Source organism: Streptomyces sp. NPDC041108 (assembly GCF_055592645.1).
Genome location: NZ_JBVIYK010000026.1, coordinates 1 through 55,261 on the forward strand (window position 1 = coordinate 1; position 55,261 = coordinate 55,261).

Genomic DNA, 55,261 nt, shown 5'->3' on the forward strand with positions numbered 1-55,261 from the left:
TGCGGTCAAGAGGGTGTCTAACTCGGTCGTCACAACCCGATGTTGGACACCCTCCCTGCGTCCGTGAACCCCGCAATAGGAACTACTCGTCTAGGGCTGGAGGTCGCACTGGTACCAAGTGCCTGACTTGCCGCCGAGATCGGCCGGGGCGGCTGGGCCAACCGGGACGAACCCGGCCTTGGCCAAGACTCTCCGGGACGCGGCATTGTCGTGGGAGGTGGCTGCCCGCAGTGTGCGCAGGCCGTGCATCGCTGTCGCCGCCCGGCACAGCTCCCGGACGGTCGCGGTCGCCACGCCGCGGCCGGCGGCCCGCTCCGCGACCCGGTAGCCGAGTCTGGCCGTCCCGTCCTCCAAGTCGTACAGGTTGAATCTGCCGAGCACCGAGCCGTCCTCGGCGACGAGCACGTAGAAGGCGCAGATGCCGGCCTCCTGCTCGGCCAGCGAGGCGTGGAACCAGTCGCTGAACCGGTCGAAGAAGTCGTCGCCGCGGTCGGAGATCGAGGCAGCGAAGTAGGTGCGGTTGGCCAGCTCGAAGGCCAGGACCGCCGGGGCGTGGCCGGCATGGAGCCGCTTCAGCTCGGGCATCGCCCGACTCTATCCAGATCGTGCGTTGAGCCCGCCCGATTTTCCGCCGGTGACGGACAACCTCGAGCCCCCGCAGCGCCGACGAATCCGACTCACCCGGTATGGCCAGGGAATATGTGGAAGCGCGGCGGGGGTACCAACAGGGGGTCGTCGAGCGCACGCTGCCCCAGAGAGCAAGGAGCCTGCCATCGTGTCTTCCGCATCCCAGAGTCGACCGTGGGACGTTCGCCGGCTGCCGTCCGCTCAGGGAAGGACCTTCCTGGTCACTGGAGGCAACGCCGGGATCGGCTACTTCGCCGCGGAGCAGCTCGCCGCCACCGGCGCCCTCGTCGTACTCGGCAGCCGGGACACCACGAAGGCCGACGCCGCCCTTGCCTCGATCCGCTCGCGCGTCTCCGGCGCGCAGGTGCGGCGCCTTCACCTGGACCTCGCCGACCTGTCGTCCCTGAAGACCGCCGTGGACAGACTGGACCTCGACCATCTAGACGCCGTGGTCTACAACGCGGGTGTCGCGCTCGACGATCTCCGGCGTCAGGAGACCGGGGACGGCCACGAGCTGATGTTCGGCACCAACCACCTCGGCCACTTCGCGCTCACCCAGTGGCTGGCCCCCCTGCTGTCAGCCTCGTCGGCGGGCCGCATCGTGACGGTGGGAAGCTTCGCGGCGCGGTCCGAGCGACTGGACCTGAGCGATCTGCAGTCGACCCAGGACTACCGGCCCAAGCGCGCCTACGGCCGGTCGAAGCTGGCCCAGATGTGCTTCGGCTTCGAACTCGATCGCCGTCTGCGTGCCGTCGGCAGCATGGTGCTCAGTGTGGTGGCCCATCCCGGTGGCGCACTTGACTCCCTCACCCCCTCGCGCCCGCCCGTACGCGTGACCAGCCCCGGTGAGCGGCTGCGAGCTCTGCCCGCCGGGCTCTTGGTCCAGGGCAAGGACGCCGGAGCATGGCCCGTCGTCCGTGCCGTCCTCGACCCGGAGGTGCGTGGAGGGCAGCTGTGGGGGCCGAGGGTCTTCGGGCTGCGTGGTGTCCCACGGCGTGAGCCCGTCTCCTCTCACATGGCCGACCCGGCCGTCGCAGCTCGCCTCTGGGCCGCCAGCGGTGAGCTGGCCGGCACCGATCCGCACCTCGGCTTTCGGTAGGCGGGAGGCGCACCCCGGGCGGACATCCGGTGGCCAACCCCCGTGTTCCGCCCGGCCGGGACGCTCCGGCACAGCCAGGTGCCCGCAGGAGGTCGTCACTCCGGATCGTCGAGGCGCGGAGCGGGAGACAAGGGAGACAGTCGAGGTGGCTCTCGGGCGTCTTGTCGTAGCGGCCCGCGTTACCTCGCCGGACTTCAGCTTGTTGATCAAGCGCCTCGACGGTGTTCCGCTCCTCGTGAAGATCGGCGTCATGGCCTGCGGGTCGGCCGGCCCCGGAGCCACTGCTCGTCCTCGCACACGGGGCAGTGACACGCGAGAAGACTCGAATCCTCACATGTACGCGCACACACTGCCTCGCAAGGCACACCGGAACACGCGGAACCACGTTGACACGGACCGTCGCCGGACATTGACTGTCTGTACGGCGTGGGACCATTGCACTCCGGAAAGCACGGCGAAGCACTCCGTTCCCGCCTCGCCCAGACCCCACGGGAACCCGCCCACCAGACACCAGCGAGGCCGGCCATGCCGTTGCACGGACGATCAGGAACAGGGCACGGACTCTGAAAGGGAGGACCACCGAAGACCTCGACCGGGCCACGCGCAGCAGGCGGCCACGGTGCCGGGACAGGATCGGCCAGGGCTCCGAAAGCCTGAAACAGGCCGTCGAAAAGACCAAGGACGCCTTCGGGCGGGACGGAAGCGGCACCCGATGATGTACGACCAGACTCGCGCCCAGCAGCCCGCGGACCAGACAGCGGGCTCCGGCAGACGCCGCACCCCCGGCCCGGAGCCGCTGCTCCCGTCGGCCGAGAGAGACAAGATCCTCCTACGCCTCCGGCAGGCCCTCAACACCTTCGCCGACACCCCGCGCGAGGCGCTGGAGGAGGCCGAGAGCGCCTACGACGCGGCCATCGCCCAGCTCGTGAGCGCCCTCGCGGAACAGCGGCGCGTCCTGCGCGCAGGGTGGCAGGACCGGGACCCCGAAACACAGTCCGACGAACTCCGGCAGGCGCTGAGGCAGTACCGAGAGATCACCCAACGGCTGCTCCAGCTCTGGTGAGCTGGTTCGGAGATGCATGAGCAGGAGCGGCAAATGCGGGATGGCTGGCCGCACTACTCATGCATCTCCGGCATCGGCGTCCACCTGCCGCACCGGGTCCTCCTCGGCTGAGGCCACGGAGTTCAGCGAGTTCGACGAGTTTGATGAGTTCGACGACTTCGACGAGTTCAGCGAACCCACGTGCGGTCCGCTGCCCGATCCGCCCCGAGTCGTGGTCGATCTGCATGGTGCGGGCCTGCGACAGGAAGTCGTCGTACGGGAAGTCAGTGCCGAGCAACACCACGAGGCCCGCCTCGTGCATCGCGTCGTAGCAGGTGGCCGTAACCGAGCCGTCCGCTCATCTCCGATGGCCTCGGCCGCGGCGGCCGGCGTCCGCCGCCTCCTCGTTGCGCACGTCGATCCACTCGATGCCGCCAGTGCGCCGGAGCGCGTCCACAGCGGGACGGGGACGGTCGCCTGGCGACGCCGTAGATCCGTTCCCTCCCTGCCTGTCCAGGACGTCGGTCAGCTGCTGCGCCATCCTTCGCGCCCGCAGGAATGTGCGCGACTACGAAACCCGGCCCGAGCACTCCGAGGCGATGCTGACCCTCGCCGCCATCACGCTCATGACACGTCGCCTCACCCGTCAGGCCACCTACCCGAACGCAGCAACGCCACGGCCGACAACTACAGTTCGGGCAGCCCGATCAATCACCTTATAGCTCGGGCCAGAACCATTCCTTTCTCCATGACATAGAGAAAGCAGTCGCGGATTTGCTTCCACCAGACGACGGGCCGGGCATCTGAAATCAACATGAGGGAGCCCCGGCTTCCTTGCCCGGGCTCCCTCGCGCTACGACGTCATAGTGGGTCGTGGGGCGGCGGAGATCTGCCGAGGCTTCACGGGTGAGCCCGAGCTGGGTTTGGGCGGCGATGATCAGCCACGTCCAGCGGTCTCCGGCCTCGGGGGTGCGGAGTTTCGGCCGGGTCCAGCCGAGCCTCTGCTTCATCGGCCGGAAGGTGTGCTCGATGTCGAACCTGCGCAGGAACGCCTGCCGGTGGGCGTCGACGTCCTGGCTGCTCAGCCCGGTGGCCGACGACCACCGCCAGAGGGGCAGCGCGGGTCTCCACCACCGGGGAGTTCACCGGTGGGGCCGATCCATGCGGAGCGGGTGGTCAGCCTCGGATGGATGCGCTCCCAGGCCATCGCGCGGGCGGTGCCGTACCGGTCCGTGACCTGGACCGTCGCCGCATCCGGCTCGCCCCAGGTTTCCGGCTTGGCAGAGCGGAACTCCTTGCCATGCTTCGGCGGTCGCCCGCCCTCCCGCCCTGGGGAGATGGGACAGGGCGTACTCCTTGCGCGAGGGCGAGGGCGAGGGCGAGGGCGAGGGCGAGGGCGAGGGCGAGGGCGCCCTGGGCGTCTGCGACGATGCCTCTATGGACGAGGAAGTCATTCCCATTCTTCGCGTTGAGGACGCTGCGGCTGCGGTCGCGTGGTATGAGCGACTGGGCTTAGCCAAGCAGTGGGAACACCGCTTCGAACCGGGACTTCCCGCGTTCGTCGAGGTCGCCCGGGGCGGGGTGCGGTTGTTCTTGTCGGAGCACAAGGGCGACGCCCGTCCCGACACGCTGGTCTACCTCCGCATTCGTGATGTCGAGGCCATCGCCTCCGAGTTCGGTGTGCAGGCGAAGGACGCTCCGTGGGCGCGTGAGATTGAGTTGCGCGACCCTGACGGCAACCGGCTTCGGATCGGCACGCCGACGGAATGACACTCGCCGGCGGCGTGCGGCAGGGAAGCTGTGCCGGTGGCTGAGCGAGTACGCGTCCCCGAGATCGATGACGACGAGGGGTAGCGCCTGCTGCGGGTCATCGGCCGGGGCAGTGGGTCGGTGGTGACGTGGCGACGGGCACAGATGGTGCTGCTGTGCCGCGCAGGGCATGCCCGTGGCGAAGATGGCCGAGGTGACGTTCACCAGCGCGGACCGGGTCCGGGATGTGATCCACAACTTCACCTCGGCCTGATGGCAGGTCGACCTGGGGCAGGCCCACCAGCTCGGACAGTTCTCTCTGACGACGCGCCAGGACCTCGACCAGTCGGAGGCGCGCAGCCAGTTCGAGAAGGCGATGACTTTCCGGCCTCACCGTACCCACGCGCCGACAATGCCGCGGCATGGGCGCGCTTGATGACGAGTTGATGCATCTTGGAGACCCTTGTTCTCGTCTCCGCCACCCCTTGGACCACACCACCAGGAGGAACCAGTGTCATCCCCGCAACCGCTCACCTCCGAGGAGAAGCTCGCCGACGCGAAGAGGCTGTTGAGCCTCCCGCGTATCGTCGTGATCTGCGGCTCCACCCGCTTCGCGACCGAGATGAACGAGGCCGATCTGCGGGAGACCACAGCCGGAAGGATTGTCGTCAAACCGGGCTGTGACATGAAGTCGCCGCACGAACTCTGGTCCGACCCTGTCGAGGCCGAGGCGCTGAAGGTTCGACTCGATGATCTGCACCGGGCGAAGATCCGGCTCGCTGATGAGGTGCTCGTAGTCGGCGACTACATCGGAGACAGCACCCGAGCCGAAATCGCCTACGCCCGGTCGCTGGGCAAGCCCGTGCGGTTCACGCACCCCGAAGTCGACCCTGACGCCTGACCGCCCGCGGGTCGGCCCGAGCGGATCGTGTTCGCCGGCCGGCACGAAGCGCGCACCGGTCTGGGCCGTCGGTGCCGCCGACGTGGTGGCCGCGGGCGGCTGTTGCGGGTCAGGACGTCGGTGACGGCGCATAGTGGTGGGCAAGGTGGGTGGCGAGGTCGCGGAGGTGAGCCCTGGCTTCGACGGGGCCGTGCACGGTGATCGCGCTCCCGAACGGCAGAAGTGCTCGCACGTCCTCCAGACGCAGGAAGCGGATCGTTACCTTGCGGCCGGTGGCGGAGCCTTCATGGTCGTCCAGAACGAGTCGTTGGCCGAGGATGCGTTGCGCTCGCTCGATCTGGGTCTGGTCGATGGTGGCGGTGACCTCTACCGCGTGCCTGTGCTCCCACTGATCAACGAGCGCTGCGGCGACGGTGGCCAGGGTCTGCTTCTCGCGGATCCGTCGTGGCTGGTCGACTTCTTTCCACGTCGTGATCCGTTCGAGTCGGTACATACGTGGCACTCGGGCACGGTCGGCGACGAGATACCAGATGCCTGCCCTGGCGAACAGCCCGTAGGGATCCACGACTAGGTCGCGTGGGCGTGACTCGCGTGGGCTGTCGTACTCGATCCGAAGCCGGCGACCTCGCCGCACAGGGCCGATCAGCGAAGCCGGAGTCGTGCCGGAAGCTCGTGCCTGGAGCCAGGGGCGGCTGTCCACGTGCACTACGTCGGTGAGCGGCAGCAGCTCATGACCTAGACGTGGCCGTGTAGCGACGACCTTGGTGAGCGCGCGCCGGCTTTCGACCGATGCGTTGAGCTCCGCACGTTGCTTCTCGTCCAGCCCGGTGAGCGACAGATGATCACGCTCGTCCGGCGTGAGTCGCGTGAGGTCGAGCCCGGCCCCGGGCAGCATGGTCACGCCTCCGAGGCGCCCCCGTTGTGCGGTCACCGGCAGTCCGGCGTCGCGGAGCCAGTTCAGGTCCCGGGTGATGGTTCGAAGGGACACCCCGAGCGCCGAGGCAAGTTCCTGTGTGGTCACGGCGTCCCTGGATCCGAGGAGCACCATCAGGGAGAAGAAACGGTCCGGGGTCACACACCAAGTTTTTCAGGAATTGCGACAGGATGCGGCGCATATCGCGATCAGGCTGGTGGATACGTACCTGCCGACCTGTGAGAAGGAACAACCATGACCACATCCGTCGTGTCCATCGTCTACGTGAACGACGCTCCCGCCGCAGCTCGCTTCTACGGCGACCTCCTCGGCATGAGCCCCTCGTTCGAGACTCCGGGATACATCACCTTCGACCTCGGGCCGGGCGCTGACCTCGCTCTGTGGTCTGGCCAGTTCGAGGATCTGTCAGCGGACGTCCCGCGGACCAGCGAGGTGTGCCTGGCCATAGACGGTGGGCCCGACGAGATCAACGCGATCTTCACGCAGTGGCAGAACAAGGGCGCCACGATCCTGCACGAGCCTCATGATGCGGGGTTCGGGCCGACCTTCCTCGCAGCCGATCCTGACGGGAACCGTATCCGCGTCGCACCGCGGGGCTGACGGGCCACCATGCGGCAGGCGCCCACCGCAGGTGTTGCGCCTGCCGTCGTCCGGCTTCGAGAGGACGACGAGTGCTCCCCCCCACGCCATGCGCCCCTGAGCGTCGAGGGCCGTGGGCGGCTCGTGAAGCGGCGCCAGACAGTCACGGGTGCGACGAGTCCAGGCATACCGACCGGAGCGCGGCTCAGCGTTCGGCGTGGCCGGTGTGCCAGCCGGTCGCGCGCTGGTGGCGGGCGGCCACCGAGATCACGGCGGCGTCGGCGCAAAGGGTCAACCGGGTGTCGTACGCTCCGCGCCGGGACTCGGCGGCGGGCCGTGCCATTGCGTCGCGCAGCCGGTCGGCGCCCATGTCGCGCATCGCGGAGGCGAAGGCGGCCTGCCGGGACGGTGGTACGAGCGAGATGACGTACGCGTTGGCGCCGAAGCGGACGCACCGGGATGGGCCGGCGCTCGGGGAACCGGGCGGAACAGCCGGTCACGCCTGCCGCCGTCACCCGGTGGTGGCCCGCCGGTCCCTTCGTACAGGGATGTTCCCGCGGACGGCCGACTCGCCCTGCCGTGATCGGCGGGGGCCCCGGCCGCCGTCACGGGGCCGGAACCCCCGGGGCCCCTGACGGGAACGTCCCCAGCCCCCATGCCGTCACCACTGTCACCGCTGGGCGCCTGATGGTGAAAGGCATGGTCGGGAGGGTGGTGCCATGGACCCGGCCCAGCGCCACCTGACGCCCGCAGGCGTTACTTCTCGACGATCGTGATGTCCTCGATCGGCCGGGTCATCCTGATGGTGTTGCCGGTGATCTCGACGACGTGCTGCAGGCCGTGCAAGGGCTTCTCCTGCCCTGACAGGCGGAACTCTTCGTTTTCGCCGGCCAGATAGGCGGGGAAGCAGGTCAGGGACGGTCCGAAGAGGCGGATGTAGTCCGCGAGCCGGCGGAACAGCTTCGGCAGGATCACCTGGTGCGCGGTGATGGAGGTGAGGTCCTTGATCTTGGCGCCGTCCTCGAAGGTCACGTCATTGGCCCACACGCTGTCGGGGGCCTTGGCGGCGCGTGCCTGCCGGGTGGTTTCGGCCATGTCCTCGCGCAGGTCTTCGGGGAGTTTGCTGTAGAAGGTCGGGTAGACCAGGCCGAGTTCGAGCAGCCGGTGGTTGGCTGTCTGGTGCAGATGGTCGGTGGTCACGATGCCGCGCCGGCCGTTCTTGACGCCCGGCGGCAGGTCGCCCCGGCCGACCAGGGCGATACAGCGGCCGAAGATGTCGGCACCGCTCGCGAGGACGTAGCCGGGCACCGTCTCCGGGGTCGAGGCGACGACCTTCTCCTTCTCGTCCATGAGGATGCTGTGGAATCCCAGCCAGGACAGCAACTCGTCGCGGGCGGCGCGAGCTCCCAGGTTCAGTGGCTGATGCACCTCTTCGGGGCCCACTCCCTCGTAGTGGGTCTCCAGCGCGTCGATGGCGTCCATCCGGACCGTCCCGCCGCCACGGCTGTTGCGCTCGACCCGGTTCCGGCCGGGCACGTCGCACCAGAAGCCGGGGTCCTGGGGCAGGAAGGAGACGGTGTCGCCGTCGGGCCGGGTGTTGATGATCCGATACGTCCCTTTGATGGCCAGCATGGGCATGGGAATGGGCGCAGGCGTGGGCATGGATGTCTCCAGTGGCGTGGGGAGTGCCTCGGAGGCCATTGTCGTTCGGCGGGACGAGGAAACCGGGGACCGACCGGGGGGCGCGCGAGCAGGAGCGTGGCGCCGCGTGCGAAAGGGTGAGCGGGACAGTGCACTGCCGTGATGCGGCCGGCACCGCGTGCGTGCCGGCCCGGCCGCTCCCCTCGCCTCACACGGTCAACCCCAGGTGGGTCCTGACGTAGGAGATCAGGCGTGCCGGAGTGTCGACCTCCGGGAGGTGGTCGTCGGGGACCGAGACTCCGTACTCCTGCTCGATGATGGCGATCGCGCCCAGGACGGCGAGCGAGTCGTAGCCGAGGTCCGAGAAGGGGAGATCCAGGCTCTCGCCCTCGAACGTCGTCTCGTCCTCGCCTGCGGATTCCCTCTCGTCCGTGCCCGAGACCAGGCCGGAGAGGTGCTGGTTGACCGCGGGCAGGGCCAGCAGCTCGCCGACGAGTTCCCGGAGTGGGTCGGTGCGCGGGTCGGGGTCCATCAGGGCGAGCTGGGCGCGGGTTTCGCGCAGTACCCGTGCCGCCACCGGGTGCCGTTCGCGGTGGTAGCTGTCCAGCAGGCTCTCCGGCGCACCGCGGCGCAGGGTCGCCGCCAGTTTCCAGCCGAGGTTCACGGCCTCCTGGAGTCCGAGGTTCAGGCCCTGGGCGCCGATGGGGAAGTGGATGTGCGCGGCGTCCCCGGCGAGCATCACGCGCCCTCTGCGGTACTCCTCCACCAGCCGGGTGGCATCGCTGAACCGCGAGAGCCAGTGGGTTTCCGCGAGGTCGACGGACCGCCCCGTGACGCGTGCGATCGCGGCCCGGAGTTCGTCCGCGCCGACCGGGCGGGCCGTGTCGCCCACCGGCGCACGAAACTCGGTGGTCAGGACGCGTACCACGGGTGTTTCGAGGGCCACCGCCATCAGCAGCCCGTCCGGGGTGCGCAGTGTGCCGGGGATTCCGGTCGGCAGCTGGGAGGGGTCCGCGAGCAGGACGTCGCCCAGGAGCGCGGTGACGTTCGCCGCCGTACCGGGGAAACCGAAGTCGCCCAGGCCGCGCACGGTGGACCGGCCGCCGTCGCAGCCGACGAGGAAGTGTGCCGCCAGTGTGTACACGCCGTCGGGACCGCTCACCTCGGCGGTGACCGAGTCCGTGTCCTGGACGAACGCGGTCAGCCGGTGGCCGCGCCGGATGTCGGCGGCCAGCTCCGTGGCACGGGCGGCCAGCAGACGCTCGGTCTCGGCCTGCGGGATCAGCAGGGAGTACGGGTGTTCGCTGGGCAGGTCGCCCAGCTCCAGCAGTGGCTGCAGCCCCGCGAAGTGGGCCTTCGGCCACTCCTTCCGGCCGTTCCGGAAGCGGTCGGCGAGACCCCGGTGGTCCAGCAGCTCCATGGTGCGCGGCTGGAGCCGGAAGGCCCGGGACTGCCGATTGGGTTCCGGCTCCCGCTCCAGCACCGTCACCTCGACGCCGTGCAGGCGCAGCTCGCAGGCGAGCATCATGCCGACCGGTCCGCCGTCCACGACGATCACATCGGCCATGCGCTCCTCAACTCCGGTGCCTCGTAGGTGTGTCGGGTGCGCGCAGAGCCACGGCGGTTCACGACAGCGGCCTGGTGTAGCGCCCATAGGCCAGGTCGCCCTCGCCGATCAGCACCGTGACCGGTGAGGGCGTGCCGAAGTACTCGTCGCAGGCGCGCTTGACGCCCGGGAACTTCACCACGGTGCGCGGGTTGGCCTCGGGGTCCGCGTAGTCGTCGAGGACGAGCGCACCGCCGGGGGCGAGCCGCGGGACGCACTCGGTGAGCGACACCACGGTCGAGCCGTAGAGGTCGCCGTCGAGATAGCCGAAGGCGATCAGGTCCGGCAGGCCCGCGGCGAGGGTGTCCTCGAACCAGCCGGGACACATCAGTGGGGGAGTGCGCCCCAGACGGCGAAGGTGGCCCGGACCTCCGCCATGCCGGCGGACATGGCGCCGAGCGGCATGACGATCTCGTCCTCCTCCGTGGTGTCCGGCAGGCCCTGGAAGGAGTCGAAGACATGGACCGGCCGGTCGTCGCCCAGTGTGTCCAGGACGGTGCGGATCCACAGGGTCATCGCCCCGCGGAAGCAGCCGAGTTCCACGATCGCGCCGGGTACGCCCTCCGGGACGATGTGCTCGATCTCGGCGCGGACATGGCCGAGACGGTCGGGGTCGACCGTCTCGCCGTGCTCCTTCAGGAGCCACCGGCGCACCTCGTCCAGGACGTCCTCCCGGGCGTTCGTGACGTCGGACTGGCCCGGCCACTACTTCTGCATGGTGCCGCTGGGCTGGGCCCTGCAGGCGGCGGGCCACGAGGTGCGTGTCGCGTGCGCACCGGCCCGGACGGCCGCCGTCGCGCGGACCGGCCTGGTGGCGGTGCCCGCGCTGGAGTCCGTCGACATGGTCACCATGGGCCGGATGTTCCGGTACCTGGAGACGGTGGCGGGCGAGCGTCCGGGACTGCCGCTGCACCCGTACACCGGGCGGCAGGTGGCGTCCCTCGACGAGTTCGACGTGGCCGCCGAGCTGCCGCTGTTCCAGAAGCGGGCCTTCGAGGCGATCCGCCGCGGCTACGACGGCGCGGTCCGCCTCAGCCGTCGCCGGCAGCCCGACCTGGTCGTGCACGACCTCACCGCGCCCGAGGGCGCCCTGGTCGCCCAGCTCACCGGCTGCCCCGCGGTCTACCACCCGCCGGGCCTGTTCGGCACCGCGGAGACCGAGGCGGGCGTCGACCTCGGCGACGGCGACCCCACGGACTCGTTCGCCCGCTACGGCCGGCCGCGCTGGCACCAGAGCCACGCCGAGTACGTCATCGACCTCTCGCCCGACGCCGCCGCACCACCCGTGGGCACCGCCCTGCGCTTCCCGGTGCGGTACGGCGGACCCGAACTGCTCGACGCCACGGAGGACTATCTGCGCCGGCTCCAGCAACTCGCCGCGGCCGGCCTGCGGGACGGCACCTCCCCGCTCGAACTGGCCCGCAGCACCGACCTGGGCCGCTTCGCCGGTCTCCTGGACCCGGAACGCCTGGTCGGCAACCTGCACCGGTGCGCCGCGGAACTCGCCGCCCGTCCCGAGGGCTGTGCACTACCGCTGCCTCGGATCTTCGCCGAGATGGTGGAGTTCAACGACGGCCGACTGCCACGGTGCCTCGCCTGAGCCATCGACCCGGCACCCCTGACAGAGCAAGCCCTGCCCGACTCCGACCGAAGGGCCGGCCGACTGCTGCGAATCCTCCCCCAGGTGCTGCGCGGCCCGGACGCGTGCACCCCCGGCCGGCACGCCCTCGTCACCCGGCACCTGCTGCTCCACACCCCGGTGTCCAGGTTCGACGCGTTGGCGGGCATGGCAGCGGGCGCGAACCTCGATGGCGCAAGAGGATCATGAGGCAGATCCACGGACGCGCCGGACACAACGTCCTCCGCCACCGCACCCTTCTGTGAAGTTGCCCAGGCATCTCAACGTCCCCGCGGCGACGAAGTCGGTGGCGCGTGGCTTGAAGTCCTGCAGCGACGTGGCTTGTCGTTGGCGTTTCCGAAGGACTGCCGTTGGCGTAGCGTGGCCGCGTGTCAGAGCCGCCGCTGTCGCCCGCCGCGCCCCGCATTCCGCCGCAGCCCGCGGAGGAATGGGCTGAATCCGTGAGGGAGACGTTGTCCGCCGACATCGGTTCACTGGGCCTCGGCGTGTCTTCGCTCGGTGAGGCACATGTGTTTACGACGCTTGCCCGCCATCCGGAGTTGTTCGCCGCCTGGCTTCCCTTCAGCAGCCAGTTGCTGCTTGCGGGTGAACTGCCATTTGCTGAACGCGAGTTGGTGATTCTTCGAGTGGCTCGAAATTGCGAGTCGCCCTACGAGTGGGGCCAGCACGTGAGGATCGCCGCGAAGGCCGGGCTGTCATCGGACGACATCGCGCGGATCGCTGCGGGTCCCGACGCGCCGGGTTGGACGGAACGACAGTCGTTGTTGTTGCGGGCCACGGACGAGCTGCGCTCCGGCGCCCGCATCGGCCAGTCGACGTGGGAAGGGCTGGCCCAGCACCTGACGGAGCGCCAGTTGATCGAGCTTCCCATGCTGGTGGGCCACTACCATCTGCTGGCCTTCACCCTGAACTCCCTTCAGGTGCTGCCGGAACAGGACTGTCCGCCCATGGCCTGACGGGAGGGCTCGGACAGCAGCCGGTTCCGTCTTTCCGTATCCGGCTGTGCGTACTCATCCGGCCACGGAGCGGAAGCCTTTCATCGCCCGTTCGCGCCGGCTCGTCGGCGGGTGGCTGTTCTCCGCCCGGTTGTTCAGGTGCTTCGGCTGCCGGTGCTCGACGCAGGACATGACCTCGCGGTGGGCCGTGCCGTGGGAACGCAATTGGTGACCGCGTTGGTCGACCGGGCGGTGACCCTTCCTGGAGGGTGTGGCGCGACGCTGTCTGAGGCACAACGGCAGCTGCACCGCGGACTACGAGAACTTCTTCGCCGACGGGTTCTACGTGTACGTCACGGTCTGCGAGTACTGGGGCAACAACGAGGACAACTGCCGAAGCGCCAGGGGCGTCGCGTAGCTTCCGGTCACGTCCGGTACCGCGGTGATCGCCGTGCCGAGTGCACGTCCTCTCGCCACCACGTCGACCGTGGCGAAGGTGGCGGTCACCGCCTGCGCGTCCACGTCGTCGATCCCGGCGAACACCAGCCAGTCCAGAACGATATGTCGGCCTGCACGACCAGCACCCTCACCGGCCGTTAGCCGGCTACGAGCCCGGCCACCGCACACCTGACGGAGTGTCGACACCGCCCCTCGGATGGTAGGCGCACGCCGTCCCGTGCGACCCGGACCTTTGCAACCGAACACAGCGGACACCTCCGCGATCGCTCGCCAAGATCTGTGCAGAGCCCGCCAAAGTGTCGGTCTCCCGCGCGGGTCCCGGCGCTCTGGTGCGGGCAGCACGGCCGGCACCAGGCCGGCGGCGTACGCCAGGGCGCGGTCGACGTCGCCGAGCCCCCGGTGGATCCCGACCCTCCGATGCCCGGAGTACGTCACTTTTCAGCCGTGTCCCTCTAACGTCCCGACACGGAAAGGTACTTCCGTACAGGAGCACGCGTCTGACATCTTGCATCCACCACTCGTTTCGTACGGCCCGGCCGGTGCCCTCAGCACGGTCGGGCCTTCTCCGGAGGACGCCTTGATACCCCACATATCCAGCCGACCTAGACGCACGCTGGTGCTGGCGGCCACGCTCGGCGCCGCCCTCGCGTTCGGCGCCCCGGGCGCCCTCGCGGCCACGCTCCCCGTCGGCTCCTCCACCGCTCCGGCAGCCGAGGCCCAAGCTCCGGCCGCCGTGCCGGCCTCCCAGAGTGCGACCTGGGTGGCCGGCACGCGGGCCTACCTCGTGATCACCGCCCCCGGTGACAATGCGGCGGTCCGCTCCGCGATCGAGGCCAACGGCGGCACCGTCTTCTCGAACTTCGACGCCATCGGCGTGATCGTCGCCCACTCGGCGTCCAGCGGATTCGCCACCGCCATGCGCGGCGTCGCCGGCGTGCAGCAGGTAGGCGCCACGCGTACCTCGGACGTCCCGGCCGACGCCTACAACCCGGCGCTCCCGGCAAATCCGCCCCAGGCCTCGACCTCGGCCGGAGAACCGGTCCGGGCCGACATGAGCCAGATCAAGGCCGACCAGGCCTGGGCCGTGAACCCGGGCTCCGCCTCCGTCAAGGTCGGCATCCTGGACACCGGTGTGGACGACCAGCACCAGGACCTGGCGCCCAACTTCGACGCGGCCGACTCGGTCTCCTGCGCCTACGGCAAGCCCGACACCCGCGCCGGCGCGTGGCGGGACGTCGACACGCACGGCACCCACGTAGCGGGCACCATCGCCGCGGCCAAGAACGGCAAGGGCGTCGTCGGCGTGTCCCCCGGGGTGAAGATCTCCGCGGTCCGGGTCGCTGAGCCGGGCAACTCCTTCTTCTTCGCCGAGAACACCATCTGCGGCTTCGTGTGGGCCGGTGACCACGGCTTCAAGGTCACCAACAACAGCTATTACACGGACCCGTGGCAGTTCAACTGCCCGGACAACATCGACCAGGCCGCCATCATCGAGGGCGTGAAGCGCGCCCAGGAGTACGCCGAGGGCAAGGGCTCCCTCCAGATCGCCGCGGCGGGCAACGAGAACTACGACCTCGCCCACAAGACGACCGACTCCGCGAGCCCCAACGACTCGACGCCGGTCACCCGCACCATCACCAACGCCTGCCTCGACATTCCGACCGAGCTGCCGGGCGTGGTCACGGTCGCGGCCAACGGCACGGGCGTCACCAAGGCCTCGTTCTCCAACTACGGGCAGGGCGTCATCGACGTCGCGGCGCCGGGCAGCAACGTATATTCCACCGTCCCCGGCGGCGGCTACGGCAGCAAGAGCGGCACCTCGATGGCCACCCCGCACGTGGTCGGCGTGGCGGCACTCATCGCCAGCGCCAACCCGGGCATCACCCCGGCGCAGATCCGCGCCAAGCTGGCCGCCCAGGCCAACGACATCGCCTGCCCCTCGGACAGTCGCTGCACGGGCACGACGGCCAACAACTCGTTCTTCGGCGAAGGACAGGTCGACGCCCTCAAGGCCGTCGGGACCACCCCGCCGCCCGGCAAGTACTTCGAGAACCTCGCGGACTTCGCCATCAACGACAACGCGACCGTGGAGAGCCCGATCGCCGTCACCGGCGTGACCGGCAACGCCCCGACCACCCTCAAGGTGGGTGTGGACATCAAACACACCTACATCGGTGACCTGAAGGTCGACCTGGTGGCGCCGGACGGCACCGTCTACACGCTGCACAACCACGCCGGCGGCAGCGCCGACAACATCGCCCAGACCTACACCGTGAACGCCTCCTCGGAGGTCGCGAACGGGACCTGGAAACTGCGCGTCAATGACAACGCCGCCTCCGACACAGGCAAGATCGACGCCTGGAACCTGACCTTCTAGCGCAGGGCCCTGCACCGCCCGCGTACAGCACGCGATGAGCCGGACAGATCCCCGCCCGCGACCGCGGACAAGGCGGGCCGAGGTCTGTCCGGCCAGGGCTGTGAACTGCTGGGCGGCAGAAGCCATATCCGACCGACAGCGGGGCCGCGGCTGCGTACGCGGCCCCGAGGAGTACCGGCCGGCATGAGCGGCGGGCGCCGAGCAGGGTTCCTGTGAGCTGATCCTGCTTGCGAAGGCGCACGGACCAGGAACCGTCACCGCCAGATGGGCCTCAGCCGCCACACCTGCATGCGGTCCAGGCCGGCGGCGCCGCCCTCGGCGAAGACTTCGACGCGGGTGCTGGAGGGGTAGGGAAGATCTGGTCGCCCATCACTGCCTCGCCGTTACCGCCAAAGACCCTCGAAGCGCGGCCAGTCGGTTGCGCCGTCACCGCCGTGGCAGCTGTTGACGAGGCCCTCGCCTTCGAAGCCGGAGACGGACCCCTGCCCCTCCACCGCGCCGGTTGCCGGTCCGGCGGACTCGCGGCCCTCACACGCGTCCGCCTCAAGCCCCGCAGTACCGGCCCGGCGTCCTCGACGGCTACCTAGCCGAGACCGGACTCATGCCAACCCACCATGACGACACCTCGAACCGAACGGTCGTCGCGCAGTTCCGGGCCGCCTGCCTTCATGGTGCAGCTCCGGCGCCCGTGCATCAGCTGACGCATCCACATTCGGTCCTTACTCCTGCAGGACGATGTCGTCGTACGACTCAAGCTCGGTCCAGCGGCGTGCGGCTCGCACTGCGCGGGGCAGCAGGTCGGCGTCGCGCAGCGGCCCCAGGTCGAGCTAGCGGGATCTCGGCAACTTGAAGCCTAGAAAATCCTCGTCGTAGTCCTTGCGATTCGCCAGTGACTGGCGGCTCACGGTCTCGCCGGTGAGCGAGGGCCCCTCTGGAGGAAGAGGCACACCCCTCTCCCTATCGTGCCACGGGGCCGGACACACCGCTACAGGCCCGAAGAGACGCCATATGGGCCAGTATTGGATACTATTGAGTGAATAGATGATTGCTTCGGACTCGGGGTTTCTCCGCATGGAAGGAGACCATCCCATGGCCCACGGCATATCACTCCACATCGGACTCAACCGGGTCGACCCCGCCAAGTACGGCGGGTGGGACGGCAAGCTCAATGCCTGTGAAAACGACGCCCGCGACATGGAGGAGATCGCCAGGAACGCCGGCTTCGACGACCGCACCATGCTGCTCACAGCAGAGGCGACAGTCGACAACGTGACCGCCGAGCTCCGCAAGGCGGCCAGGATCCTGACCCCCGGTGACATTCTGCTCCTGACCTACTCGGGCCACGGCGGCCAGGTGCCCGACAGGAACGGACCCGAGGACGAGCCCGATCGCCTCGACGAGACCCTTGTCCTCTACGACCGCGAGTTCATCGACGACGAGCTGTACAAGGAGTTCGAAGCGTTCGCCGAAGGGGTCCGCATCTCTGCCTACTTCGACTGCTGCCACAGCGAGACAGCCGTCAGAGCGGTGCGGAATCTCCTCACCTCGGACGCCATGGAGGAGCAGTACCAGACCCGCGACCCGGACCAGATCGAGGTCACCTCCCGGGTCATGCCGCCGGACACACAGCACGAGGCGTACGAGAGGGACAGGACCCTCTACGACACGATCCAGCGCAACCTGCAGCCGAAGGACACCCTCGACCTGCCGGCAAGCGTCCTGCTCATCTCCGCCTGCGCCGACAACCAGCTGGCCGCTGACGGCTGGGAGAACGGGCTCTTCACCGGCACGCTCCGCGAAGTGTGGGCCGAGGGAAAGTTCACCGGCGGACACAAATCGTTCCACCGTGAAATCCTCCGCAGGATGCCGCCCAACCAGAGCCCCGGCCTGTTCGTCACAGGCAAGGCCAACGACCCGTTCCTGCGGCAGCGGCCCTTCACCGTATGAGGAACGCCGCAACAACGTGCGGGGTGGCGCCGGGCCCGCTCCGCACGCGCTTCCGACGCGGACACCGACCTCGCGCACGACAGCAGGATCCGCTGAACCGGTGTGTGCGGCCGGAGGCGCTGCGCGCGGCTCGACGGACGCATGCCCCGACCGAGCTCGACGGACGTATGCCCCGACCGAAAGTGACAGGGTTTTGGACACGGGGCGAACCTGGAATCAGACGCCCTGAGCGGCCTCTCAGAAGTCTGTGCCGCAACCAGACTTGCGTTCGTCGATTCCGGCCGCGCCCGAGAGGAGATTCGCATGCACGGGCATGTGCGAACAAGCATCGGTGACGAGCCGATCTCCATGATCAAGGTCAGCGTCTACGGCCCCGACCTCACGCTCATCGACCACGCCTACACCAACGACGACGGGTCGTACAGCGTCGATGTGGCCGCCGGTGAGACGGTCACCGTCCGGTTCGACACCCATCATTCGCTCAACAACGCGGACAGCTGGCAGCCGTCGCTGGTCACCGAGGTGGTCGCTGACGACGCCGTCCCGCTCGACCGCCGTCTGGTCCCCGTGGGCCAGTTCGCGGATACGGCGCGCGGCGTCGACGTACTCGCCGCCAACCTCCTGGCCTCGGCAGTGGAAGGGCCGGAGTACGCAGCCCACGCCAGGACCCGACTGACCCGGATCAAGCAGGACACGCTGTTCCTCCAGCACATCCAGTCAGCCCTCCTGGAGCATTTCACGGAGCAGGCCGGCGCCTGATGGGCCGTACCTGACCGGGTGCATGGCCATCGTGCCGCGCCTCCTCCCCGTCCGGCCCCCGGACCAACCGTTACGCGAAGGTGCGCAACTGAAAGGACGGTCATCATGCCCGAGAACAACGTCGACGACGAGGACGTGCAGGCGGCCATCGAGAGGACCGACACCGGCGATGGACCCGGCACCGACAACCTTGACGACCTTCCCGAGAGCGACTTCGAAGGCTTCGCCTGGGACGACGCGCAGGCCGGCCCCCAAGCAACCGCCACCATCCCTTACGACTGCCCCGTCGCGAACTTCATCGACGAGCTCAGCGCGACGGGCCACGTCACCCACAAGTCGTACAACAAGACGTCGGTCACGCTGCACCACAATGCCGGCCGACTTTCGCACCAGGGTGTGCTCGACGTTTGGAAGGTACGTCCGGCTTCGGCCCACTTCGACGTGGACGCCGCCGGCGCCGTCGCTCAGTACGTCAAGGTGAACGAGTACGCCTGGGCCGTCGGCAACACGGCCGGCAACCAGCGCTCGATCAGCATCGAGATGGCGAACGCGACGCTCGGACCCAACTGGACGGTCGGCGAGGCCACCTGGAAGAACGCCGTCCGCCTCGCCGGCTGGCTCTTCGCCGAGGTCATCGGCGAACGCCCCAGCAGGAGCAACCTCTTCTACCACCACCACTGGTCCTCGACCATCTGCGCCGGCCCGTACATGGACCAGATCTACGACGAGGTCCTCGCCGCGGCACAGGTGGCCTACGACCACTTCAAGGACGCGCACCCCACTCTCCGGCCGGATACCGAGCCTGTACCAGTCGAGCGCCGACGCTGACCGGTCGGGACGATCCGGATGGAAGCCGACGCAGGTTCGAGGGCGGTGGCAGAACGTCGGGCATCCCCAAGGGCCGCCGGGGGAGCGAGCGTTCGGTCGAGCCGTTGAGCCGGAACTGGCGTGAGGGCGGCCTGGAGAGCCTGAGGTCGAGGGGACCTGCGAAGCTGTCGGATGAGCGCTTCGTCGTGCTGGAGGAGGGCCTGGCGCAAGGGACGGCGGCGCACGGCTGGGAGGACCAGCGGTGGACCTGGAACGTGTCAGGACGAGATCGGCCGCCGTCCCAGGTCAGATCGCGGGAGGGAAGCGCCGCAGTGGCGCCCGGGGCCTGGATCGTCTTCGAGGACGCGGCCGGGTTGACGAGCTGAACTCACCAGCTGATGCTGCAGAAAGCCATGCGCAAGACCGTGCGACATCGGGTTCCGCGACTGGCGCGACCTTCCGTCGCACTGTAGTTACGACAGGGCAGCGCGAGACTCGGAGCAAGGAGCAGGGAGAGGTGGCCACCGGCACGCTGGATCCAGACTGAGCTTGATCACCGCCACCGACAGCGTCGTGGACGTGTTCAAAAAGGATCTCTCATCGCTCCAAGGCGGATCCGACGACCGTGGGCCCTCGTCCAACCGGACGGCCGGATGGGTTAGCTGGGCTGACAGGCCGATAAAGCCCTGGTACATGGGTTTTCGACCAAGAAGAACCGTCTCCCCCAGGGGATTCGCGTGCTTGTCTACTCGTCCGGGCTGGACGTGTCCAGCTTTGCCCTGTGCTTCCTGTCCGCCGAGTTCCGCCGGCGCCGCCAGGAGCGCGGTACCCGCTGGCGTGGCCTGAGCCCGGGCCGGCAGGCACTACTCACTCTCGCCCACCTCCGCACCTGTGCCGCACCCTGGCGCTGTACGAAGAGGTCATCCGACAGCTCACCTTCGAGGACGCCCGCACTACACGCAAAGCGGCCAGTCTTGCGCTCCTGACCATACGCATCCGGCACTCTCCCGCGTTGACCTGTGCCACAGTCGTGCACGAAGAGATAAGTTTCAGGTTGGAACTGAAACAAAGTATGTTATGCTGCCGCCTGAAGCAGCCGCGACGAGAGATGCAAGCGATGAGAGGGGACCTGCTGATGACTTCCACGGTGAGTCGAGCGCTGGTCAACTATCCCAACAGGTTCGACCCGGCAGTGCTCGGTGAACTGCCTGAGCGATTGCAGGCCACCGTCAAACGGCGAAACGAGGTGCTGGGCCCTGGTTACGCGCTGAACTACCGGGAGCCGGTCGAGTTCGTCTCCGGCCGAGGCGCTCACCTGTTCGACCGGGATGGCAACGACTACCTTGACGCCTACAACAATGTGCCGTGCGTCGGTCACGCACACCCGCACGTTGTCGAGGCCGTGTCCCGCCAGATGGCGGCGGTGAACACCAACACGCGCTACGTGCAGGAATCACTCGTCGACTACGCCGAGCGCCTTCTCGCGACCATGCCCGAAGCGCTCTCGAGGGTGAGCTTCGCGTGCAGCGGGTCGGAGGCGAACGACCTGGCCATGCGCGTGGCTCGCTTCCACACGGGCGGCGAGGGAATCGTAGTGACTCGCTGGGCTTACCACGGTCTCACTCGCGAAGTTGCGAGCTTCTCGCCGACGCTCGGCGCGGGGTCACCGCTCGGGCCGAATGTGCGGCTCATCGATGCTCCTGATCCGCGACTCGTCCCGCCGGGTTCATCGCTTCGCGACCACATGCGAAGCCAGGTGCGCGGCGCGATCAACGACCTCGAGCGCCACGGCTACAGGCTTGCGGCGCTGATCACCGACTGCGCGCACTCCAGCGACGGCATCTTCACCGATCCCGTCGGTTACCTGCGTGACATGGTCGAGGAGGTGCACGCCGCGGGCGGCGTGTACATCGCCGACGAGGTCCAGTCGGGATTCGCCCGGCTCGGAGAGGCGATGTGGGGGTTCAGTCGCCATGGGGTGCTTCCGGACATCGTCACGATGGGCAAGCCCATGGGCAATGGCATGCCGATCTCCGGCGTGGCGTTCAGGCCCGAGGTATGCGATGAGTTCGGACAGAATGTTCGTTACTTCAACACCTTTGCGGGCAGTTCGATCGCGGTTGCCGCCGGTGCCGCGGTTCTGGACGTCTTCGAAGCGGAGAATGTGCAGCAGCGAGTTCTCGACAACGGCAGGGCGCTTCGAGCCGGCCTCGAGGAGATCACTCGCGAGTCTCCCCACGTCGCGGAGGTCCGCGGCAGTGGTCTGTACGTGGGTGTCGAACTCGTGAAGGACCGGGAGTCGCTGGAGCCCGATCGTGTCCGCGCTGACCACGTCATCAACGACATGCGCGAGCGTCGCGTCCTCATCAGCGGCACCGGGGAAGCAGTCAATGTGCTCAAGATCCGACCGCCGTTGGCCTTCGACTCGGCCGACGTCACGCGATTCCTCGAGACCTTCGCGGAGATCGCCGAGATGCGCCTGTAGCAGGCCATAAGCCGAAGGGACCGAACGGTGAACACCTCGCCCCCCGCAGGTATCGCCCAGCAGTTGTTCGAAGAGAGCGGCCTGGCATCGTCCCACGAGCCCATCGAGACGCATGTGGTGGACGCACTCCTCGCCCGGCACTACCGGCTGAGCGGACATCTCGAGCGGCTGGCAACCGAGAAGGACGACACCTTCCGGCTGCGGACCGGCACGGCCGACCATCTCGTCAAGGTTTCCCCGCCCGACGAGGCGGTAGCTGTCGTAGCTCTGCAAACGGCTGTGATGCGCCACCTGGAAACCGAAGCTCCTCATCTCCCCACCCAGCGGGTCAAGGAGACCACCGAAGGCAGCGACAACGTATCGATCGATACGAGAGACGGCCGGGTTCGAGTCCTGCGCGTCCTCGACTTCGTTGAAGGTGCCGTCCTGGCGCGGACGAACTCTGCTCCCCACCAGCTTGCCAAGGCCGGGCAGATGCTCGGGCGAGTGGATCTGGCTCTGCGGTCGTTCAGGCATCCAGCGGACGAGCGGCGCCTTGTGTGGGACCTTCGACACTTCGACCAGCTGCGGGAGCTCATCGAGTACACGCCCAGCACCGCGCACCGTCGGCTGGCACAAGAAGTGTTCCGCCTTTTCCACGAGGCCATTGTTCCGAGGCTGGGTGATCTCGAGACCCAAGTGATCCATGGCGACTACAGCCCTTACAACGTCCTGGTGGATCCGCGGACAGACAGCTTCGTCACAGGAGTGATCGACTTCGGTGACGCCATGCGCAGTGCTTTGATCTTCGATCCCGCTGTGTCTCTCGCGAACCTTCTCGGCCGGACACCGGGGGATCCCTGGCGTGAGGCATGCAGCTTCGTCGCGGGATACGAGCAGGCCCGGCCGATCAAGGACACCGAACTCCCGCTCCTGCCTGTCGCCGCGCTGGCACGCCTCACACTGCGCGCGCTGGTCACCCATTGGCGCGCGGAACGAGTGCCGGAGCGTCGCGACTACCTGCTCGAGCACGCCAGAGACGACTGGGTCAACGTGGAGCGGGCCATGGCCGTCGCCATGGAGGAGGTCGTGGCCCGCTTGCTGAGCACCCGCCATGACACGCCTTGAGCGGCGCCACTGAGGCGACGTTTCGTCGGCGTCCGACACGGCCGACCCGGCCTCACCCGACGTGTTCGTCACCCGATCGCGCAGAACGTGGAGAACATCGGCGTCGAGTTCGACTACGTCATCACCGCCCAGCAGGCCGGCGCCCAAAGCCGGACCGCCAGACCTGCCAGCACGCCTTCAAGACCATGGGCGTCGAGCCGTCCCAGGTCATCCACACCGCCCAGGGCTGGGAGTACGACCACATCCCCACCCGCGACCTCGGCCTGAAGCGCCGCGTGTGGATCAACCGCTACGGCCACCCCGGCAGCGCCGACCACCAGCCCTACGACGAGCTGCCCGACCTGTCGGGCTGCCGAAGCTCCTCGGCTGCTGATCCAGGCCGACACAGGACAGAGAACATGGAGCCGAGCGCTGCGAACCCGCCTCCAGCAGGAGGCTGCCAGATGGTTCTACTTCTGTGAAAGGAGCAGGCGGAGTTGCATAGCAGCGCAGCCGAGCCAAGGATCAGTGTGTTCGCCGACACCCACGGGCAACTCGGCAAGTGCGGCAGGGACCGATGGTCCGGACTGCGTGTGGTCTCGCTAAGGTCATGAGGTGAGCAGCATCAACCCCACACCACGCGACTACAACAAGGCAAGTGTCCTTGACGTGGTTCTCTCCCATGCGCCGTTGACCCGGAACAAGCTCATCGAGCTCACGGGGTTGAGCAAGGCGACGGTGTCGCGGGCCGTCGAGGAACTGCGCTCTGACGGGTTCGTCATGGACGGGGGAGTCGACGCCGTCGGCGGGCGTGGCCGTCCGTCGACGTACCTCGATGTGCCCGAGACGGCCGGACATGTCGTGGGGGTCGGCTTCGGCGCCGTGACCACCGGCGTGCTGGTGACCGACCTACGCGGCCGCGAGATCGGACACGTGATCGTTCCGACGGTCGAGCACCACGACGTCCCCGCGGCCGGCCGGTGGCTGGTCGACCTGATCGCGCAGACCAGCGCCTCCGCACGAGGGCCACTGCGCCAGGTCGTCGCGGCACTGCCCGCCCAGGTCCGCGACGGCGCCGAGGTCTTTCGGCCTGCCGATCCGATGAAAGTCTTCTCCGGCAGAGAGCTGCACCGAACCGTCGAAGAGCTCGTCGGTGCTCCGGTGTCTTTCGACAGTGACGCGAACGCGTCCTTGCTCCAGGTGCTCACGGACGATGCGAGCATCCATGACGCCGCCCTTTTCAGCGTCAGCAGCACGCTGAATTTCGCCACCTGCGGCGACCGGGAACTGGCTCGGGGACGTACTCCTGCCTTCGGCGACATCGGATCCTTGTCCTCGGGCATCGACGACCACACCCTCAACGGGCTGCTGAGCACGGCAGGGCTTGTGAAGTTCGCTCGTGAACACGGACTGGACATCGAACGCGTCGAGGACCTGTGGCTTGCACCTCAGGACCATCGAGCCCGTGCCGAGATACTCACGGCGGTCACGACGGCGGTCACGACCGCCGTGAGTATCGTCGCCGTGACACTCGATCCCGAATCCGTCTACTTCGTCGGCCGGCTGCACCCCTTGGTGGACGAGGTGCTCCCCGAGGTACGCAAGCGACTCGAACAGACCTTGCCGGCCACCCCCCGGATCCAGGCCGTCTCCCAGATTCTGGGACTCTCGGTAGCACGCGGCGCGGTGCACGCCTGCCTGGCCATGACCCACAACCGCCTACGGGACGCGCTGCTCAAGGCACGCAGTCAGGGACCTCGGCACGGCCAAGCTGCGCCGGCATTCTGATCCGGACCGCGAGCATGAGGACGAGAGCGCCGTCGCGACAAGTGGAACAGGCGCCTCATCACCTACGGAACCCAAGCCCGGCACCTCCTTCAGACACCCAGCAGCACGCCGGCCACGCTGACGTCGTGCGAGAGCTCATCGACGGCTTCGTCGGGTACTTGCAAGGCAAGGACAACATGCCATCAGGTGCTCAGGCATGATGGGAGGAGCACCGGCGCCGACTGGACGGCCACGCAGCAAGAACAGCCCAGCCAGGAGGGCGCGTTGGGTTCGTCAACAGGACTTCAGGCGACCGTTGACGTGCCCGAGTCCGCTGTCTGTCGATGTACCTCCCGCTGTACCTCCCGCGCGTGCGCGGGAATCTGTGTGGAACGGCGGGGTGCACCGAGCATGTTGAGAGCAACCTCTGCGGCGGCCAGATCCTGGACGCCGAGGCCGATGAGTTTGCAGATGGTGATTTCCTCGTCGTTCTCCCGGCCGGATGCCGATCCGGCGAGGACCTCACCGAGTTCCGCGTCGACCCGGCGGTCCTGTTCCGCAAGCCGTGACAGATCGCCGTGGACGGCGGTGAGTTCACGGCTGTCGACCACGATCCGGTCCGCCCGCCTCAGGCTGTCGGATGTCAGCTCCGCCTTCGTCGGATCGTCGGCGCCCACCGCGTTGATGTGCACTCCGGGTGTCAGCCATGACGCGCGCACCAGCGGTTCGGTGCTGGAGGTCGCCGTCACCACTACGTCGGCGCCGTAGAACGCGGCCTGGGCGCTGTCCACGCCGATGACGCACAGATCCGGCCGCCTGGCACGCAACGCGGCGACGAGCGGCTGGACATGGGACGCATGCCGTCCCCACACGCGTACCTCGCGCAGCGGGAGTTCGTCGGCCACGGCGAGCGTCTGAAGGTAAGCCTGAGTGCCAGTGCCGATGACTCCGAGGACGCGGGAGTCGGGCCGCGCCATCATCCGCACGGCAAGAGCTCCCGCGGCGGCCGTCCGCACGTCCGAGAGGTGGTGCTCATCGTCCAGGAGCGCCCGCAGGTCACCGGTCGTCGCGTCGAAAACAGCGATGATGCCGCTCGTGGGCGTTCCTCCGCGACGTGCACGCTCCTGGAACCACGAGGCGACCTTGACGGTGAAGACCTGCCGGCCCGGCAGCCACGCCGACTTCACGTGGACGTCGCCCTCAGGACCGGCAGGAGCGAACACGGCCACCGGCGCGTCCCCGAGCCCTCGGCTGTAGTCACGCAGGGCGGCAGCGACGGGCTCCAGCACGTCCCGGTAGCCGACCGTGCTGCGGATCTCCTGCGGCCCGAAGTAGGCGGGCCCGCCGATCACTGCGGCAGCCCTTCGAGGCACCCCTGGGCGACGACGGCGACCTCTCCGCCGACTCGCACGGAGGCGATGTCCTGCGGGCCGCCATGGGCGCTGATCGTCATTTCGCTGGGGCGGCCACAGAACTGGCCCTGGCGCAGCACCTGTTGGTCGCCGTCCCCGAGACGTCCGTGCCGGCGGAGGTAGGCGGCCACACACCCTGCGGCGCTGCCGGTGGCCACATCCTCGACGACGCCGTCGTTGTTCCAGTGCCGTCCCTCCAGGGCATCGGCGTCCAGAAGGTAGGCGAACTGCGCTCCGACCTTGGCCAGCGGTCCTGCGATGTCGGCCGTGATCCTGGCCCGCTTCAGCGCTCCCGTCCGCACGGGAACGATCAAATAGCGCAGCCCGGTCGAGACGATCTCGGGACGCAGTTCGGCGTGGAGGTCCTCCCCGTCCAGGCAGAACCAGGAGGCCAGGTCGTCCAGCACGGGCTGCCCGAGGAATTGCGGAGGGCCCTGGTCGAGAACGCTCGCGTACCTCCCGTGGCCACGGCGCTCGGTGACCACCTCCACCGTCCGTGCCTTCAGCTCGAGCGACCACGTACGGCTGGTGTCGCCGCCCGCCACGGCATGCAGAACGCTTGCCGCCCCGATGACCGGATGCCCGGCGAAATCCAGCTCCTCACTGAGATCGAACACCCGCGCTCGCCATGCGTCGCCCGCCTCACCCTTCTGATCGAGGAAGATGGATTCGAAGTGACGCATTTCCTCGGTGATCCGCTGCATTTGGGATCCGTTCAGGCCTGCTGCACTGGGAAAAACAGCAAGACTGTTCCCGCTGAAAGGCGTTCCGCTGAAGACATCGACATGAAAGTAGAGCATAGGACCGACGCTACCGATGGGCCGAAACGAGCGGAACCCTCTCCCTGAACAGAGGGGGCATAGCATGTCGTTATGGCCCCCGATCTCGAAACGGCACTGCTGCGCGCATTCGTCAGTTCCGTGCGGTCCGGAAGCATCAGTCGTGCCGCCGCGGCCCTCGGTCACAGCCAGCCCGCTCTCAGCAACCAGCTCCGCAGGCTCGAACGCACGGTGGGCCAGCCGCTCCTGCACCGCGGGACGACCGGTGTGTCCCTGACCAAGTCGGGAGAGATCTTCCTGCCCTACGCGGAGCGGATTCTCGCTCTGTCCGCGCAGGCACTCGTGGCGGCCGGCCCGATCGTCACCGGACACTGTGGTGTGGGGCTGATGGAGGACTTCGTGACGCCGTCGCTGGTCGAGGGGCTGAGTGATTTCAGTGGCCTCCACCCGGGCGCCAAGCTGGAGCTCGTGACAGGTCCCGGACCTTTGATGAAGCAGTCCCTCGCCGAGGGGCGGATCCAGCTCGCCCTGTGCGATCCCTTCTACCTGGCCGAGGCACCCCGCTGGACGGCCCGCCTCCCGCTGGCCTGGTCGGCCGCGCAGACCATGGACATGCGCCAGGACCCGCTGCCGCTCGTGCTCTTCTCCCAGCCGTGCCGCTGGCGGGCTCCCGTGTTCGAGGCCCTGGAAGCCGCGGGGCTCCGATGGGATGTGGTCTTCGAGAGCACGGCTCTGGGCGCAGTACAAGCCGCCGTGCGGGCCGGCCTCGGCGCCACCGCACTGCTCCGGGCGAACGTGGAACCGGGGACGGCAACCGACGGGCTTCCCACCCTCCCGGAGGTCGAGATCGCCCTCACTCGACGTACCGGGAGGGACGGCGACCCGCTCCTCGATGCTGTGGAGAACCTTCTGAGGCGACTGATCGACCTCGCGGCGCCGGCAGGCTGAAGGGGCGAAACCGACGGCCAGGTCTGCCGGTGAGAAATCAATACGGTCCCGTCGCGTCGCCACTCACGGGCGGAACTTGGGCGGGCCGGAGTCGGAGTCACCAACCGCCGCCTGGACAGACGGTAATGACTCCTCGCTCGCCGGCCTCGCGCTTGAAGTCATTCCCTCGCCATGCGGCCACAGGGTCGTCGGTCCCATGTGAGAAACAACAGGTTCATTGCCTTCTTTGCCCTCGGCTGTTTCTGCCCGGTACCGGAAGACGATGAACAGGGCGTAGTCGATTCCCACGGGAAGCCCGATCATCATGGCCGGGGTGGAGGTGGTGGAACCCAGGTCCAGCGCGTTGCTCGGCGCCGTGAGGGTGGAGATGCCGACGCCGACGACGGCCGTCATGAGCGGGAGACCGGCCGCCACCAGGAGCCCGAAGGTGATGGCGAGGGCGACGCCGACGATTTTCACCCGCGCCCGGTTCGGGTGCCACGGCGGGGGCGTCGCCGATGATTTCGGCTTGCATGCCGTCGCGCTCCGCCCGCGCTCGACGGACAGGGCATCCCGCTCGCGGTGTCGCTGACCGGCGGAAACCGCAACGACGTCACCCGGCTCCTGCCTCTGCTCGACAAGATCCCGGCCGTCGTGGGGCGGGTCGGCGGACCGCGCCGACGGCCGGACGCGCTGCCGGCCGAGCACGGCTACGACCACGACAGGTACCGGCGCCTGCTCCGGCAACGCGGCATCCGCCCCGTCATCGCGAAGCGAGGCCGGCCACACGGCACCGGCCTGGGTATCTTCCGCTACGTCGTCGAGCACACGATCGCCTGGCTCCACGTCTTCCGCCGCCAGCGCGTCCGCTGGGAGACGCGACGACATGCACGACGCGTTCCTCGGCATCGCGGTCTGCCTGATCACCCACCGCCACGTCCAACGGCTTCACCAGGGCAGTAAGAGGGAATCGGTTCAAGCCATCGGGATCCCGTGGCTGGTGGGACGGCTGTCGGGCTCCGTCTCGGTGTGCCTGCCGCCGTTGCGCGAGCAGCCCGCCCGTACCCCGCCCGCAGCGCGGGGATCCCGGTGCCACTCGCCGGCCCTCCCTCGATCCGGGCGCCGCTCCGCGCCGGGCTCTCGGCATCCTTCGCACCAACGGCTGTAGGCCAACACGTGTTGACTCTCGCTGAGGAATCGAGCATCCTGTCAACGAGCGTAGGCCAACGCCTGTTGGCCTGCTTCCCGGATCAGAAAACGGAAGGCTCTGCCATGAACGCCACCGCACTTCCCGCCCGCACCGAAGTCGCCGTTGTCGGCGCCGGCCCGGCAGGTCTCGCGCTCGCCGTCACGCTCGCTTCCGCAGGCATCGACTTCGTTGTCCTGGACAAGCTGGCCGAGGGCCTGAACACCTCGCGTGCCGCCGTCGTCCACGCCCGCACCCTGGAAGTCCTGGACGAGCTGGGGGCCTCGAAGGAACTGATCGCGCGAGGCGTTCAGGTCACCCGGTTCGCCGTCCGCGACGGTGCCCGTCGGCTGCTGACCGTGCCCTTCGACCAGCTGCCCACGCCCCACCCGTACACGCTGATGGTTCCTCAGTACGAGACCGAGAGCGTGCTGCTGGCCCGGCTGCGCGCCCTCGGTGGCCAAGTGCACCGCCCCTACGAGGTCGCTTCCGTCGTCCAGGACGAGGAGGGCGTGACGCTCACCATGTCCACCGGCGAGAAGCTGCGCGCCTCGTACGCCGTCGGCGCCGACGGCATGCACAGCACCGTGCGCGAAGCGGCGGGCATCGGGTTCACCGGCGACGCCTACGCCGAATCCTTCGTCCTCGCCGACGTCACGATGGACTGGGCCCCCGGCCCCATCGAGGTCTCGCTCACCTTCGGCACCAAAGGACTCACCGTCGTCGCTCCGCTCCCAGGCGGTCACTACCGGGTGGTCGCCACCGTGGACGAGGCGCCCGCCACCCCTGATCTCGCCTTCGTCCGGCAGCTGCTCGACGAGCGCGCCCCCGGCCAGGCCAACATCACCGGCCTGGCCTGGTCGTCACGGTTCCGGGTGCACCACCGGGTCGCCGACCACTACCGCGCCGGCCGTCTGCTGCTGGCGGGCGACGCCGCCCATGTGCACAGCCCCGCCGGCGGGCAGGGGATGAACACCGGCATCCAGGACGGCTACGCCCTCGGCCAGGCGATCGCGTCCGGGCAACTCGACGGTTACGAGGCGCGTCGCCGCCCCGTCGCGCAGCGCGTGGTCGCCTTCACCCACCGGATGACCCGCGTGGCCACCACGCGCAACGTGATGGCCCGCGGGGTCCGCAACATCGCGCTGCCACTGCTCGGCCACACGGCCATGCCCAGGAAGCTCGCCACCGAACTCGCCGAGCTCAACTACCGGTAGATCCGCCGTTTCTCCAGGGGGCATCTCAGGCCGTCGTCTCCTCAAAGGCAAGTACGTCATGGCCGGTGTCCCAGAGCAGCGTCAGCAGGGCGCGCACCGATGCCTGGTCGATGTTCTCGACGATCAGCACGGTGCCGTCCGTGCCGGGCGCCGAGACATGGTCGAACCTGGTCCTGATCACGTCCAGCAGCGTGCGGGCGATCGGTCCGCGCAGCGTCAGCACGTAACGGGTAGGGGCCATGGCATACAGGGAACCCGCCGGGCGGGTGGCAGTGCACCACCCGCCCGGGAGAAGCACCCGGGGTGGCCTCAGATCAAGCCAAGTTCGCGTGCCGTTGCGACGGCGTCGTGCCGGGAGGCGACGCCGAGCTTGCGGTAGAGGCTCTTGTTGTACGCCTTGACCGTGTTGATCGACAGGAACAGTGCTGCCCCGATCTCCCGCTGGGTCGCCGACCCCTGCAGTGCCCGCAGGATGGACAACTCCCGGTCGGTCAGTTCCTCCGGGAGAGCACCGGAGCGTACGGCGGTGCGGGAGCCGGCCCGGCCCAACCGGGCCTCGCTCTCCTCGAGCCGCCTCTCTGCGTAGGCGCTCACCGGCTCCTCGTCCACCACCTCGCGGGCTCGCGCCAGTGCGGCACGGGCGGCGGGCCGGTTGCCGCAGGCGAGCTCGGCGTCGGCGAGGTAGAGCAGGCCGAGGAAGAGCACGGTCGGCCGCGGGTGCAGTTCGGCGAGGGTGACCGCGCGACGCAGCAGCACGGCGGCCGCCTCCATGTCGGCGTTCTGGTGGCGGCGCCTGGCCTGGGCGATGCGCAGCGGGGCCAGTCCCGGCGTACTCGTCTCCCGCCCGTCGCGCTCGACGGCGTCGGCGAGCGGAGCGGCCTCGCGCAGGACCCGGTCGCAGTCTTCGCCGCGGCCGGCTTCGACGAGGCTGATCGTCAGCGTGCCGGCGCCCTGAAGCATCAGCGTCGGCGGCCATGCCTTGCGGTGGGTCGGTGACGACCACAGATCGAGCAGCAGCGTCGCGGCCTCGTCGAAGCGGCCGTCGCGAGCCAGCATGGCTCCCAGTGCCGCCCGTACGGTCGGATGCCCGGCCGCGCCTGCCCCGGTTTCCTCGTCCAGCGCCTGTTGCACCATGACGACGGATCGCGCGGCCTCGGCATCCGACATGCCGAAGCCCGCGCGTACGCAGAGCACGGCGCTGCGGAAGCTGTGCCAGCCGGGGACGGCGGTATCCGGGGCACCCCCCGCCTCGCAGACGTCCAGCCAGCGGTTCACCCGGTCCTGATCGCCGCAGAGCGCCGCCGTGTAGGCGAGTGAGAACGCCAGTGCGGGGCCCACCGTCCGGATGGGCAGCCGCTCGCCGAACTGCAGGTAGGTCGCCGCGGCCCCCCGTGGGAAGAACCAGGTCTCCGCGTTGCGCAGCATCGTGGTTCGGTGCCGGAGATCGACCGCGAAGGCGGTGCTGCCCGTGCCGGCACCGGAACGGGCAGCACCACCCGTGACGGGCAGAAGTCAACGATCGTTGGCCAACCTCCGTTGGCATTGATGCGTCCTTGAGGATGGAAAGTCAACGAGCGATGGCCTACATTTGTTGGCATGACTGCAGACAGCACAGAAGCCCCGAGCCCGCGCCGCTCCGACCGCACTCGGACAGCGATCCTCGACGCAGCCCGCCAGCGCTTTGCCGCTCAGGGCTTCGAGCGCACGACGATCCGAGCCGTCGCGGCCGACGCGGGCATCGACCCCTCCATGGTCATGCGCTACTACGGCAGCAAAGCCCAGCTCTTCGATGCCGCCCTCGACATCGACCTGTGCCTTCCCGACCTGTCCGCCACGCCGGCAGAGGAACGGGCCGAAGCCCTCGTGCGGCACTTCCTGCACCGCTGGGAGCACGAGGGCGCCGACGACGCGCTCCTGCTGCTCCTGCGGTCCGCCGTCACCAACGACCAGGCAGCGCACCGCATGCGGGAGATCTTCGCGGCCCAGGTGTCCCCAGCCCTCGGCCCCGCCACCAAAGACAACGCCGGACTGGTCTCCGCCCAGATCCTCGGCCTCGCCCTCACCCGCTATCTGCTGCGCATCCCGGCAGTAGTACGCATGACACCCGAAGAAATCGTCGCCGCCTATACCCCAGCCATCCGGAGCATCCTCGAACCGAAGTCGCCCGCCCATTGAACACGCAGACCAGCAGGTCGCCTCCCGGTCCGGCGGCCTTCATGGTGGGCCGGTGATTTCTGCGCTGTCAGTCCTGTCAGCCCTGTCAGGTCGGCCCGGTGCATGACGGACCGCTCTTTCGTCGTTGGCACGCCTGCCCGTCTCTCGGGCTTCGGCGGTGAGCCGGCCAGCTGATGGCCCGCGTGCTCAAGGGCGATTCCGAGCAGTTGCCTCAGCAGTTCATCCGGGCTGTCCTGGCCGTATGGGATGTCCCGGAACTCGGTGGGCCGCTTCCTCTCGCTCACGTACGTGTAGAACTCGCCCGTACTGGAGCAGGCAACGGAGGCGACTAGGTTGGCCTGCCTGGCCTGGCCTGGCTTGGCCGGTGACGGCGGCGGCGAGGCGGATCTCGGGGTGTTCTGCCAGGCCCGTCCGACGGCATCGAGCGCGGAGGGGGTGACGGTGAGCCAGAGCATCGCGCCGACGCCGGGGCCGAGAGGTTCGCTGTCGTGCTGCATGTCGCAGTAAAGGACACTTGTGGAGAGCAGGCGCTCCAGGTCGTGCGAGCGGCGCGCCCACCGGTAGAAGTTCTCCTGCCGCAGCCGCAGCCGCAGCCGCAGCCGCAGCCGCTGTCCCCCGTGCCCGTCGGCCCAGGCACGGAAGTCGTCGTGCGCGACGAGGAAACCGCGGGCGGGCAGCACGGTCACCTGGTCCAGCGACCTCACCAGCCGCAGTGCCGCGTACGACGTCGGGTGACGTACCGTCACCGGCCCGTCCCCGATCGCCTCGCGCTGCCCCTCACGGTAGGTGTCGGCACGGAGGTGACGAACCCGGTCACTCAGTTCGGCGGCGTGGTGGCGCATCGCGGACAGCACCAGGTGTGGCGAGTGGCTTCGGCCACGGGAGAGAGGACACGTCATGAGGCTTCGCGATGAACTTTCCGTCGACCACCGGCCGGCCCGGGTGTACCGGTACGGGGCCGGTGGGGGGCCCTTACGGGAGCCTGCGGCCTCTCTTCGGCCAGCTCATCCGAGATCGACCGACTGGTCCAGGGCCAGGTAGCAGCGCAGCCTTCCGCGTCACCGAAGGGTGAGCCCGTAGGTCAGCCGGAGATGGTGGCGGAAGGCGGAGTCCACCGGCGGGTGCGGGGCACCGTGTCGGCGATGCCGTAGTCCTTTTTGAGCTGTTCGGGGATGGCGTAGTGCATGACGCGTCCGCGGGTGAGAGAGGACAGTTCGAGGACGGTGGTGAGGTGTCCGAGGCGGTCCAGGGCCCAGGCGCCGAGGGGGGAGCGGTCCTCGATGGTCTCCAGCACGCCGAGAAGGTGCGGTACGGCCTTGACGACGGTGTCCCATGATGTGCGGGGCACCTGGAGCCAATCGGCGCACGTGTCGCCGACGAGGTGGCGGACGAGGGCGGAGACGATCGGGTCGAAGAAGGTGCCGGGTACGACTTCCTCGTACAGGTCGATGAGCTGCCGGGTCAGGAGCGTGCCCTCCTCGGAAGGGCCCATGTGCCGGATCATGTACCGGTCGAGGAACTGGCGGGCTTCGTCGAGGCTTTTGGGGACGGCGTCCTGGTCGACGCCGAGCATGGCACCGACGACCCGCCAGGCGTAGAAGTACGCCTCGGCACCCTCGGTGGACATGTGGATGCCGAGGCGGTGCAGGGAGTCCAGCACCAGCAGGGAGAAGAACATCTGGCCGCCGATCATGTCCTCCTGACAGATCGGCACTCCCAGAGTCTGGGTGTCCCAGCGGTCCTCACGTGCGAGGTGGTGGCGGATGGAGGCGTGCAGGAGGCGGACCTTCTGAGCGGCGGGGATGAAGCGGCTTCCGGCCTCGAAGGCGTCGGGCTGCATGAGGTAGACGGTGAACTGGCCGGTCTCCGCCATCCGTTTGGAGGGGTACTTCAGCCCATGCGTGGCCGACAGGAGCTTCGCCACGTGCGGGACGACGTAACAGGCAGGCATGGAGGCGAAGGAGAGGGCGGTGGAAATGTGCACGTTGTTGTCGATGAAGAACAGCCGGGCCTTCTCCATCTCCTCCCAGTCCACCCAGGCCGGCGGGGTACGGGTGGACTCCAGGTACTCGCGGGCGACATCGGGCAGCCCGTCCGGCAGGGGAGCGCCCGCGGTGGAGACGTAGCGCATCAGGGTGTTGAACTTGCCCACCTCCCCTCGATCGAAGAGCGCGGAGACGGTGGCATCGGCGAGTCCGTCACCGGCTTGGCGCAGGGCGTCCATCGATGCCTCGGTGCAGTTCATGGCTGGGGTCCTTGTCTTCCACGGGGTGGGCCACGACAGGCGGAGAGTGCCGACAGGGGGACGGCACGAGCTTGCGCCGTCTGTGTGTGAGGGTCAGGACGGACGGATGGCAGCCGAGTGCGCCAGCGAGGTCAGGGCAGCGGCGGCGTGCGCCGGTACGTCCAGCTCGTGGAGAGCGCCGAGGGCTTCCTCGACCCGAGCGGTGATCATGTCCTCGACGCGGTCGGGTGCCCTCAGACGACGCATCACCTCGCGTACCTCCTCCAGGCCGTGCCCGTCCGGGTCGCGTCGGCCCAGGAGGGCGCGGAGCTGCGCCCGGTCGTCGTCACCGGCGATGCGCCAGGTCTCTGCCAGCAGGGCGGTGGGCCGGTGGCCGCGTACGTCGTCGGCGTTGGCCTTTCCGGTGCGTACCGGGTCTCCGAACAGGCCGAGGAGGTCGTCTCGCAGCTGGAACGCCTCGCCCAGCGGGAGTCCGTAGGCGGAGTAGCCCTCGCGCAGCCGCCCGTCCGCCCCCGCGAGGGCGCCGCCGATCAGCAGGGGCTGTTCGACGGTGTACTTGGCGGTCTTGTACCGGATCACCTTCAGTGACGCCGTGGTGTCCGGCTCGGCTCCGGTACGCAGGATCTCCAGGCACTCTCCCGCGATCAACTCCCGGGCCAGCACCGACCACAACGGGCGGGCCCGCGCAAGATATGCGGCGGGCAGACCACTGGTGGCGAACAGTTGCCCGGCCAAACCCATCAGCAGATCCCCCACCAGCATCGCCAGCGACCTGGCAGCGGCGACGGAACGCGGGCGTCGGCGTACGACACCGCGCAGAGCGATGTGCGCGGTGGGCCTGCCGTGCCGCAACGCGCTGTCGTCGATGAGGTCGTCGTGCACGACCGCGGCGGCGTGCACCAGTTCCATGGAGGCCGCCGCCCGTACCAGCGTGTCGCTGTCAGGCTGCCCCGCCGCGCGCCAGCCCCAGTAACAGAACGCCGCCCGCAGCCGCTTGCCGTCCGCCACCGCAGCCTCGAGCTGTTCGGCCACCGGGCCCAGGGCCGGGTCGATCGCCGCGAACTGATCGGCCTCCCGGGCGACGAAGGGGTGCACCACCTCGTCGACCCGGGTCTTGAACGCGGCCGGCTCCCATCGGTCAGACGCCACCGGCAGCCTTCCGGGCCAGGGCGTGCCTGGCGAGGATCTCCAGGTGGGCCGGTGGCGCGACCGCGTACCGGTCCAGCACCAGGCGCCCGCGCGCCATCAGATCATGCTCGGCCTCCTGAGCCAGGTCCGCGGCGTCCGCGCGGCGCAGCAGCCCCCGCACCGCCCCCAGGGCCGAACCCACCGTGCTCACCGTCAGATCGGCCAGCCCGGCCACCAGCAGCACCGCCCGTTCGTCCAGGCCCCCGTGTCGTTCTGCTTCCTGCGTCATACCACTCCCCACCCACAACGCTCCGGGCGGCGCCGGTCATGCGCCGTTGGTCCCAGCATCGCTACATACCTGACACGGGAGAGGCGGAAGTCACGATCGAGTGATCACCTCGCTTGACCGTACGGATAGCGCCCGGTCCAGGCCGTACCGGGAAATTCCTCGGTCCGCTCGATCTCCACGCCAGAGCGCTCTGCGGACCCGGGGGGAAAGTGCTTCCGATCGGGACGTGTACGAGAGGACAACCGGCGTGGTGCGCAGCCAACTACCGCTGATCAACGGAAGTTCATCAAGCCGTGCGTGCCGGCGGCGTCCCGGCTCCCGCCCTTGTCGCGTCGGTGCCCCAGCTGGCCAGCAGTCGTAGTGCCTCCGCCGACGGGGAGTTGGGTTCGGCGTGGTACGTCACCAGCATCCGTTCGTGGGCGTCGGCCTGGTGGAACGACTCGAGGCGGAGGTCGAGTTCGCCGACGAGCGGGTGGCGCAGGCGCTGGATGCCGTGGCACTTCTCCTTGACGTCGTGGGTGGCCCACAGCCGCCGGAACTCCTCGCTCTTCACGGAGAGTTCGCCCACCAGAGCGGACAGCCGGGGGTCGTCCGGATGGGAGCCGGCATCCAGGCGCAGCTGAGAGACGACGTCGATCGCTTTGAGCTCCCAGTCCACGAACAGGTCGCGGTACTCGGGCCTCAGGAACACCAGCCGCGCCCAGTTCCGCTCCCGCGCCGGCAGCTCGGCCCAGTCGCCGAAGACCGCCGCGGCCATCCGGTTCCAGGCGAGGATGTCCGAGCGCCGCCCCACGAGGATGGCCGGGACGCCGTCCATGGTGTCCAGCAGCGTCCGCAGGGCGCCCCGCACCTGCTGGGCGTGGACGGCCGGCTTCTTCTTCTGTTTCGGCTTCGCCAGGTGCGTGAGGTGGGCGTGCTCGGCGTCGCTCAGCCGCAGCGCGCGGGCGACGGCGTCGAGGACCTCCGCCGACACGTGCCGCCCGTTGCCTTGTTCCAGCCGCGTGTAATAGGCCACCGACACTCCGGCCAGCTGCGCCAGCTCCTCGCGGCGCAGCCCCGGCACCCGCCGGTACCGTCCGAAGCTCCGCAGCCCCACGTCCTCCGGCTTCAGCCGGGCCCGCCGGGTGCGCAGGAACTCGCTGAGCTCGGTACGCGGGTCCAGAGCGCCGGAGGCGGGCCCGTGCACCGGTTCGGGGGATTCGTCCATGCCTTGAGTATCCCCGGTCGGACGCACACCAGCCTGACCCAGCCAGTGGTAGGCATCGCGGGCATACGCGAAGCCTTGACCTGGGTGAATACCGGATCGTCCAGCACGCTGGGGACCGTGCCCGGCTGGAAGGCAGCCGGGGCGTGGCTTGCATCAAGAACGGAGCACACCCCATGACCGCAACACAGGGGACCGAGTCGAGGACGCGCCAGAGCGAAACGGCCGCGGAGGTGGTCGGCCGCCTTCGTGCGACGTTCAGCACCGGCGTCACCCGCGGACTGGACTGGCGCGTCAACCAACTGCAGCGGCTGCGGGCACTGCTGGTCGAGAACGAGCAGGAGCTGATCGAAGCGCTCTGGGCGGATCTGAGGAAGAACGCCGCCGAGGCGAAGACGCAGGAGATCGACTTCACCGTCGCCGACATCGACGAGACGCTGGCGAGTCTCGAGAGCTGGCTTCAGCCTCGCCCGGTGGAGGTTCCCGCCCACTTCGGTCCCACGACAACGGCATACACCACATACGACCCGCTCGGGGTAGTCCTGGTGATCGCTCCGTGGAATTTCCCGCTGCACCTTCTCATCGACCCCATCATCGGCGCACTGGCCGCCGGGAACACCGTGGTGGCCAAGCCGAGCGAGATCTCGGTGCACACATCGGCGGTCGCTTCGCGCCTCTTGCGTGAGTACTTCGACGACGACGTGCTCACCGTGGTCGAGGGGGGAGCCGAGGAGACCACGGCCCTCCTGGCACAGCGTTTCGACCATATCTTCTACACCGGCAACGGCACGGTCGGCCGGGTCGTCATGGCCGCAGCCGCCAAGAACCTCACCCCGGTCACGCTCGAACTCGGGGGCAAGTCACCGGTCTTCGTGGCGCCCGACGCCGACGTGGACGAGACCGCCAAGCGGCTGGTCGGCGCCAAGTTCGGCAACGCGGGCCAGCAGTGCATAGCCCCCGACTACGTACTGGCCGATCCTGCCACCGTCGCCGCACTGGTCCCCGCCCTCCGCGCGGCGGTCGACGCCCGGTTCGGCTCCACCCCGCAGACCGCGGCCGACTTCGGCCGGATCATCGACGAGCGGCACTTCGACCGGCTCACCCGTCTGCTGGACTCCGGCAGGGCGGCGGTGGGAGGCCGGCACGACCGCGACGACCTGTTCATCGCACCGACCGTGCTCACCGATGTCGACCCCGCATCGCCGGTCATGCAGGAGGAGATCTTCGGTCCGATCCTCGCCGTCGTCGAAGTCGAAGACCTCGATGCCGCCATCGCCTTCATCAACGAACGCGACAAGCCACTCGCTCTCTACGCCTTCACCACGTCCGAGGCCACCAAGGCGCGCCTCGTGAACGAGACGTCCTCCGGCGGCGTCGCCTGGGGCCAGCCGGTGATGCAACTGCTCATGCCCGGCCTGCCTTTCGGTGGCGTCGGCGAAAGCGGCATGGGCCGGTACCACGGCCGGTACTCCCTCGAGACGTTCAGCCACCTCAAGGCCGTCGCGGACGTCCCGCTCAGCTAGCGTCGCGCTTTCGTGAAGCAGGCTGTCCGATTGGCGCGCCCCTTCGCGGGGCGCGCCGAGGGAGTCGGTCGCGGCGCGGGGTGCAGACACCGATTCGTACCGACTCCGGCGGCGGCACCCATGACTTCGTCACCCGGCGGGCTGCTGATCGTGTGCAAGGAACGAACGGCCTGTACTCCGGCGGGCAGTTGCGCTTGACCGACGCCGACGCCGACGCCGACGCCGACGGCATGCGGCTCTCACCGCGGTCGCCGCCAACTCCACCCACACCCCGATCGCGGTCCTGGAACCGCGTCACCGTCAGCGGGCCCGCGCCTGCCCGAGGACCGAATCCGCGCCTCCGCCGGGACAGCATGGTCCCCCTGCGTCGCAGACATTCATCCCGTTTCCCTCCGTATTGCAGAAAGAGAAACCCATGCCTGTCAACATTTCAGAAGTTTCGCCTGTTCCATCACTTTTCTCCCCCGTCTCTCTCGGGAAGATCGAGCTCGCCAACCGCATCGTCATGGCACCGATGACCCGGGTCCGGGCCGGTTCCTCCGGCATTCCCGGGGATCTGATGGTCGAGTACTACCGGCAGCGGGCGAGCGTCGGGCTGATCATCGCCGAGGGCACCTACCCCGACCACGCGTCGCAGGGGTATGTCGGTGAGCCGGGCATCGCCACCGACGAGCAGGCGGCCGGCTGGCAGCGGGTGTTCGAGGCGGTGCACGCCGAGGGCGGCCGCATCGTCCTGCAGATCATGCACGCCGGCCGCCAAACCCACCCCGGCATCAACGGCGGCCGCCGCATCCTCGCCCCCAGCGCGATCGCCAGGACCGGCGAGACGTTCACCGAGCAGGGCGAGCAGCCCTACCCCGTACCGGAAGCGATGACCACCGCAGGGGTCCGTGCAGCCCTGGAGGACTTCGCCACCGCGGCCCGCCGGGCCATCGAGGCGGGAGCGGACGGCGTGGAAATCCACGGCGCCAACGGCTACCTGCTCCACCAGTTCCTCTCCCCGGCGGCCAACCAGCGCACCGATGAATACGGCGGCTCGCCGCACAACCGCGCCCGCTTCGTCGTCGAGGTCGTCACGGCGGTCGCCCAGGCCGTCGGTGCCGAGCGGGTCGGGCTGCGGATCTCGCCGGAGGTCGACTTCGGGGACGTCTTCGAGACCGACCGGGACGACGTCCTGGCCACCTACGGCACCCTGCTCGACCAACTGCGCCCGCTGGGCCTGGCCTACCTCTCCGTACTGCACACCGAGCCGGGGGGTGACCTGGTACAGGAGCTGCGGCGGCGCTTCGACGGCAAGCTGCTCGTCAACAACGGCCCCCTCGGCGGGGGGCAGACCACCCGCGAGCGGGCGCTCCAGCAGATCGAGGCCGGCCACGCCGACGCCGTGGCCGTGGGCCGGGCCCTCATCGCCAACCCCGACCTGGTCCAGCGCTGGCAGGGTGGCCACCCGGAGAACGAGCCGCGGCCGGAACTGTTCTACGGGCTGGACGCCGAGGGCTACACCGACTACCCCTTCCTCGAAACGGCTTGAGGCCCACGGTCACGCCTGTCCATGCGGCAGCCCCACCCACCCATGGACAGGCGCCCGACCGGCGACACCGTGCCCGCCCCTGTGAGCCCGCGGTCACACCGGCGATCAGCGGCCCGAGGGCCGTCGGGTCCGGCGGTCACGGTCCGCAGGTTCCTGGTCAGCAGCCTGCGTTCGGTGACCTCGTCAAGCACATCGCTCTCGTGCGCGGCTACCGGGGCGGCCTTCGGCCACAGCTGACGCCTATGACCCTTCTCCGGCGGCGGCCCATCCACCAGGTCCGCCTTCCATACAGGGATGCGCTTCCCCCATCTGCTCAAGATGCCGACGGTGGCGGCAAGGCCTCAACGGTGTGGCCACGCTCAAGGCGTGGTGCACGCTTGTGACAGCCAGGCTGCTTCGACCGCTTCCATGCAACCAGCTCAGCCGGTCCCGCCTTCCTTCTGCGGGCCACCCGGCACCGCGTCGGCGGCGCCGGGCGGACCGGGAGTGATCGTGTGCCCGCTCAGCGGACGAGTCCGGCTGTGCTCGTGTAGAAGGCGCGCACCAACGCTTCGGGGATCTCAGGACGCACGACGAGCAGGACGAGGACGCCCGCCGCCGGCATCGGGCCGAGGAACTCCGGAAACCCGCCCCTCTGGACGGCGTCACGGCCCGGCACGTCGGCCCGTGACGCGAGAAGGGCGTCGGGCTCCTTGTGTCGCGCACGGTGTGTCATGCCTCCAGCCTGGAATCCCCGCCTCCGTGCGCCCATCCGGCAACCGTCGGGTCCGCTCCCGCCGAGTGGCTGAAGAAGATCCTCGTCGAGTCGCACCGGTTCGCACCGGACAGGTCGGAACAAGACTCCTCCGGTCGGCGGGGCGTTACCCGCCGACCGGCGGGGCCGTAACCGAAGCCTGCCGGATGGCTCCCCGCCCGGCGGCGACGCGAGAGTCTCCACATGCCACAGATTCCAACGACACCGCAGGGCACGTCAGCTCCGCAGGAGAACTCGCCTCCGCCGCCCCGAACCTCCCCCGAGTCCGCCGTGTCGGCCTCGCCCGGTCCCTCGATGGGACGCCTTGTCGGGGTGGACCTGGCCCGCGCGCTTGCGGTGTTCGGCATGTACATCGTGCACATCGGCCCCCCGCTGTCCGCCACCACCGGTGTCGGCAGCTGGATCCGGTACCTGGCGGACGGCCACTCCTCGGTCCTGTTCGCCACCCTCGCCGGGTTCTCACTGATGCTGCTCGCCGGCCGCCGCGAGCCCAAGACCGGCCTGGCCGGCCGGCAGGCGAAGGCCAGGATCGCGATCCGCGCGGTGGTCCTGCTGGCGCTGGGCACCGCAATGGCGATGGAGTACGGGGGAGTGATCATCCTCGGCTTCTACGGGGTCTACTTCCTCCTCGCCCTGCCCCTGGTGCGCCTGAGCGCCAAGACGCTCGCGATCATCGCGGCCGCCTTGGCCCTCGTCACACCGCAGCTGGCGTTCGCCCTGACCTCGCTGCTGACTCCGTCGGTCCAGGAGAGCATCAACACCTACGACCCGCTCCGCCGCCTCAGCGAGGTGGGAGTGCTCGACCTGCTGCTCACCGGCTTCTACCCGGCGCTCACCTGGATGTCGTTCGTGATCGCAGGTATGGCGCTGGGCCGCCTCGACCTGTCCTCCAGCACTGCCCAGAGGCGCCTGGCCGCAGTCGGTGCCGCCCTCACCGTGGCCGCGTACGGCATGTCCTTGCTGCTCGCCGGCAAGAACGCGCTGAGGAGCACGGCGGAAGACGGGTCGTCGTCCGGTGGCTCCGGGTCGATGCCCCCCGGCAGCGGGTCGGTGCTCCCCGAGGGCGGGTCGTTCCCCGATATGCCGGCGTCGTGGCTCCTGACGGCCGGGCCGCACAGCGGGACCACGTTCGACATCATCGGCAGCGTGGGCGTCGCGATCCTCGTGGTCGTGGGCGCGACGGTGCTGATGGACCGCCTGCCGCGACTGCGCCGCCTGGCGAAGCCGGTCATCGCCGTGGGCACCATGTCCCTGACCGCCTACGTCGGCCACTTCCTCGCCCAGTCCGCGCTGTCCACGCCCGCCGGGACCGGCACCCAGCAATCATGGGTGCCGCTGCTCATGTACGTCCTCGGGGCGATCGTGTTCGCCACGGTCTGGTCCCGCCTCTTCCGCCGCGGCCCCCTGGAGTACCTGCTCAACGCCGCCACCAAGCCGGCGAAGCACATCCGATGACACCCGGCCGGGTGGGACGCCTCCCCGCCCCACCCGGCCTGGACCGCTCACGGATCCAGCAAGCGCACAGTCCCTGCAGGCTTCCACCCGTAAGCCCTGTTCGTCGCCGAAGGGTGCACCGAGGACCCGCCAATCCCTGTGCACGCTGGCTCAGCCCACCACCCGAACCAGCGACAGCGCGGAGTTCCTTCAGTCACGAACGCACCCAGCCGTCCTGGACGGGGTGGTGCTTGACTCCACCAGCAGATGGGGACTCAGCACGTCTTCCATCGTCGGCGAGTAGACGAACCCCACCCGCTCCGAAGCGTCGCCAGGGACCCGGAACACGATCGTCATCATCCGTCATCCTTGCCGCACGGCGTCCGCGACGGGAGCCGCGCCGCCTTCTAGGTCTTCGGCCTACCTCGATGCCGAGAGCGTGTGCGCCGCCGGGGATGTTGTGACGCCTCACCAGGAGGTGCGTCGTCCCGCATGCTGGAGGGTGGCGGCGGTCAGTCAGGCGTTCCCGCGCCGATGACCACGGCGTCGGCCGTCGGGCTCACTGCTCGGCGGCCTCTCGGGCGATCTTCTCGAACTGGGCGCCCATGGCCTCGGACAGCGCGTGGGCGGCCGACAGCGGGCGCACCATCACCGTGAAGTCGTCGATCTTGCCGTCCTCGTCGAAGTGCAGGAAGTCGCAGCCCTGGAGTTTCTTTCCGGCGACGCTCGCAGTGAAGACGAACGCGTGGTCACGGCCGTCGGGGTTCGCGATCTCCCGGACGTAGGTGAAGTGCTCGAAGACCTGTGTCACTGCGCGCAGGATCGCGGTGGTGATCGCCTTGCCCGGGTACGGCTTGAAGGCGATCGGGCTGGTGAAGACGACGTCGTCGGCCAGAAGGGCGGCCACGGCGTCCAGGTCACCGTTCTCGACGGCCTTGCGGAAGGAATGCATGATCGACCTCAATACTCAACAAGTTGCATATATGTAGAGGAGGGTAGAGGCGGCTCCGGTGCTTGTCGAGGGTGCGGCGCTTCGGGAGTGCTCATCATCGAACAGTCGCTGGGCCGTACCTTGCTCCCATGGCATTGCGGAACGCGGTGATGGCCGCGTTGCTGGGGGCGAGGCGTCCGGTTAGGACCTCGCAGAAGGCTTCGACGCGACGGTCGCGAACTTCTGGAGGGCGACGCCTCAGCAGTTCTATCGGGTGCTGGAGCGTATGGAGGCCGAGGGGCTGGTCACGGCCCGCCTCGTCGAGCAGCGGCGTCGCCCCAACGAACGGCTGTTCTCCCTGACGGAGGCTGGGCCGGAGGCGCTGCGCGCATACACGGCCGAGCCGCCGGGTCGGCCCGCGGTCATCAGGGACGAGCTGCTGGTCAAGGTGCAGTGCGCGGACGCCGGCGACGTCGAGGCGGTGCGCCTGCGCGGGATGTCGTTCGAGCGGGAGGACCTCCAGTGGGGCGACATGGCGTTGCGCAGGATCGACCGGCGCGCCAAGACTGTCATTCAAAAAATTGACTATAGTGGAGGCTCTTCCGGTGATCGCAGTAAGGAGCCAGCCGCTCATGTCAGGCACTGAGACCCGCTATCTGCGCTTCGTGGCCCTGGGTGACAGTCACACCGAAGGGGTCGGCGACGGCGACGATGTGACAGGTCTGCGGGGGTGGGCCGACCGGCTCGCCGAGCACCTGGCTCGGCACAGCCCGCAGCTTCGGTACGCCAATCTCGCAGTACGGGGCCGTCTGGCCGGGCAGGTCCACGCGGAGCAGTTGCCCGCGGCGCTTGCGCTGCGGCCGGACTTCGCGACGGTCGTGGCCGGAGTCAACGACATGCTGCGCCCCCGCTTCGATCCGGATGAGGTGGCCGCGCATCTGGAGGCGATGTTCGCCGCGCTCACCGGCCAGGGGGCGCGCGTGGCGACGCTCACCTTTCCCGACATCGCGCGCGTCACTCCACTGGCCCGTCCGCTCCAGCCGCGTCTTGAGGCGCTGAACCACCGTGTTCGCGCGGCGGCGCACCGGCATGGTGTCGTCGTCGCCGACGTCACCCTGTATCCGGTGGCCACGGATCCACGCCTGTGGAGTCAGGACCGTCTCCACTCGAGCCCACTCGGCCACCAGCGGATCGCGGCGGCGCTCGCCCACTCGCTCAACGTGCCAGACACCGACGACTCCTGGACGCACCCGTTGCCCGTCCTGCCTGTTGGTCGGGCACGATTCTTGCGTGCCGCGTCAGCCGAGGTGCGCTGGGTCGCCGGATTCCTGGGTCCGTGGATCGGTAGGCGCGCGCGTGGGCGTTCCTCCGGAGACGGTCGCGTGGCCAAACGCCCGGACCTCCTGTCCGTCGGCAGCTCCGGCCAACACTTCGGCCGTGCCCTCCAGCGTGGACAAGAGCCCTCCATCGACCTGGCAGACGCCTCGGAGTAGCGAGATCCGCTTGTCCGAGCATGAGTAGCGGTCCGTGCCGGCCGGCAGCCGTCACTCGCCGCGGGCTCCCTCCTTGCCGCGCAGGAGGAGCTGGCGGCGGTTCTGGCAGGTCATGACCTGCCAGAAAACGGGTTCGACGATGGCCTTGCGACGGCTGTAGGCGGCCTTGCCGGGCTTGGTCCGCAGCTTGCGGGCCATGCGCTCCTTGAGGGTGGCGCTGGCGGGGATGCGTCCGCGTGGTGCGGGCGGGACCTGCTCGTCGTGGGTGAGTCGGCCGGTGGCCATGAACGTGTCGGTTCCGCAGGCCAGTTGGCGCTCTCGCGCGGCCTCAAGGTTGGCCTCGGAGCAATACCCGGCGTCGGCCAGGGCCTGTTTGGGGTGGGTACCGGTGTTGGCGGCAGACTGGTCGAGCATCGCGGTGTAGTTCAGCGCGTCGGAGGCATTGCAGGTCACGTCGGCGGCGGCAATGACCTGGTGCTGCTCATCGACGACGGCTTGGGCGTTATATGCCTGGTTGTAGGCGCCGTCGCTATTCTTCATGATCCGCGACTCGGGGCCGGTGAAGCTGGCCTGGGCTTTCGGCTCCGGCCGCGACTTCGCGGCGGCCCTCCCGCCAGCGTCAACGACGGCCTGCTCGTCGCCGGTGCCGACGCGCTGCCCGGCGGCGGCGTTCGCTGTCCTCAGCCTGCCGGCGGGCCTTGCCGACGGCCTCGGCCTCGATCTGGGCACGTGCGGCCTGCAGCCTGGCGAGGCGCTTCTCTCGACGGTCCAGCTCGACGGGCAGGTCTGTGTCCTTGCCATAGGTGCCGAACTGCTCATCCTCGGCGGTGTCGGTCGCCTCGGCGTCGGCCAGCAGTGCTCGGGCCCTGGTCTCCAGGGCGGCGATCCCGGCCTCGATGCGCTCTTCCTTGCCGATCAGTCGGCCGTAGCTCATGGCCTTGTGCTTGGAGGCGTTGGCTTTGAGCTTCGTGCCGTCCAGGGCGACGCGGCCCACCTTGACCATGCCAAGTTTCTGCGCGAGGTGCAGCGACTGGAGGAACAGGTCGGCGAGGGCGTTCGGGTGGCGGCGGCGGAACCGGGCGACCGAGCGGAAGTTCCGGGGCCTGGTCAGCGGCCAAGAACCGGAAGGCGACATCGTCGAGGCACTTGCCCTCGATCGCCGGGAGGAACGCACGCCGGTGGTGCAGCCGTAGATGAGCAGACGGACCATCAAACGAGGGTCGATAGGGCGGGAGCCCGCGCTTCTCGGTGTAGTCCGCCGGGACGGGCGACAGATCGAGCGCATCATCGACCAGTTCCGCGACGAACCGGGCCAGGTGGTCCTCGGGCAGCCAGTCGTCCAGTGACGGCGGTAGCAGCAACACCTGGTGCGGGTCGAACACCCTGAATCGCTTGCTCACCGCCGCTGGACGAGCCTGCGACCGCTTCTTCTCGACCGGATCGGCCTTAAATGATCACCAGACCCACGAGAGGTTGTCGCGTCCTAACCCACGCTCATAGCCTGACGGCATGTTGGGTATCGGACACTTCTGGGCTTTCCTCGCCGTGGTCGCTGTGCTGATCGCTGTTCCGGGGCCGAGCGTGGTGTTCGTGGTCGGGCGCGGGGTGGCGCTCGGGCGTCGGGCGGCGCTGGCCACGGCGGTGGGCAACAACGGCGGGGTGCTGATCCAGGCCGTGTTGGTGGCCTTCGGGCTGGGAGCCGTGGTCACGCGGTCGATCGTGGTCTTCTCCGTGCTGAAGTTCGCAGGCGCGCTGTATCTGGTCTACCTCGGCGTCCAGACGTGGCGACATCGCGGGGAGCTGGCCGTCACGGACGCGCAGCAGCGGCCACCCACGAACGTGTGGCGCATCGTCCGGCAGGGTTTCGTTGTCGGAGTGAGTAATCCGAAGGGCTTCCTGATCTTCTCGGCTGTGCTGCCCCAGTTCGTCAACCGCTCGGCAGGGCACGTGACGCTGCAACTCCTGCTCCTCGGCATCGTCTGCGCCGCTGTCGCTCTGGTCTCGGACTCGGCCTGGGGGTTCCTCGCCGGGACGGCGCGTAACTGGTTCCGTGGGTCGCCCCGTCGCCTGTCCGCGATTGGTGCAGTGTCCGGGACCGTGATGGTCGGCCTCGGCGTCCGTCTGGCTCTCACCGGGAACGACGTGTGACAACGCAGATACTCGAAACGTTGCGCGGATCGCTGGTTACTGAGACACGCTCCTAGCCCGCCGCGCCGGCACCACCGCGCTCACGGCCCGCCGACGGCTCGAAGCCCTCCTGGACAGCCAGGTGCTGCGCCTGGCCACCGAGCTCGACCTCGCACTGTTTGGCGCGCAGACCGAGGCACTGCTGTGCATCTCGGTGCGGCCAGGTGCACTGCAGGAGGCCGCGCGGCCCCTGAGCGCCCATCCGCACGTCCGGTTCTGCGCCGCCATCAGCGGGTTCGCCAACCTGGTCGTTGCCGTCGTCGCCGCGAACCTCGACGCCCTGTACACCTTCCTCACCGGCGCCGTCGGCCCCTTGGAAGCGGTCACCGCCATCGACGCCACCCTGCTGCTGGCGACCGTCAAACGCACGGGCCTGATACGACACTGACGAAAGTAACGGCGGCCACGCATACGGCGTGGGTGTGAATTCACCGCCCGATCGGCCACTTCCAGCTGGGGATCCACGTCAGAGACCTCGCAGCGGGCCGTTGGCGCTGGTCAACGGACAACAACAAACCCTGTCCATAACTTTGGTTCCGCAGCCCACCCGGTGGGCAGGCAGGGCAGGGCTTTCCACGGCCACGGTGAGCATCGGCTCGGGCAAGGACCAGCTCATGCGGTGATGCCTTCCACGCCGACCACCGTTCTTGGCTCCAGTGGCCAACTGCCATAGCGGAGCCGGACAGGATCTGCTGTCCGGCTCCGCGGCAGGATCAGGCGATCAGGTTGTGCAGACCTGCCGTGCAGGCGCCAGCGGCGGACGCCGGCGGCGTAGGCGGACAGCGTGTACAGGGGGCCGCCGTTCCAGGCATGGTTGTGGGTACCACCCGACTTGTCCCAGATCTCCCACAGTGTGTAGCAGGTGGTAGGCGACGTTCCCGCAGCCGCGCGACCAGGCACCTTTCCTCGTCTGGCTCGGCTGACTCATCCGCGCATGAACCAACGGCGGTGTGGACGATCCATGATTCCCCAGCCCGTGGGACGCCTTGATCGGGCGTCCCGACGTTGGCCGTTCGCCCCTTATGAGGTGGATCTTGCTCCGCGCCTGCCGGCGCCGACCTGGCGGCCGTCCGGACTGGCGGACGGGGCGACGTCAGGCGGGGGCGCTGAGCGGGGGGTGCTCGAGTACGCGGGGCTTGTACTCGACCAGCTGGATGCGGCCGTCGAAGGTGCAGTGGTCGATCATCTCGAGGGCGACGTCCGGATAGCCGTCGTAGATGCGTTCCTCTCCCGTGGCCCCGGTGATCACCGGGAACATCACGACCCGGAAGCGGTCGACGAGTCCGGCTCGGAGCAGCGACCGGCACAGGCTGAGGCTGCCGATCGTGCTGAGGAGCCCCGGGCCGCTCGACTTCATGGACCGGACCGCCTCGACGGCGTCGTCGCGGACGAGCGTGGAGTTGGCCCACGTCAGTGGCTCCTCGAGTGAGGAGGAGAACACCACCTTGGACGCTCGCGTGAGCTCGTCGACGGACGCCTCTTCCTCGGGCCTGAACTCGTCCTGGCCCTTCGGGACCTCGCCTGCGGCGAAGCCCGACATCAGGCGGTAGGTGTTCGCTCCCATCAGGTAGGTGGCCTCGGGCTGCTCGCCGAGCCATGCGAGGTACTCCGGGCCCTCGAGACCCCAGAACCCGGGCCATCCCTCTCCCGACGCGTAGCCGTCGAGGGAAGTGATGAAGTCGACGAGAAGCTCCGACATGGCGGTGTCCTTTCCTGGGATGTCACCAGCTTGGACCGGCCGGGAGCCGCAAACTCATCGGCCGCGCAGGGGAGTAACGGAAAAACCCACGACGATCACCGCACCGGCAGGGAACCGCGACCGCGAACGTGGGTGAAGCAGATGAAGCTGATCACGACAATCGGCCCGTCCCCGGCATTCGAACTGCCGGGGACGGGATCACCGATGCCACCAGCGTCCCGCTCGCGGTCACTCTGACCGGCGGCAACCGCACCGACCGTCATCCAGCTCATCCCACTGCTTCAGGCAGTACCGCCCGTGCGCGGCACCTGAGCGTGAAGCCGACCTTCGCCCGCCGCGGCACCGAGCGCGGCTCCAGCCACGGAACCCAACGCTGGCTCGTGGAGCGCGCGTTCACCCACCTGCACCGGTTCCCCCGCCTGCGGCTCCACTGGGAGATACGGGACGGCATCCACGCGGGTCAGTGCCGGGCGAACTGAACCTGCGTCGCTTGTAGGACATTCGGCAGCACCGCGAGTCCGCTGACGGTCAGCTGTTCCCCGTAGATGTCGGTGATTCTGATCGCTTTCCCACAGCCGCTGCCGTCGGCGGAGACGAAGTAGTTGAAGCTGGTGCGGGGCAGCTGCCGCCAGCCGCCCCCGGTGCTCACTTCCAGCCGCGCGACCGGGTTGCGGTGACCGATCACCTGGATGCCGCACCAGTAGACGCTGGAGCCGGTCTTGTACCTGATGGACATCGTGCCGACGGAGCTGGGGCTCACCAGGCTCCAGGTGATGGGGAGCCTGCCGACCTTGAGGTCGGCGAGCTTGGCGAAGGCCTGCTGGCTGAGGTCGATCTGCCCGGGTGCGCAGGGCAGAGGGCATTCGTTGGTGATCCGTACCGTGATCGACTTGCCGTTGGCCGCGCGGACGAGAACGTACGCGCCGCAGGCCCGGGAGGTCTCGTAGTCGGTGGTGTTCATCGCCGCGATCATCATGTCCGGGCTCGGACCGAACAGACAGGCCCCGTCCCCGACACCGGCCTCGTAGGCGGTGGCGACGCCCTGATACGAGGTGTTGGGCCGGATCCGCCCTGCCGACGGGGGCGTGGTGGACGTGCGTGAGGACTTCGGGGCGCCCTTGGACGACTTCGGCGCCTTGGGGGGTGTCTTGGTCTTCGGGCTGGTGGAGCCGCTTGCACTCGGGCTTGATGATGGGCTCGGCGTCGCGCTGGGAGATGCCGAGCCGGCAGTGCGGGCGGCTTTCGGTTGTGTGCTGACGAGGGGCGTGGCCGCGGCCGGTCCTGCATCGACCTTGTGGCCGGGGAGCAACGCCGTGACCAGGTAGGCGAGAACGCTCGCGGTGGCAAGCGCCACCGTGGCGCCCAGTACGAGTCTGCGTCTGCGCCTGCGCTGCCGCGCGACCTGCCTCGTTGTCATGATTACCTGTCCGTTCAGGATTGTGCCGATGGTGCACTGGTCAGTGCCCGCCCACGGCGAAAAGGTTGCCGCCGACTTTGCGTGGCCCAGGGGCGTCTGCCAGGCGCAGGACGGGCCCTGAAATCTGGGAGCCTCCCAAGACCCGACGGTCACTTCCGGTGCAAGGAGCCGGCGTTTCTCAGGCCGACTCGCGGACGACCAGCGCGGTACGGAGGATGACGTGGCGGTAGGCCACTGACGGCTCCTCGATGCCCTCCAGGAGCAGCCGGATCATGGTCCGGCCCATCTCCTCCAGCGGTTGACGAACCGTGGTGAGCTGCCGCTTCGTGCGCTGGGCCAGTGGGAAGTCGTCGAAGCTGATCACGGCGCCGTCGTGTGGCACGCGCCGTCCTGCCGCGTGCAACGCCTGCAGAGCCCCCGCGGCCGTGGTGTCCGACGCGGCGAGAACTGTTGCCCGGCGTTGAAAATGCCGACGAAGGCGGCGTTCACGATGCCGATGAACTCTGACGGCGACGCCCCACCGTTGGGTGCTCCGGTGGGGCGGTCGTCGGCAAGGTGTCGTTTTCTTCGGCGAGGTGCCGATGGTTCAGAACCTGTATCCAATACTCAAGATCATGCCGTCATCCGCCGGATGTCGTCGGTGATGCCCTTCAGCGGCGCCGTGTTGCCGATGGAGGCGAACCAGTCCCACAGCTCCAGCGCGTGATAGAGACGGTAGAGGCTGACCCGCTCGCTCCAGTCGGCGGGCAGTGTGCCGTAGCCGTGGCAGAGCGCTTCGCGTTTGTCCTGGTCCTCGTGGACGCAGTAGTAGTCGGTCTTGGCCAGGTCCATCAGTGGATCCGCGGCGATCGCGTTCTCCACGTCGATGAAGCCGCTGACCTGCCATCCGCCGCCGTCCTCAGCGACCAGGACGTTGCCCTCGTGGAAGTCGTTGTGACACAGCACGGCATGCCGGCACGCGCCGAGCAACTCGGCCTGCCGAGCGACCTTCGCTTCGATGGCCGTCGCGAGCGCCGCATCGCCCCCGTGATCGGCGTACTCCCTGAGCTTCTTGAGGAACTGCCGTGTCATATAGGCGGTGTTTGTCGGTTCGGGATCCAGAACCTGAGTGGTGAGGTATCCGTAGGCGTCCTGCGGGATCTGGTGGACTGCAGCCATGCAACCCCCAATCTGGCGGTAAATCTCCCGCAGCGGTGCCCTGTCGAGGGCGTGGCTGACGGCAGACAACGGCTGCCCCCTGAGCATCGTCATCACCGTGTAGCAGCGGCCGAGCGCGTTGTCAGCGTCCCCATGGTGCAACACGGCAGGCACCGGCCCGACACCGTGCTGCTGAAGCAGGTGGTAGACGTAGATCTCCTTCTCCTGTTTCCACCGCCATCGATCGTCATAGATCTTGATGACGACCGGCTCGGCCGCCCCGACGAACCGGATCTCGAAGATCGTGCTCAGCTCCCCGCCAGTGCGCAGAACGATCTCCCCGACGGACTCGGTGGGAAGGATGGGATGCAGGAGTTCCTCGGCCATCGCCGGCGGCAGCGCTGTTGTAGCGGACACGCTGAAACCGTAGATGAGTCAGGGCGGACGTCGCGAGCGAAATCTTTCAGCAGCAGGCTTTCAGTCGCCGACCACCTCATTCACGGCGGCCCGAGAGGCTGCCTCGTCGACAACAAGGTTCTTGCCGGTGGCGAAAGCGGCGACAAGGGCCTGCAGGGCGAGGTTGTTGACCGCCCACGGGTAGCGGCGCGAGGTTGTGTGGATCAGCGTGAGGGCGTCCTCGGTGAACAACTGGTCCGGACGCCCGGCGATCTTCAGGTGGTGGGCGACGTAGCTGGTCGTCTCGGTGGAGGTCATGCCCGGCATCGTGTAGCGCAGGGCGGTCCGCTGCTCCAGCGCGGCCAGGACGGCGAGTTTCATCGTGCGTCTGAGGGTGGGCTGGCCGACTGGCAGGCAGGACAGCGGGGAGTCCTGGTCCATGCCCTGGTTGGTCAGCATGCGGACGGTTTCCAGTTGTTCGTAGGAGAGCAGGTGGGCCTCGTCCAGGACTGGGACGAGGGTGCGTCCGCGCTCCTCTCGCTCGGACAGCAGAGCCTTGGCCGTCTGGACGGCGAGGCGGGAGCCGAGGTGGGAGGGGGTCTGGCCGAAGGCGCCCCACGATCTCCTCGTGGATGCCGCGGACTCCGATCAGCGGGTTCGGGATGTAGATGACGGTGTGCTTCGACGGGTCGAGGGCGTCCAGGCAGGTGCGGACCGAGACGGTTTTGCCGGCGCCGTCCTCGCCGGTGACCACGCCGATCGACCGTTCGGCGATGCACCAGGAGATGCGGGCGACGGCCTGGTTGTGGGAGTCGTGCCGGTGCAGCATGCCCGGCGCGAGGTTGCGTCCGAAGGGCATGCGCTCGAACCCGTAGTGGGCCTGCAGTTCCTCAATCACGCTGACTCTCCGGGAAGTTCGCAGGTGAGGGCTGGTCGGGTGGGGCCTGGAGATGTTCGGTGAACAGCTCCAGCGAGACGGTGATCCAGTCGACGGCGGTGTCGAAGCCGAAGTGCTCGGCCAGCGCCTGGTCGGCGTGGGCGTCGCAGACCTCGAAGAGGCCGTGCAGCTCGGCTAGGGGCGGTCCAGTCGCCGCTGGTGGAGGGCCTGGCCATGGGCTCAGCCCTGGTCGGTGAGGCCGAAGCTCTCGGCGGGCGGCTCGGCCAGTGCCGCGTAGTTGATCTTTGTGCCGAGGTGGTTGGAGTGTGCGTTGTCGACCAGGCCGAGGTAGTCGATGCCGGTGGTCACTTTGGGTTCCTCGGCGGGGATCTCGGGCCTGGCCTTGGGGTGGGAGTGCCGGTTCGATCTGGAACGGGGTGGCGGTGCCCGTGTCCTTCCCGTCGAGGCGGACCCGCAGGAAGGTCAGGTCGAAGGGGTCGAAGTCCAGTTCGACCTTGTGGCCGACCAGGTCGGGTTCGACCTGGTAGCGGTTGCCGTGCAGCGAGACGGTCGCGGTCTTGGCAACCCGGCGGTGCTCGGACCAGCGGAAGGCTTCGGCCAGGTCCGCCGGCCGCGGGACGGGGAAGGGGGCCCGCGGCCATCCACCGCTGAAGCGGTTCCTGCCTGGTCTCACTGTGGACGCGGCGGTGGTAGATGTTCTCGACCCAGGCGGTGAACAGACGGTTCATCTCCGCAAGGTCCTTGATCTCCCTGCCGGCCTCGCCCTTGTCGGAGGCGATCTCGACGGTGAACTCGCCGTTCACGGTGCGGAAAAACCTCTCGATCTTCCCACGTCCCTCGGGGCGCCCGGGGGCGGAGTGCACCAGCTTGATGCCGAGTTTCGCGCAGGCCCTCGGCAGGCACGAGTCCACGAACGCGGAGCCATTGTCGACGTAGATGTACTGCGGGACACCACGAGCGGCGAGCGCGGGACGCAGGGCGGCGGCCAGGCGGACGGTGTCCTCCGCGAAGCCCCAGCGGTGCCCGACCACCGCCCGTGAATGATCGTCCAGGAAGGCGAACAAGTACGTCTTGCGGCCATCGATCCGCGGCCCGTGCAGCGCGTCGCCAACCCAGAGCTCGTTGGGCCGGTCGGCCTCGAACCGGCCGAAAGCATCGGCGGGCTTGGCCGTCCTGAGCGCGACCGGGCCGGTGCGGTGGAACATCCGCTGCAGCGTGCGCTCGTCCGACGCTCAGCCGAGCTGAGCCCGCAGAATCCTTCTGACCTGCGCGGCCGTGGGGTCCGGGTTCTCCTTCTTCAGGGGCATCGCCAGCTCGACCACCTCGGGCGGGGTGCGGGGATGGGACTGGCGCGGGGAGGGCACGAGCGCGTCGAAGCCGTCCTGGCGCCACTCCAGGATCCACCGGTCCAGCGTCCACCGGGTGATCCGCACCGGCCGTCCGTCGGCGTCGATGTGCTCCTGCTGGGCAAGCTTGCGCACCAGAGCACCGCGCTGCCGGCCGGGCAGGCTCGGGTCGGCGGCCTCAAGGATGAGCATGTAGCCGAACAGGCCGATCCGCCGGGCTCTCTCCGTCAGGGCTGCCTCGTCGTCGTCTCTCTTGGGCACGTCCACCTTCCTCACCGTCTCGTCACGGGCATGGGCCCGCCGAGGCTGTCAGGAACAACCCGTCAAAGATCAGGGGCAGTTGGTGCTGATCGGCGATCAAGGCCATCTCGGCGACAGCAACCGGCCCCGGCTCGCCGCGGAGGCCAACTGCCAGGGCGACACCTCGCCGACGCCCGCCCAGCGTGAGACCGCGGCCTTCCACGCCCCGACCACGGCCGCCACCGCGTCCGCGAACCGGCTCGCCGACGCGGCAGGCGGGACGGGATCGGGCCCGGTATCGACCAGCAGCACCGTGAAGTACACGCGAACGCGCTCAGCCTGTTGTTCGAACCGTTGCAACCAACCCCGCACCGTCTCCACCGGCCGCCCCAGCAAGGCCGCGATCGCCCTCGCACCCGAACCGGCCGCCTTGGCCACCAGCGCGGCCCCTATCACGTCCGCCAAGTCCACCCGCCTGACCAGCACGAACACCGGGAGAAGCACATGCGAACCCCCGCAGCCCGAGCATCGGGCCCGCCGCGGCTGTACCCGCACGACACCGTCCACGCCCGGCGGCACGCGATGCCTCGCCCACCCCCCATGGCGCGAGCACACCCCCGCAATCCGGGCACTCGATCTCGCCCGCCGACAATCTGGCCTCGACCCTGGCCGCGTCCTTCTCTACCGTGAGCACCGGCGCCTCCATGCGCTGCACGGCCCTCCCGGACTCGGCCAAGAGATCGTCGGGAGGACCTTCGCAGGGCCCTCCTCATCGGCAAGGTGTCGCCGCCAACGAACACCCGGACCCTGCAGACATGCGTCCGAATCCGTCGGCACACAGCATGCCCTCAACCCACCGCCCACATAGGCACCTTGAGTGTCGTCCAACAAGGCCGGGACGGAGGTGAAACGGCGGGAGAGCAAAGACCTCCCGCCCGGCAGACTGCGGCTGGCCTCGCCGTACGACACGGGACGCACGCTACGGCCTCGAACAGGGCTCCTGGTGGACCGGCTACAAGATCCACATCAGTGAGTCCTGCGACGAAACTGATGACCAGGACTCGGCTTCCGGCGGCCAGGCGACGACCCCCGGAGCCGACGGACCGCCACCGCGCTTGATCACCGGCATCGCGACCACCGGCATCGCGACCACCGACGCCACAGTGACCGAACCGGTCCATCACATGCTCGCCGCCCGCGATCTCCTGCCCGCCGAGCACTTCCTCGAGTCCGGTTATGCCTTCGCCGAGTTGATCGTTGGCATCAAGAAGAAC

At 68.7% G+C, this 55,261-nt stretch carries 50 protein-coding genes and 11 pseudogenes; 31 read left to right on the forward strand and 30 right to left on the reverse strand.

From position 1 onward, the window contains the following. Window positions 1-90 precede the first annotated feature (90 nt). Entirely contained in the window at window positions 91-585 is a 495-nt protein-coding gene (locus ACZ6BB_RS38935) for a GNAT family N-acetyltransferase (RefSeq protein WP_471619833.1), read from the reverse strand. Between the two features lie 190 nt (window positions 586-775). Between ACZ6BB_RS38935 and ACZ6BB_RS38940 the strand changes: the two genes are divergently transcribed. From ACZ6BB_RS38940 to ACZ6BB_RS38950, 3 genes and pseudogenes are all read left to right on the forward strand, one after another. Beyond that, entirely contained in the window at window positions 776-1,726 is a 951-nt protein-coding gene (locus tag ACZ6BB_RS38940) for an SDR family NAD(P)-dependent oxidoreductase (protein WP_471619834.1), read from the forward strand. 712 nt (window positions 1,727-2,438) lie between these two features. Next, a complete protein-coding gene (locus ACZ6BB_RS38945; RefSeq protein ID WP_471619835.1) occupies window positions 2,439-2,789 on the forward strand; it encodes a hypothetical protein in 351 nt (116 codons plus the stop codon). Window positions 2,790-3,307: 518 nt separating this feature from the next. After that, window positions 3,308-3,490 (forward strand): annotated as a pseudogene (locus ACZ6BB_RS38950) (IS5-like element IS4811 family transposase); the annotation flags it as partial. Window positions 3,491-3,643: 153 nt separating this feature from the next. On the opposite strand, the pseudogene ACZ6BB_RS38955 reads toward ACZ6BB_RS38950, so the two are convergent. After that, window positions 3,644-4,141: pseudogene (locus ACZ6BB_RS38955) on the reverse strand (NF041680 family putative transposase); the annotation flags it as partial. A 64-nt stretch (window positions 4,142-4,205) separates the two neighbouring features. On the opposite strand from ACZ6BB_RS38955, the gene ACZ6BB_RS38960 reads away from it, so the two are divergent. The 3 genes and pseudogenes from ACZ6BB_RS38960 (at window position 4,206) to ACZ6BB_RS38970 (ending at window position 5,418) form a co-directional block, all read left to right on the forward strand. Beyond that, complete coding sequence (locus tag ACZ6BB_RS38960; protein WP_471619836.1) at window positions 4,206-4,538, forward strand: glyoxalase superfamily protein; 333 nt, start codon at window positions 4,206-4,208, stop codon at window positions 4,536-4,538. A gap of 87 nt (window positions 4,539-4,625) precedes the next feature. Beyond that, window positions 4,626-4,785 (forward strand): annotated as a pseudogene (locus tag ACZ6BB_RS38965) (helix-turn-helix domain-containing protein); the annotation flags it as partial. A gap of 243 nt (window positions 4,786-5,028) precedes the next feature. Continuing rightward, window positions 5,029-5,418, forward strand: a complete 390-nt coding sequence (locus ACZ6BB_RS38970) for a hypothetical protein (protein WP_471619837.1) — start codon at window positions 5,029-5,031, stop codon at window positions 5,416-5,418. A 109-nt stretch (window positions 5,419-5,527) separates the two neighbouring features. On the opposite strand, the gene ACZ6BB_RS38975 is transcribed toward ACZ6BB_RS38970, so the two are convergent. Further along, a complete protein-coding gene (locus ACZ6BB_RS38975; protein WP_471619838.1) occupies window positions 5,528-6,493 on the reverse strand; it encodes a helix-turn-helix transcriptional regulator in 966 nt (321 codons plus the stop codon). Window positions 6,494-6,586: 93 nt separating this feature from the next. Here ACZ6BB_RS38975 and ACZ6BB_RS38980 point away from each other — a divergent pair, with 93 nt between their 5' ends. Further along, window positions 6,587-6,952, forward strand: a complete 366-nt coding sequence (locus tag ACZ6BB_RS38980) for a VOC family protein (RefSeq protein ID WP_471619839.1) — start codon at window positions 6,587-6,589, stop codon at window positions 6,950-6,952. 184 nt (window positions 6,953-7,136) lie between these two features. On the opposite strand, the gene ACZ6BB_RS38985 is transcribed toward ACZ6BB_RS38980, so the two are convergent. The 5 genes from ACZ6BB_RS38985 to ACZ6BB_RS39005 all read right to left on the reverse strand — a co-directional run bounded on the left by ACZ6BB_RS38985 (window position 7,137) and on the right by ACZ6BB_RS39005 (window position 10,832). Next, on the reverse strand, window positions 7,137-7,310 hold the full coding sequence (locus tag ACZ6BB_RS38985; RefSeq protein ID WP_471619840.1) for a hypothetical protein: 174 nt from the start codon (window positions 7,308-7,310) through the stop codon (window positions 7,137-7,139). A gap of 377 nt (window positions 7,311-7,687) precedes the next feature. Beyond that, window positions 7,688-8,593: a nuclease gene (locus ACZ6BB_RS38990; protein WP_471619841.1), complete on the reverse strand. Its 906-nt coding sequence runs from the start codon at window positions 8,591-8,593 to the stop codon at window positions 7,688-7,690. 187 nt (window positions 8,594-8,780) lie between these two features. Further along, entirely contained in the window at window positions 8,781-10,139 is a 1,359-nt protein-coding gene (locus ACZ6BB_RS38995) for an FAD-dependent monooxygenase (protein ID WP_471619842.1), read from the reverse strand. 58 nt (window positions 10,140-10,197) lie between these two features. After that, window positions 10,198-10,506 (reverse strand): TylF/MycF/NovP-related O-methyltransferase, encoded by a 309-nt coding sequence (locus ACZ6BB_RS39000; protein WP_471619843.1) that lies wholly within the window; start codon window positions 10,504-10,506, stop codon window positions 10,198-10,200. Then, complete coding sequence (locus tag ACZ6BB_RS39005; RefSeq protein ID WP_471619844.1) at window positions 10,506-10,832, reverse strand: TylF/MycF/NovP-related O-methyltransferase; 327 nt, start codon at window positions 10,830-10,832, stop codon at window positions 10,506-10,508. Before ACZ6BB_RS39005 ends, ACZ6BB_RS39000 begins: the two co-directional genes overlap by 1 nt. 28 nt (window positions 10,833-10,860) lie before the next feature. Here ACZ6BB_RS39005 and ACZ6BB_RS39010 point away from each other — a divergent pair, with 28 nt between their 5' ends. Then, window positions 10,861-11,778, forward strand: coding sequence for a hypothetical protein (locus ACZ6BB_RS39010; protein WP_471619845.1), 918 nt, complete (start codon window positions 10,861-10,863; stop codon window positions 11,776-11,778). A gap of 407 nt (window positions 11,779-12,185) precedes the next feature. Beyond that, window positions 12,186-12,773 carry a carboxymuconolactone decarboxylase family protein gene (locus tag ACZ6BB_RS39015; RefSeq protein WP_471619846.1) on the forward strand — a complete coding sequence of 196 codons (588 nt, stop codon included), beginning with the start codon at window positions 12,186-12,188 and terminating at the stop codon, window positions 12,771-12,773. 57 nt (window positions 12,774-12,830) lie between these two features. Here the strand turns inward: ACZ6BB_RS39015 and ACZ6BB_RS39020 are convergent. Together ACZ6BB_RS39020 and ACZ6BB_RS39025 are read right to left on the reverse strand one after the other, a co-directional pair. Continuing rightward, a pseudogene (locus tag ACZ6BB_RS39020) lies at window positions 12,831-12,980 on the reverse strand (IS6 family transposase); the annotation flags it as partial. A 114-nt stretch (window positions 12,981-13,094) separates the two neighbouring features. After that, window positions 13,095-13,295 carry a hypothetical protein gene (locus ACZ6BB_RS39025; RefSeq protein ID WP_471619847.1) on the reverse strand — a complete coding sequence of 67 codons (201 nt, stop codon included), beginning with the start codon at window positions 13,293-13,295 and terminating at the stop codon, window positions 13,095-13,097. Window positions 13,296-13,827: 532 nt separating this feature from the next. Between ACZ6BB_RS39025 and ACZ6BB_RS39030 the strand changes: the two genes are divergently transcribed. From ACZ6BB_RS39030 to ACZ6BB_RS39070, 9 genes and pseudogenes are all read left to right on the forward strand, one after another. After that, on the forward strand, window positions 13,828-15,588 hold the full coding sequence (locus ACZ6BB_RS39030) for a S8 family peptidase (RefSeq protein ID WP_471619889.1): 1,761 nt from the start codon (window positions 13,828-13,830) through the stop codon (window positions 15,586-15,588). 1,089 nt (window positions 15,589-16,677) lie between these two features. Then, entirely contained in the window at window positions 16,678-17,535 is an 858-nt protein-coding gene (locus ACZ6BB_RS39035; RefSeq protein ID WP_471619848.1) for a caspase family protein, read from the forward strand. 303 nt (window positions 17,536-17,838) lie between these two features. Next, the gene (locus ACZ6BB_RS39040; protein WP_471619849.1) at window positions 17,839-18,294 is read left to right on the forward strand and encodes a carboxypeptidase regulatory-like domain-containing protein; all 456 of its coding nucleotides are present in this window, start codon (window positions 17,839-17,841) and stop codon (window positions 18,292-18,294) included. 105 nt (window positions 18,295-18,399) lie between these two features. Then, window positions 18,400-19,122: a peptidoglycan recognition protein family protein gene (locus ACZ6BB_RS39045; protein ID WP_471619850.1), complete on the forward strand. Its 723-nt coding sequence runs from the start codon at window positions 18,400-18,402 to the stop codon at window positions 19,120-19,122. A gap of 716 nt (window positions 19,123-19,838) precedes the next feature. Continuing rightward, a pseudogene (locus tag ACZ6BB_RS39050) lies at window positions 19,839-19,988 on the forward strand (IS5/IS1182 family transposase); the annotation flags it as partial. A gap of 248 nt (window positions 19,989-20,236) precedes the next feature. After that, window positions 20,237-21,586 (forward strand): aspartate aminotransferase family protein, encoded by a 1,350-nt coding sequence (locus ACZ6BB_RS39055; RefSeq protein ID WP_471619851.1) that lies wholly within the window; start codon window positions 20,237-20,239, stop codon window positions 21,584-21,586. 27 nt (window positions 21,587-21,613) lie between these two features. After that, the gene (locus tag ACZ6BB_RS39060; RefSeq protein WP_471619852.1) at window positions 21,614-22,693 is read left to right on the forward strand and encodes a phosphotransferase; all 1,080 of its coding nucleotides are present in this window, start codon (window positions 21,614-21,616) and stop codon (window positions 22,691-22,693) included. Window positions 22,694-22,878: 185 nt separating this feature from the next. Further along, complete coding sequence (locus ACZ6BB_RS39065) at window positions 22,879-23,154, forward strand: hypothetical protein (RefSeq protein WP_471619853.1); 276 nt, start codon at window positions 22,879-22,881, stop codon at window positions 23,152-23,154. Between the two features lie 133 nt (window positions 23,155-23,287). Next, window positions 23,288-24,460: an ROK family protein gene (locus ACZ6BB_RS39070; RefSeq protein WP_471619854.1), complete on the forward strand. Its 1,173-nt coding sequence runs from the start codon at window positions 23,288-23,290 to the stop codon at window positions 24,458-24,460. A gap of 284 nt (window positions 24,461-24,744) precedes the next feature. On the opposite strand, the gene ACZ6BB_RS39075 is transcribed toward ACZ6BB_RS39070, so the two are convergent. Beyond that, entirely contained in the window at window positions 24,745-25,791 is a 1,047-nt protein-coding gene (locus tag ACZ6BB_RS39075; RefSeq protein ID WP_471619855.1) for an ornithine cyclodeaminase family protein, read from the reverse strand. Further along, entirely contained in the window at window positions 25,788-26,651 is an 864-nt protein-coding gene (locus tag ACZ6BB_RS39080) for a PhzF family phenazine biosynthesis protein (protein ID WP_471619856.1), read from the reverse strand. Before ACZ6BB_RS39080 ends, ACZ6BB_RS39075 begins: the two co-directional genes overlap by 4 nt. 72 nt (window positions 26,652-26,723) lie before the next feature. Here ACZ6BB_RS39080 and ACZ6BB_RS39085 point away from each other — a divergent pair, with 72 nt between their 5' ends. Then, window positions 26,724-27,578 (forward strand): LysR family transcriptional regulator, encoded by an 855-nt coding sequence (locus tag ACZ6BB_RS39085; RefSeq protein WP_471619857.1) that lies wholly within the window; start codon window positions 26,724-26,726, stop codon window positions 27,576-27,578. 246 nt (window positions 27,579-27,824) lie between these two features. Here the strand turns inward: ACZ6BB_RS39085 and ACZ6BB_RS39090 are convergent. After that, window positions 27,825-28,083: pseudogene (locus ACZ6BB_RS39090) on the reverse strand (MMPL family transporter); the annotation flags it as partial. Between the two features lie 32 nt (window positions 28,084-28,115). On the opposite strand from ACZ6BB_RS39090, the pseudogene ACZ6BB_RS39095 reads away from it, so the two are divergent. Further along, window positions 28,116-28,491 (forward strand): annotated as a pseudogene (locus ACZ6BB_RS39095) (transposase); the annotation flags it as partial. Between the two features lie 338 nt (window positions 28,492-28,829). Continuing rightward, entirely contained in the window at window positions 28,830-29,960 is a 1,131-nt protein-coding gene (locus tag ACZ6BB_RS39100) for an FAD-dependent oxidoreductase (RefSeq protein WP_471619858.1), read from the forward strand. A gap of 25 nt (window positions 29,961-29,985) precedes the next feature. On the opposite strand, the gene ACZ6BB_RS39105 is transcribed toward ACZ6BB_RS39100, so the two are convergent. Then, window positions 29,986-30,201, reverse strand: coding sequence for a hypothetical protein (locus tag ACZ6BB_RS39105; protein ID WP_471619859.1), 216 nt, complete (start codon window positions 30,199-30,201; stop codon window positions 29,986-29,988). A 68-nt stretch (window positions 30,202-30,269) separates the two neighbouring features. Beyond that, window positions 30,270-31,385 carry a helix-turn-helix transcriptional regulator gene (locus tag ACZ6BB_RS39110; protein WP_471619860.1) on the reverse strand — a complete coding sequence of 372 codons (1,116 nt, stop codon included), beginning with the start codon at window positions 31,383-31,385 and terminating at the stop codon, window positions 30,270-30,272. A gap of 171 nt (window positions 31,386-31,556) precedes the next feature. Between ACZ6BB_RS39110 and ACZ6BB_RS39115 the strand changes: the two genes are divergently transcribed. Next, window positions 31,557-32,135 carry a TetR/AcrR family transcriptional regulator gene (locus tag ACZ6BB_RS39115; RefSeq protein WP_471619861.1) on the forward strand — a complete coding sequence of 193 codons (579 nt, stop codon included), beginning with the start codon at window positions 31,557-31,559 and terminating at the stop codon, window positions 32,133-32,135. Window positions 32,136-32,668: 533 nt separating this feature from the next. Here the strand turns inward: ACZ6BB_RS39115 and ACZ6BB_RS39120 are convergent. The 5 genes and pseudogenes from ACZ6BB_RS39120 to ACZ6BB_RS39140 all read right to left on the reverse strand — a co-directional run. Beyond that, window positions 32,669-32,995 (reverse strand): annotated as a pseudogene (locus ACZ6BB_RS39120) (cryptochrome/photolyase family protein); the annotation flags it as partial. A gap of 221 nt (window positions 32,996-33,216) precedes the next feature. Continuing rightward, window positions 33,217-34,380, reverse strand: coding sequence for an oxygenase MpaB family protein (locus ACZ6BB_RS39125; protein WP_471619862.1), 1,164 nt, complete (start codon window positions 34,378-34,380; stop codon window positions 33,217-33,219). A gap of 93 nt (window positions 34,381-34,473) precedes the next feature. Then, the gene (locus tag ACZ6BB_RS39130) at window positions 34,474-35,529 is read right to left on the reverse strand and encodes a polyprenyl synthetase family protein (RefSeq protein ID WP_471619863.1); all 1,056 of its coding nucleotides are present in this window, start codon (window positions 35,527-35,529) and stop codon (window positions 34,474-34,476) included. After that, the gene (locus tag ACZ6BB_RS39135; RefSeq protein WP_471619864.1) at window positions 35,519-35,797 is read right to left on the reverse strand and encodes a polyprenyl synthetase; all 279 of its coding nucleotides are present in this window, start codon (window positions 35,795-35,797) and stop codon (window positions 35,519-35,521) included. The genes ACZ6BB_RS39130 and ACZ6BB_RS39135 overlap by 11 nt, the downstream gene beginning before the upstream one ends. A 286-nt stretch (window positions 35,798-36,083) precedes the next feature. Further along, window positions 36,084-37,004 (reverse strand): helix-turn-helix domain-containing protein, encoded by a 921-nt coding sequence (locus ACZ6BB_RS39140; RefSeq protein WP_471619865.1) that lies wholly within the window; start codon window positions 37,002-37,004, stop codon window positions 36,084-36,086. Between the two features lie 173 nt (window positions 37,005-37,177). Between ACZ6BB_RS39140 and ACZ6BB_RS39145 the strand changes: the two genes are divergently transcribed. Further along, complete coding sequence (locus ACZ6BB_RS39145; RefSeq protein WP_471619866.1) at window positions 37,178-38,524, forward strand: aldehyde dehydrogenase family protein; 1,347 nt, start codon at window positions 37,178-37,180, stop codon at window positions 38,522-38,524. 415 nt (window positions 38,525-38,939) lie between these two features. Then, the gene (locus ACZ6BB_RS39150) at window positions 38,940-40,055 is read left to right on the forward strand and encodes an alkene reductase (RefSeq protein WP_471619867.1); all 1,116 of its coding nucleotides are present in this window, start codon (window positions 38,940-38,942) and stop codon (window positions 40,053-40,055) included. 502 nt (window positions 40,056-40,557) lie between these two features. On the opposite strand, the gene ACZ6BB_RS39155 is transcribed toward ACZ6BB_RS39150, so the two are convergent. Continuing rightward, window positions 40,558-40,770 carry a hypothetical protein gene (locus tag ACZ6BB_RS39155; RefSeq protein ID WP_471619868.1) on the reverse strand — a complete coding sequence of 71 codons (213 nt, stop codon included), beginning with the start codon at window positions 40,768-40,770 and terminating at the stop codon, window positions 40,558-40,560. 333 nt (window positions 40,771-41,103) lie between these two features. Between ACZ6BB_RS39155 and ACZ6BB_RS39160 the strand changes: the two genes are divergently transcribed. Further along, window positions 41,104-42,264: a DUF418 domain-containing protein gene (locus ACZ6BB_RS39160; RefSeq protein ID WP_471619869.1), complete on the forward strand. Its 1,161-nt coding sequence runs from the start codon at window positions 41,104-41,106 to the stop codon at window positions 42,262-42,264. 538 nt (window positions 42,265-42,802) lie between these two features. Here the strand turns inward: ACZ6BB_RS39160 and ACZ6BB_RS39165 are convergent. Continuing rightward, a complete protein-coding gene (locus ACZ6BB_RS39165) occupies window positions 42,803-43,195 on the reverse strand; it encodes a nuclear transport factor 2 family protein (protein ID WP_471619870.1) in 393 nt (130 codons plus the stop codon). Between the two features lie 250 nt (window positions 43,196-43,445). Here ACZ6BB_RS39165 and ACZ6BB_RS39170 point away from each other — a divergent pair. Both ACZ6BB_RS39170 and ACZ6BB_RS39175 read left to right on the forward strand, forming a co-directional pair. Beyond that, window positions 43,446-43,820 (forward strand): annotated as a pseudogene (locus tag ACZ6BB_RS39170) (PadR family transcriptional regulator); the annotation flags it as partial. Beyond that, the gene (locus ACZ6BB_RS39175; RefSeq protein ID WP_471619871.1) at window positions 43,807-44,667 is read left to right on the forward strand and encodes an SGNH/GDSL hydrolase family protein; all 861 of its coding nucleotides are present in this window, start codon (window positions 43,807-43,809) and stop codon (window positions 44,665-44,667) included. The pseudogene ACZ6BB_RS39170 and the gene ACZ6BB_RS39175, both read left to right, overlap by 14 nt. A 54-nt stretch (window positions 44,668-44,721) precedes the next feature. Here ACZ6BB_RS39175 and ACZ6BB_RS39180 read toward each other — a convergent pair. After that, window positions 44,722-46,067: pseudogene (locus tag ACZ6BB_RS39180) on the reverse strand (IS1182 family transposase); the annotation flags it as partial. A 109-nt stretch (window positions 46,068-46,176) separates the two neighbouring features. Here ACZ6BB_RS39180 and ACZ6BB_RS39185 point away from each other — a divergent pair. Beyond that, window positions 46,177-46,815, forward strand: coding sequence for a LysE family translocator (locus ACZ6BB_RS39185; protein WP_471619872.1), 639 nt, complete (start codon window positions 46,177-46,179; stop codon window positions 46,813-46,815). Window positions 46,816-46,936: 121 nt separating this feature from the next. After that, window positions 46,937-47,242 carry an Lrp/AsnC ligand binding domain-containing protein gene (locus tag ACZ6BB_RS39190; protein ID WP_471619873.1) on the forward strand — a complete coding sequence of 102 codons (306 nt, stop codon included), beginning with the start codon at window positions 46,937-46,939 and terminating at the stop codon, window positions 47,240-47,242. Window positions 47,243-47,947: 705 nt separating this feature from the next. On the opposite strand, the gene ACZ6BB_RS39195 is transcribed toward ACZ6BB_RS39190, so the two are convergent. Beyond that, window positions 47,948-48,553 carry a dihydrofolate reductase family protein gene (locus ACZ6BB_RS39195; protein ID WP_471619874.1) on the reverse strand — a complete coding sequence of 202 codons (606 nt, stop codon included), beginning with the start codon at window positions 48,551-48,553 and terminating at the stop codon, window positions 47,948-47,950. Window positions 48,554-48,867: 314 nt separating this feature from the next. On the opposite strand from ACZ6BB_RS39195, the gene ACZ6BB_RS39200 reads away from it, so the two are divergent. Then, window positions 48,868-49,032, forward strand: a complete 165-nt coding sequence (locus ACZ6BB_RS39200) for a hypothetical protein (RefSeq protein ID WP_471619875.1) — start codon at window positions 48,868-48,870, stop codon at window positions 49,030-49,032. Here the strand turns inward: ACZ6BB_RS39200 and ACZ6BB_RS39205 are convergent. The 4 genes from ACZ6BB_RS39205 to ACZ6BB_RS39220 form a co-directional block, all read right to left on the reverse strand. Further along, entirely contained in the window at window positions 49,014-49,970 is a 957-nt protein-coding gene (locus ACZ6BB_RS39205) for an expansin EXLX1 family cellulose-binding protein (RefSeq protein ID WP_471619876.1), read from the reverse strand. The genes ACZ6BB_RS39200 and ACZ6BB_RS39205 overlap by 19 nt on opposite strands. A gap of 178 nt (window positions 49,971-50,148) precedes the next feature. Next, the gene (locus ACZ6BB_RS39210) at window positions 50,149-50,553 is read right to left on the reverse strand and encodes a substrate-binding domain-containing protein (RefSeq protein WP_471619890.1); all 405 of its coding nucleotides are present in this window, start codon (window positions 50,551-50,553) and stop codon (window positions 50,149-50,151) included. Between the two features lie 29 nt (window positions 50,554-50,582). Then, window positions 50,583-51,524 carry a phosphotransferase family protein gene (locus ACZ6BB_RS39215; protein ID WP_471619877.1) on the reverse strand — a complete coding sequence of 314 codons (942 nt, stop codon included), beginning with the start codon at window positions 51,522-51,524 and terminating at the stop codon, window positions 50,583-50,585. A 60-nt stretch (window positions 51,525-51,584) separates the two neighbouring features. Continuing rightward, window positions 51,585-51,962, reverse strand: coding sequence for a hypothetical protein (locus ACZ6BB_RS39220; protein ID WP_471619878.1), 378 nt, complete (start codon window positions 51,960-51,962; stop codon window positions 51,585-51,587). 491 nt (window positions 51,963-52,453) lie between these two features. Here ACZ6BB_RS39220 and ACZ6BB_RS39225 point away from each other — a divergent pair, with 491 nt between their 5' ends. Then, window positions 52,454-52,579 (forward strand): hypothetical protein, encoded by a 126-nt coding sequence (locus ACZ6BB_RS39225; protein ID WP_471619879.1) that lies wholly within the window; start codon window positions 52,454-52,456, stop codon window positions 52,577-52,579. Window positions 52,580-52,620: 41 nt separating this feature from the next. Here ACZ6BB_RS39225 and ACZ6BB_RS39230 read toward each other — a convergent pair. Both ACZ6BB_RS39230 and ACZ6BB_RS39235 read right to left on the reverse strand, forming a co-directional pair. Continuing rightward, a pseudogene (locus ACZ6BB_RS39230) lies at window positions 52,621-54,008 on the reverse strand (DDE-type integrase/transposase/recombinase). Window positions 54,009-54,104: 96 nt separating this feature from the next. Next, window positions 54,105-54,479: a hypothetical protein gene (locus tag ACZ6BB_RS39235; protein ID WP_471619880.1), complete on the reverse strand. Its 375-nt coding sequence runs from the start codon at window positions 54,477-54,479 to the stop codon at window positions 54,105-54,107. Window positions 54,480-55,261 lie beyond the last annotated feature (782 nt).

Excerpts from the sequence above, each read along its gene's own strand:
- ACZ6BB_RS39150 (WP_471619867.1), top strand. The coding sequence starts at position 38,940 with ATGCCTGTCAACATTTCAGAAGTTTCGCCTGTTCCATCACTTTTCTCC.
- ACZ6BB_RS38980 (WP_471619839.1), top strand. The coding sequence starts at position 6,587 with ATGACCACATCCGTCGTGTCCATCGTCTACGTGAACGACGCTCCCGCC.
- ACZ6BB_RS39145 (WP_471619866.1), top strand. The coding sequence starts at position 37,178 with ATGACCGCAACACAGGGGACCGAGTCGAGGACGCGCCAGAGCGAAACG.
- ACZ6BB_RS39085 (WP_471619857.1), top strand. The coding sequence starts at position 26,724 with ATGGCCCCCGATCTCGAAACGGCACTGCTGCGCGCATTCGTCAGTTCC.
- ACZ6BB_RS39135 (WP_471619864.1), bottom strand. The coding sequence starts at position 35,797 with ATGACGCAGGAAGCAGAACGACACGGGGGCCTGGACGAACGGGCGGTG.
- ACZ6BB_RS39110 (WP_471619860.1), bottom strand. The coding sequence starts at position 31,385 with ATGCTGCGCAACGCGGAGACCTGGTTCTTCCCACGGGGGGCCGCGGCG.
- ACZ6BB_RS38995 (WP_471619842.1), bottom strand. The coding sequence starts at position 10,139 with ATGGCCGATGTGATCGTCGTGGACGGCGGACCGGTCGGCATGATGCTC.
- ACZ6BB_RS39040 (WP_471619849.1), top strand. The coding sequence starts at position 17,839 with ATGCACGGGCATGTGCGAACAAGCATCGGTGACGAGCCGATCTCCATG.
- ACZ6BB_RS39045 (WP_471619850.1), top strand. The coding sequence starts at position 18,400 with ATGCCCGAGAACAACGTCGACGACGAGGACGTGCAGGCGGCCATCGAG.
- ACZ6BB_RS39125 (WP_471619862.1), bottom strand. The coding sequence starts at position 34,380 with ATGAACTGCACCGAGGCATCGATGGACGCCCTGCGCCAAGCCGGTGAC.
- ACZ6BB_RS38945 (WP_471619835.1), top strand. The coding sequence starts at position 2,439 with ATGATGTACGACCAGACTCGCGCCCAGCAGCCCGCGGACCAGACAGCG.
- ACZ6BB_RS39115 (WP_471619861.1), top strand. The coding sequence starts at position 31,557 with ATGACTGCAGACAGCACAGAAGCCCCGAGCCCGCGCCGCTCCGACCGC.
- ACZ6BB_RS39100 (WP_471619858.1), top strand. The coding sequence starts at position 28,830 with ATGAACGCCACCGCACTTCCCGCCCGCACCGAAGTCGCCGTTGTCGGC.
- ACZ6BB_RS39185 (WP_471619872.1), top strand. The coding sequence starts at position 46,177 with ATGTTGGGTATCGGACACTTCTGGGCTTTCCTCGCCGTGGTCGCTGTG.
- ACZ6BB_RS39080 (WP_471619856.1), bottom strand. The coding sequence starts at position 26,651 with ATGCTCTACTTTCATGTCGATGTCTTCAGCGGAACGCCTTTCAGCGGG.
- ACZ6BB_RS39065 (WP_471619853.1), top strand. The coding sequence starts at position 22,879 with ATGGGCGTCGAGCCGTCCCAGGTCATCCACACCGCCCAGGGCTGGGAG.
- ACZ6BB_RS38985 (WP_471619840.1), bottom strand. The coding sequence starts at position 7,310 with ATGCGCGACATGGGCGCCGACCGGCTGCGCGACGCAATGGCACGGCCC.
- ACZ6BB_RS39055 (WP_471619851.1), top strand. The coding sequence starts at position 20,237 with ATGACTTCCACGGTGAGTCGAGCGCTGGTCAACTATCCCAACAGGTTC.
- ACZ6BB_RS39105 (WP_471619859.1), bottom strand. The coding sequence starts at position 30,201 with ATGGCCCCTACCCGTTACGTGCTGACGCTGCGCGGACCGATCGCCCGC.
- ACZ6BB_RS39205 (WP_471619876.1), bottom strand. The coding sequence starts at position 49,970 with ATGACAACGAGGCAGGTCGCGCGGCAGCGCAGGCGCAGACGCAGACTC.
- ACZ6BB_RS39165 (WP_471619870.1), bottom strand. The coding sequence starts at position 43,195 with ATGCATTCCTTCCGCAAGGCCGTCGAGAACGGTGACCTGGACGCCGTG.
- ACZ6BB_RS39035 (WP_471619848.1), top strand. The coding sequence starts at position 16,678 with ATGGCCCACGGCATATCACTCCACATCGGACTCAACCGGGTCGACCCC.
- ACZ6BB_RS39225 (WP_471619879.1), top strand. The coding sequence starts at position 52,454 with ATGTTCGGTGAACAGCTCCAGCGAGACGGTGATCCAGTCGACGGCGGT.
- ACZ6BB_RS38960 (WP_471619836.1), top strand. The coding sequence starts at position 4,206 with ATGGACGAGGAAGTCATTCCCATTCTTCGCGTTGAGGACGCTGCGGCT.
- ACZ6BB_RS39220 (WP_471619878.1), bottom strand. The coding sequence starts at position 51,962 with ATGCTGACCAACCAGGGCATGGACCAGGACTCCCCGCTGTCCTGCCTG.
- ACZ6BB_RS38990 (WP_471619841.1), bottom strand. The coding sequence starts at position 8,593 with ATGCCCACGCCTGCGCCCATTCCCATGCCCATGCTGGCCATCAAAGGG.
- ACZ6BB_RS39195 (WP_471619874.1), bottom strand. The coding sequence starts at position 48,553 with ATGTCGGAGCTTCTCGTCGACTTCATCACTTCCCTCGACGGCTACGCG.
- ACZ6BB_RS39155 (WP_471619868.1), bottom strand. The coding sequence starts at position 40,770 with ATGACACACCGTGCGCGACACAAGGAGCCCGACGCCCTTCTCGCGTCA.
- ACZ6BB_RS39140 (WP_471619865.1), bottom strand. The coding sequence starts at position 37,004 with ATGGACGAATCCCCCGAACCGGTGCACGGGCCCGCCTCCGGCGCTCTG.
- ACZ6BB_RS39160 (WP_471619869.1), top strand. The coding sequence starts at position 41,104 with ATGGGACGCCTTGTCGGGGTGGACCTGGCCCGCGCGCTTGCGGTGTTC.
- ACZ6BB_RS39000 (WP_471619843.1), bottom strand. The coding sequence starts at position 10,506 with ATGTGTCCCGGCTGGTTCGAGGACACCCTCGCCGCGGGCCTGCCGGAC.
- ACZ6BB_RS39175 (WP_471619871.1), top strand. The coding sequence starts at position 43,807 with ATGTCAGGCACTGAGACCCGCTATCTGCGCTTCGTGGCCCTGGGTGAC.
- ACZ6BB_RS38935 (WP_471619833.1), bottom strand. The coding sequence starts at position 585 with ATGCCCGAGCTGAAGCGGCTCCATGCCGGCCACGCCCCGGCGGTCCTG.